This is a genomic window from Mesorhizobium sp. NFR06 (assembly GCF_900115245.1).
GTDB lineage: Bacteria > Pseudomonadota > Alphaproteobacteria > Rhizobiales > Rhizobiaceae > Mesorhizobium.
This window is the reverse complement of record NZ_FOVT01000005.1, coordinates 54,267-111,937: the sequence shown is the minus strand read 5'-3', so window position 1 is coordinate 111,937 and position 57,671 is coordinate 54,267. Positions and strand designations below refer to the sequence as shown.

The 57,671-nt window shown below is 64.4% G+C and carries 48 protein-coding genes, 1 tRNA gene and 1 pseudogene (2 of these 50 cut by a window edge); 29 read left to right on the top strand and 21 right to left on the bottom strand.

What is annotated here, in order from left to right; genetic code table 11:
• Together F3H96_RS11330 and guaB are read right to left on the bottom strand one after the other, a co-directional pair.
• Positions 1-176, bottom strand: partial view of a hypothetical protein gene (locus F3H96_RS11330; protein WP_244619965.1) — the 5' portion only. Its footprint begins 373 nt before the window's first position; the window shows 176 of its 549 coding nt (coding positions 1-176); its start codon is at positions 174-176; its stop codon lies off the left edge, out of view.
• 43 nt (positions 177-219) lie between these two features.
• Complete coding sequence (gene guaB, locus F3H96_RS11325) at positions 220-1,722, bottom strand: IMP dehydrogenase (protein ID WP_149801828.1); 1,503 nt, start codon at positions 1,720-1,722, stop codon at positions 220-222.
• 353 nt (positions 1,723-2,075) lie between these two features.
• Here guaB and F3H96_RS11320 point away from each other — a divergent pair, with 353 nt between their 5' ends.
• The gene (locus F3H96_RS11320; protein ID WP_149801827.1) at positions 2,076-3,497 is read left to right on the top strand and encodes an MFS transporter; all 1,422 of its coding nucleotides are present in this window, start codon (positions 2,076-2,078) and stop codon (positions 3,495-3,497) included.
• Positions 3,498-3,599: 102 nt separating this feature from the next.
• On the opposite strand, the gene F3H96_RS11315 is transcribed toward F3H96_RS11320, so the two are convergent.
• Complete coding sequence (locus F3H96_RS11315; RefSeq protein WP_149801826.1) at positions 3,600-4,295, bottom strand: RlmE family RNA methyltransferase; 696 nt, start codon at positions 4,293-4,295, stop codon at positions 3,600-3,602.
• A gap of 34 nt (positions 4,296-4,329) precedes the next feature.
• Positions 4,330-5,661, bottom strand: coding sequence for a Ppx/GppA phosphatase family protein (locus tag F3H96_RS11310; RefSeq protein ID WP_149801825.1), 1,332 nt, complete (start codon positions 5,659-5,661; stop codon positions 4,330-4,332).
• Between the two features lie 284 nt (positions 5,662-5,945).
• Between F3H96_RS11310 and F3H96_RS11305 the strand changes: the two genes are divergently transcribed.
• The gene (locus tag F3H96_RS11305; RefSeq protein WP_149801824.1) at positions 5,946-6,878 is read left to right on the top strand and encodes a YbhN family protein; all 933 of its coding nucleotides are present in this window, start codon (positions 5,946-5,948) and stop codon (positions 6,876-6,878) included.
• Between the two features lie 142 nt (positions 6,879-7,020).
• Positions 7,021-7,094: transfer RNA gene (locus F3H96_RS11300), tRNA-Gln, on the top strand.
• A gap of 67 nt (positions 7,095-7,161) precedes the next feature.
• Here the strand turns inward: F3H96_RS11300 and F3H96_RS11295 are convergent.
• Complete coding sequence (locus F3H96_RS11295; protein ID WP_188131355.1) at positions 7,162-7,626, bottom strand: hypothetical protein; 465 nt, start codon at positions 7,624-7,626, stop codon at positions 7,162-7,164.
• On the opposite strand from F3H96_RS11295, the gene F3H96_RS30455 reads away from it, so the two are divergent.
• The 7 genes from F3H96_RS30455 (at position 7,625) to F3H96_RS11260 (ending at position 13,391) form a co-directional block, all read left to right on the top strand.
• Positions 7,625-7,771: a hypothetical protein gene (locus F3H96_RS30455; protein WP_188131354.1), complete on the top strand. Its 147-nt coding sequence runs from the start codon at positions 7,625-7,627 to the stop codon at positions 7,769-7,771. The two genes, F3H96_RS11295 and F3H96_RS30455, sit on opposite strands and share 2 nt — an antisense overlap.
• A gap of 153 nt (positions 7,772-7,924) precedes the next feature.
• Positions 7,925-8,191 (top strand): hypothetical protein, encoded by a 267-nt coding sequence (locus F3H96_RS11290; RefSeq protein WP_149801822.1) that lies wholly within the window; start codon positions 7,925-7,927, stop codon positions 8,189-8,191.
• Positions 8,192-8,817: 626 nt separating this feature from the next.
• Positions 8,818-9,843, top strand: coding sequence for an acyltransferase (locus F3H96_RS11285; protein WP_149801821.1), 1,026 nt, complete (start codon positions 8,818-8,820; stop codon positions 9,841-9,843).
• 190 nt (positions 9,844-10,033) lie between these two features.
• Positions 10,034-10,477 (top strand): hypothetical protein, encoded by a 444-nt coding sequence (locus F3H96_RS11280; protein ID WP_149801820.1) that lies wholly within the window; start codon positions 10,034-10,036, stop codon positions 10,475-10,477.
• A gap of 178 nt (positions 10,478-10,655) precedes the next feature.
• Positions 10,656-11,786 carry a site-2 protease family protein gene (locus F3H96_RS11275; RefSeq protein WP_149801819.1) on the top strand — a complete coding sequence of 377 codons (1,131 nt, stop codon included), beginning with the start codon at positions 10,656-10,658 and terminating at the stop codon, positions 11,784-11,786.
• 650 nt (positions 11,787-12,436) lie between these two features.
• Positions 12,437-12,670 (top strand): hypothetical protein, encoded by a 234-nt coding sequence (locus F3H96_RS11265; protein ID WP_149801817.1) that lies wholly within the window; start codon positions 12,437-12,439, stop codon positions 12,668-12,670.
• A gap of 274 nt (positions 12,671-12,944) precedes the next feature.
• On the top strand, positions 12,945-13,391 hold the full coding sequence (locus F3H96_RS11260) for a hypothetical protein (protein WP_244619964.1): 447 nt from the start codon (positions 12,945-12,947) through the stop codon (positions 13,389-13,391).
• Positions 13,392-13,467: 76 nt separating this feature from the next.
• Here the strand turns inward: F3H96_RS11260 and F3H96_RS11255 are convergent, their stop codons facing one another.
• Positions 13,468-14,901: an aldehyde dehydrogenase family protein gene (locus F3H96_RS11255; RefSeq protein WP_149801816.1), complete on the bottom strand. Its 1,434-nt coding sequence runs from the start codon at positions 14,899-14,901 to the stop codon at positions 13,468-13,470.
• Between the two features lie 419 nt (positions 14,902-15,320).
• On the opposite strand from F3H96_RS11255, the gene F3H96_RS11250 reads away from it, so the two are divergent.
• Complete coding sequence (locus F3H96_RS11250; RefSeq protein WP_149802037.1) at positions 15,321-16,295, top strand: YeiH family protein; 975 nt, start codon at positions 15,321-15,323, stop codon at positions 16,293-16,295.
• On the opposite strand, the gene F3H96_RS11245 is transcribed toward F3H96_RS11250, so the two are convergent.
• The gene (locus F3H96_RS11245; protein WP_149801815.1) at positions 16,292-16,789 is read right to left on the bottom strand and encodes a GAF domain-containing protein; all 498 of its coding nucleotides are present in this window, start codon (positions 16,787-16,789) and stop codon (positions 16,292-16,294) included. The two genes, F3H96_RS11250 and F3H96_RS11245, sit on opposite strands and share 4 nt — an antisense overlap.
• A 38-nt stretch (positions 16,790-16,827) precedes the next feature.
• The gene (locus F3H96_RS31060; RefSeq protein ID WP_244619978.1) at positions 16,828-17,028 is read right to left on the bottom strand and encodes a hypothetical protein; all 201 of its coding nucleotides are present in this window, start codon (positions 17,026-17,028) and stop codon (positions 16,828-16,830) included.
• On the opposite strand from F3H96_RS31060, the gene F3H96_RS31610 reads away from it, so the two are divergent.
• The 7 genes from F3H96_RS31610 to F3H96_RS11210 all read left to right on the top strand — a co-directional run bounded on the left by F3H96_RS31610 (position 17,000) and on the right by F3H96_RS11210 (position 23,826).
• A complete protein-coding gene (locus F3H96_RS31610; protein WP_348530060.1) occupies positions 17,000-17,167 on the top strand; it encodes a hypothetical protein in 168 nt (55 codons plus the stop codon). The two genes, F3H96_RS31060 and F3H96_RS31610, sit on opposite strands and share 29 nt — an antisense overlap.
• Complete coding sequence (locus tag F3H96_RS11240; protein WP_348530056.1) at positions 17,100-17,339, top strand: hypothetical protein; 240 nt, start codon at positions 17,100-17,102, stop codon at positions 17,337-17,339. Before F3H96_RS31610 ends, F3H96_RS11240 begins: the two co-directional genes overlap by 68 nt.
• On the top strand, positions 17,336-18,310 hold the full coding sequence (locus F3H96_RS11235; protein WP_149801814.1) for a GlxA family transcriptional regulator: 975 nt from the start codon (positions 17,336-17,338) through the stop codon (positions 18,308-18,310). The genes F3H96_RS11240 and F3H96_RS11235 overlap by 4 nt, the downstream gene beginning before the upstream one ends.
• Positions 18,311-18,617: 307 nt before the next feature.
• Positions 18,618-19,922 (top strand): Xaa-Pro peptidase family protein, encoded by a 1,305-nt coding sequence (locus F3H96_RS11225; protein WP_149801813.1) that lies wholly within the window; start codon positions 18,618-18,620, stop codon positions 19,920-19,922.
• A 259-nt stretch (positions 19,923-20,181) separates the two neighbouring features.
• Positions 20,182-20,859: an isochorismatase family protein gene (locus F3H96_RS11220; RefSeq protein ID WP_149801812.1), complete on the top strand. Its 678-nt coding sequence runs from the start codon at positions 20,182-20,184 to the stop codon at positions 20,857-20,859.
• Between the two features lie 4 nt (positions 20,860-20,863).
• Positions 20,864-21,922, top strand: coding sequence for an alpha/beta hydrolase (locus tag F3H96_RS11215; protein WP_149801811.1), 1,059 nt, complete (start codon positions 20,864-20,866; stop codon positions 21,920-21,922).
• 263 nt (positions 21,923-22,185) lie between these two features.
• Complete coding sequence (locus F3H96_RS11210) at positions 22,186-23,826, top strand: ABC transporter substrate-binding protein (RefSeq protein ID WP_149801810.1); 1,641 nt, start codon at positions 22,186-22,188, stop codon at positions 23,824-23,826.
• 274 nt (positions 23,827-24,100) lie between these two features.
• Here the strand turns inward: F3H96_RS11210 and F3H96_RS11205 are convergent, their stop codons facing one another.
• Both F3H96_RS11205 and F3H96_RS11200 read right to left on the bottom strand, forming a co-directional pair.
• Positions 24,101-24,916, bottom strand: a complete 816-nt coding sequence (locus F3H96_RS11205; RefSeq protein ID WP_149801809.1) for a hypothetical protein — start codon at positions 24,914-24,916, stop codon at positions 24,101-24,103.
• Positions 24,917-24,981: 65 nt separating this feature from the next.
• The gene (locus F3H96_RS11200; protein WP_149801808.1) at positions 24,982-25,845 is read right to left on the bottom strand and encodes a hypothetical protein; all 864 of its coding nucleotides are present in this window, start codon (positions 25,843-25,845) and stop codon (positions 24,982-24,984) included.
• Positions 25,846-25,988: 143 nt separating this feature from the next.
• Here F3H96_RS11200 and F3H96_RS11195 point away from each other — a divergent pair, with 143 nt between their 5' ends.
• Genes F3H96_RS11195 through F3H96_RS11170 form a run of 6 tightly spaced genes read left to right on the top strand, consistent with a single transcriptional unit; the run spans position 25,989 to position 31,948 of the window.
• The gene (locus F3H96_RS11195; RefSeq protein WP_149801807.1) at positions 25,989-26,615 is read left to right on the top strand and encodes a DUF4129 domain-containing protein; all 627 of its coding nucleotides are present in this window, start codon (positions 25,989-25,991) and stop codon (positions 26,613-26,615) included.
• Positions 26,612-27,823, top strand: coding sequence for a DUF4350 domain-containing protein (locus F3H96_RS31055; protein ID WP_244619963.1), 1,212 nt, complete (start codon positions 26,612-26,614; stop codon positions 27,821-27,823). Before F3H96_RS11195 ends, F3H96_RS31055 begins: the two co-directional genes overlap by 4 nt.
• Complete coding sequence (locus F3H96_RS11185) at positions 27,810-28,766, top strand: MoxR family ATPase (RefSeq protein WP_149801805.1); 957 nt, start codon at positions 27,810-27,812, stop codon at positions 28,764-28,766. The genes F3H96_RS31055 and F3H96_RS11185 overlap by 14 nt, the downstream gene beginning before the upstream one ends.
• Positions 28,763-30,067, top strand: coding sequence for a DUF58 domain-containing protein (locus F3H96_RS11180; protein WP_149801804.1), 1,305 nt, complete (start codon positions 28,763-28,765; stop codon positions 30,065-30,067). Before F3H96_RS11185 ends, F3H96_RS11180 begins: the two co-directional genes overlap by 4 nt.
• Positions 30,064-31,080 (top strand): stage II sporulation protein M, encoded by a 1,017-nt coding sequence (locus tag F3H96_RS11175; protein ID WP_149801803.1) that lies wholly within the window; start codon positions 30,064-30,066, stop codon positions 31,078-31,080. Before F3H96_RS11180 ends, F3H96_RS11175 begins: the two co-directional genes overlap by 4 nt.
• Positions 31,067-31,948, top strand: coding sequence for an RDD family protein (locus tag F3H96_RS11170; protein WP_244619962.1), 882 nt, complete (start codon positions 31,067-31,069; stop codon positions 31,946-31,948). Before F3H96_RS11175 ends, F3H96_RS11170 begins: the two co-directional genes overlap by 14 nt.
• A gap of 212 nt (positions 31,949-32,160) precedes the next feature.
• On the opposite strand, the gene F3H96_RS11165 is transcribed toward F3H96_RS11170, so the two are convergent.
• A complete protein-coding gene (locus F3H96_RS11165; RefSeq protein ID WP_149801802.1) occupies positions 32,161-32,847 on the bottom strand; it encodes a D-lyxose/D-mannose family sugar isomerase in 687 nt (228 codons plus the stop codon).
• A gap of 210 nt (positions 32,848-33,057) precedes the next feature.
• Here F3H96_RS11165 and F3H96_RS11160 point away from each other — a divergent pair, with 210 nt between their 5' ends.
• Positions 33,058-34,116: a D-TA family PLP-dependent enzyme gene (locus F3H96_RS11160; protein WP_149801801.1), complete on the top strand. Its 1,059-nt coding sequence runs from the start codon at positions 33,058-33,060 to the stop codon at positions 34,114-34,116.
• A 3-nt stretch (positions 34,117-34,119) separates the two neighbouring features.
• Here F3H96_RS11160 and F3H96_RS11155 read toward each other — a convergent pair whose 3' ends face one another.
• From F3H96_RS11155 to hutI, 8 genes are all read right to left on the bottom strand, one after another.
• The gene (locus F3H96_RS11155; RefSeq protein ID WP_149801800.1) at positions 34,120-34,878 is read right to left on the bottom strand and encodes a heme ABC transporter permease; all 759 of its coding nucleotides are present in this window, start codon (positions 34,876-34,878) and stop codon (positions 34,120-34,122) included.
• Positions 34,879-35,042: 164 nt separating this feature from the next.
• Positions 35,043-36,812 carry a glucan ABC transporter ATP-binding protein/ permease gene (locus tag F3H96_RS11150; protein WP_149801799.1) on the bottom strand — a complete coding sequence of 590 codons (1,770 nt, stop codon included), beginning with the start codon at positions 36,810-36,812 and terminating at the stop codon, positions 35,043-35,045.
• Positions 36,813-37,186: 374 nt separating this feature from the next.
• Positions 37,187-45,766 (bottom strand): glucoamylase family protein, encoded by an 8,580-nt coding sequence (locus tag F3H96_RS11145; protein ID WP_149801798.1) that lies wholly within the window; start codon positions 45,764-45,766, stop codon positions 37,187-37,189.
• A 270-nt stretch (positions 45,767-46,036) separates the two neighbouring features.
• Complete coding sequence (locus F3H96_RS11140; RefSeq protein ID WP_149801797.1) at positions 46,037-46,624, bottom strand: HutD family protein; 588 nt, start codon at positions 46,622-46,624, stop codon at positions 46,037-46,039.
• A 4-nt stretch (positions 46,625-46,628) separates the two neighbouring features.
• Positions 46,629-48,302, bottom strand: coding sequence for a urocanate hydratase (gene hutU / locus F3H96_RS11135; protein ID WP_188131353.1), 1,674 nt, complete (start codon positions 48,300-48,302; stop codon positions 46,629-46,631).
• 25 nt (positions 48,303-48,327) lie between these two features.
• Entirely contained in the window at positions 48,328-49,146 is an 819-nt protein-coding gene (gene hutG, locus F3H96_RS11130) for an N-formylglutamate deformylase (protein ID WP_149801795.1), read from the bottom strand.
• Between the two features lie 241 nt (positions 49,147-49,387).
• Entirely contained in the window at positions 49,388-50,923 is a 1,536-nt protein-coding gene (hutH, locus tag F3H96_RS11125; protein ID WP_149801794.1) for a histidine ammonia-lyase, read from the bottom strand.
• Positions 50,920-52,149: an imidazolonepropionase gene (gene hutI, locus F3H96_RS11120; protein WP_188131352.1), complete on the bottom strand. Its 1,230-nt coding sequence runs from the start codon at positions 52,147-52,149 to the stop codon at positions 50,920-50,922. The genes hutH and hutI overlap by 4 nt, the downstream gene beginning before the upstream one ends.
• Positions 52,150-52,246: 97 nt before the next feature.
• On the opposite strand from hutI, the gene F3H96_RS11115 reads away from it, so the two are divergent.
• Together F3H96_RS11115 and hutC are read left to right on the top strand one after the other, a co-directional pair.
• Positions 52,247-53,602, top strand: a complete 1,356-nt coding sequence (locus tag F3H96_RS11115) for a formimidoylglutamate deiminase (RefSeq protein ID WP_149801792.1) — start codon at positions 52,247-52,249, stop codon at positions 53,600-53,602.
• A gap of 13 nt (positions 53,603-53,615) precedes the next feature.
• Positions 53,616-54,362 carry a histidine utilization repressor gene (gene hutC, locus F3H96_RS11110; RefSeq protein ID WP_149801791.1) on the top strand — a complete coding sequence of 249 codons (747 nt, stop codon included), beginning with the start codon at positions 53,616-53,618 and terminating at the stop codon, positions 54,360-54,362.
• Between the two features lie 255 nt (positions 54,363-54,617).
• Here the strand turns inward: hutC and F3H96_RS11105 are convergent.
• Positions 54,618-55,750 (bottom strand): annotated as a pseudogene (locus F3H96_RS11105) (IS4 family transposase).
• A 214-nt stretch (positions 55,751-55,964) separates the two neighbouring features.
• Entirely contained in the window at positions 55,965-56,309 is a 345-nt protein-coding gene (locus tag F3H96_RS11100; protein WP_149801790.1) for a RidA family protein, read from the bottom strand.
• 219 nt (positions 56,310-56,528) lie between these two features.
• Here F3H96_RS11100 and aztA point away from each other — a divergent pair, with 219 nt between their 5' ends.
• Both aztA and aztB read left to right on the top strand, forming a co-directional pair.
• Positions 56,529-57,353, top strand: coding sequence for a zinc ABC transporter ATP-binding protein AztA (aztA, locus tag F3H96_RS11095; protein ID WP_149801789.1), 825 nt, complete (start codon positions 56,529-56,531; stop codon positions 57,351-57,353).
• A protein-coding gene (aztB, locus tag F3H96_RS11090) for a zinc ABC transporter permease AztB (RefSeq protein ID WP_149801788.1) crosses the window boundary here: on the top strand, positions 57,353-57,671 show its 5' end (the start). Its footprint extends 557 nt past the window's final position; the window shows 319 of its 876 coding nt (coding positions 1-319); its start codon is at positions 57,353-57,355; its stop codon lies beyond the right edge, outside the window. The genes aztA and aztB overlap by 1 nt, the downstream gene beginning before the upstream one ends.

The window sequence follows — 57,671 nt, the reverse complement described above, 5'->3', positions numbered from 1 at the left end:
CACGCCATGCCTTCGTCGGGCGTGAAGCCGGCGACGCGCATGTCGAGCGAGACCAGTCCGCCGCTCAGGCGCTGGAAGTAGAGAAACTCCAGCGCCGTCATGACGAGGAAAAGCGCAACCGAGGCGATCGAGAGCGCCGCCGCATGCCGCGACAGCCGCAGCACCGCCACACTCAAGCCATGCCACAGCCTTTGGCGGTCGGGCCGATCGGCTTCGCGATCAAAGTCCGCCCGGGTAATTGGGGCTTTCGCGGGTGATCGTGACGTCATGGGCGTGGCTTTCACGAAGTCCGGCGTTGGATATGCGCACAAAGGTGGCGCGTTCGCGGAAGTCTGCAAGGTCACGTCCACCCACATAACCCATAGCGGCTTTCAGGCCGCCCGCAAGCTGGTGCAGCACGCCAGCCACAGGTCCTTTATAGGGAACCTGCCCTTCAATGCCCTCAGGAACCAATTTCAAGGTGTCGCGGACCTCGGCCTGGAAGTAACGATCGGCCGAGCCGCGCGCCATGGCGCCGACCGAACCCATGCCGCGGTAAGCCTTGAAGGAGCGGCCCTGGTGCAGATAGACCTCGCCCGGGCTCTCGTCGGTGCCGGCGAGCAGCGAGCCGATCATGGCCGCGCCGGCGCCGGCGGCGAGCGCCTTGGCGAGATCGCCCGAATATTTGATGCCGCCATCGGCAATGACGCTCACGCCGGCCTTGCTGGCCGTCTCGACCGCCGACATGATCGCGGAGAGCTGCGGGACGCCGACGCCGGCGACGATCCTGGTGGTGCAGATCGAACCAGGCCCGATGCCGACCTTGACGGCGTCGGCGCCGGCATCGATCAACGCCTGCGTGCCATCGGCGGTGGCGACATTGCCGGCCAGGATGCGCACGGAATTGGACAGTTTCTTCGCCCGGGTGACTGCATCGAGCACGCGCTGCGAATGGCCATGCGCGGTGTCGATGACAAGCAGGTCGACGCCGGCGTCGATCAGGCGCTCGGCGCGCTCGAAGCCGTCGTCGCCGACGCTGGTCGCGGCGGCGGCGCGCAGCCGGCCTTGCGCGTCCTTGGTGGCGTGCGGGTTGAGCTGCGACTTCTCGATATCCTTGACGGTGATCAGGCCGACGCAATTACCCTTCGTGTCGACCACCACCAGCTTCTCGATGCGGTGGCTGTGGAGCAGGCGCTTGGCCTCGTCCTGATCGACATTCTCCTTGACCGTGATCAGGTTCTCACGCGTCATCAGCTCGTAGACCTTCTGCGCCGGGTCGGAGGCAAAGCGCACGTCGCGGTTGGTGAGGATGCCGACGAGACGGCCGGCGGTGTGACCGCCGGTGCCGCCATTCTCGACCACCGGAATGCCCGAAATACCGTGGTTGCGCATCAGCGCCAGCGCGTCGGCCAGCGTTGCGTCGGGACCGATGGTGACGGGGTTCACCACCATGCCGGATTCGAACTTCTTCACCTGCCGAACCTGCTCGGCCTGCTCGGCCGGCGAGAAATTGCGGTGAATGACGCCGATGCCGCCGGCCTGCGCCATGGCGATCGCCAGCCGCGCTTCGGTGACCGTGTCCATGGCCGCCGACAGGATCGGCACATTGAGATCGATGTCGCCGGCAATGCGGGTGCGGATGTCGGTTTCGCCCGGCATCACTTCGGAATGGCCGGGTTGCAGGAGCACGTCGTCGAAGGTCAGCGCCAGCGCGCCGGTGGACGTTTCGATGATTTTTGCCATGGCCAGTCCTTTTGAATGCGGAAAAGGCGCTGGGCCGATTGGCCAGCGCCGACTCTCATCTTCCCTTTCAGGATTGGCGCTGGCTGGTAACACGTCCCGGGACGGAAGAAAAGCCGGTCGTTGCGCGACGTGCCGGGTTGCTGTTTCGCGGCATCGCGACCTTACCGTTAGTCCTCGTAAGCGTCGCGAGCCAGTTTCCGGCACCTACAAGTTGCGCCACCAATGGTTGCAATCGCACAAAAGTGACAGCAATTTAATGCGACATCCGGGCCGAGGCATGATAACCGCCCTGGCGTGCCGGCTCGCCCCCAAGCCAGGCTTGAGATTCGCGCAGACAAGTCAGGGCATCTCCCTTGAACCGCATCATTCCGCTCATCCTGGCGGTCGCACTTTTCATGGAGAACATGGATTCGACCGTGATCGCGACGTCGCTGCCGGCGATCGCCGTCGACATCCACACCAGCCCGATCGCGTTGAAGCTGGCGCTGACGGCCTATCTGGTGTCTCTGGCGATCTTCATTCCGATCAGCGGCTGGATGGCTGACAGGTTCGGCGCCAAGAACGTCTTTCGCGCCGCGATCGGCGTCTTCATCGCCGGCTCGGTCGCCTGCGCCTTCGCCAATTCGCTGCCGGCTTTCGTGGTGTCGCGTTTTCTGCAGGGCATGGGCGGCGCGATGATGACGCCGGTCGGGCGCCTGGTGCTGGTGCGCGCCACGCCGAAGAACGAGCTGGTCGCGGCAATGTCTTGGCTGACCGTGCCGGCACTGGTTGGCCCCTTGGTCGGTCCGCCGATCGGCGGCTTCATCACCACCTATTTTACCTGGCACTGGATTTTTCTGATCAACGTACCGATCGGTCTGATCGGCATGTGGCTCGCCACCCGTTATCTGCCGGAGACGGAGCCCGCCGAGACGCCGCCGCTCGATTTCCCGGGCTTCGTGCTCTCCGGGCTTGCCGCTTCGGGCGTCGTTTTCGGCCTTTCCGTCGTCAGCCTGCCGGCGCTGCCGCCAATGGCGGGCTTCATCACCGTCGCCGTCGGCGTGGTCTCGGGCGCGCTCTATCTCATACATGCCCGGCGTGCCGAAAACCCGCTGCTGGCGCTGGATCTGTTCCGCAACCAGGTCTTCCGGGCCTCGGTGCTCGGCGGCTCGCTGTTTCGCATCGGCATCGGCGCGGTGCCGTTCCTGCTGCCGCTGATGTTCCAGATCGGTTTCGGGCTGACGCCCTTCCAGTCTGGAATGATCACCTTCGTGTCGGCGATCGGCGCCATCGGCGTGAAGTTCGTGACCGCGCTGCTCTTCCGCCTCGCCGGCTTCCGCCGGGTGCTGATCTGGGGCTCGCTCGTCGCGGCCGCCTCGATCGCCATCTACGGCCTGTTCACGCCGCAGACGCCCTATGCGCTGATGCTGGCGATACTATTGATCGGCGGCTTCATCCGCTCGATGTTCTTCACCGGCGTCAACGCGCTCTCCTATGCCGAGATCACGCCCGCCGACACCAGCAAGGCGACTCCGATCACGGCGGTCTTCCAGCAATTGTCGATCGCGCTCGGCGTGGCGCTGGCCGGCGGCATCCTCGAAGTGTCGACCTCGATCCATGGCGGGCCGCTGGCCTTGCGCGACTTCCACATCGCCTTCTTCATCGTCGCGGCAGTGTCCGCAGCGGCGTCGATCACATTCATGCGCCTGGCGCCGGACGCCGGCAATGCGGTGTCGGGGCATGGGAGGCTGACCACGCCGAAGACGCTGGAGACGGTGGGGACCGCGGGGAAATGAGCGCTTCTTCTTTCGGCGGCCGCCGGCCCTTCGCAGGCTCAGGGCGTTCGAAGCTCGAAAAGCCAAGCAATTGGCTTTTCGTCCGCTAACGCGGACCGCTTCTCACCCCTTGAATTCCTTCGCCAACAGGTAAAGCTCCACCGATTCATCGCGCGAGGCCGGCGGCTTGACGTGATGGACCGAGCGGAAATTCTGCTTCAGCCGTGACAGGAGCTCGTTTTCGGCTCCGCCCTGAAACGTCTTGGCGAGAAAATGCCCGCCGGGCTTCAGGACCTGCAGCGCGAAATCGGCCGCGACTTCGCACAAATGCATGGTGCGCAGATGATCCGTGCGGCGATGGCCGGTGGTAGGTGCGGCCATATCGGACAGCACCACGTCCGGCTGGCCGCCAAGCGCCTCGGCAAGTTTCCGTGGCGCGTCGGGATCGAGGAAATCCATCAGCAGCACCGGCGCCCCCGGCACCGCGTCCATTTCGAGATAGTCGATGCCGACGACGTGCGGATTCTCGGCAGTCGACTTCGTCCGCGCGGCCGCCACCTGGCACCAGCCGCCGGGAGCGGCGCCGAGGTCGATGACCTTCATGCCGGGTTTCAGGAGGTGATGCTTGTCGTCGATCTCGATCAGCTTGTAGGCGGCGCGGGAGCGATAGCCATCGGCCTTGGAGCGCTGCACATAAGGATCGTTCATGTGACGCTCGAGCCAGCGGCGCGAAGACTCTTTCAAGCCGCTCTTTTTCTTGATCCTGGTCTTGAGCACGCGCATGCCGGCGGAGCCTGGCCTTTCCGGCTTCTTCGTCATGGCCGTCCTCTTTTGCGCATGATCTCTGCCAAAGTCATGCGCGGCGTCCGCCGTCATTGCGCCAGACGCCGTCATCGGCCATCAGTTCGCTGAGGATGCCCTCGCGCAGGCCGCGGTCGGCGACGCGCAGCCGCTCGGACGGCCATACGCCGCGGATCGCCTCCAGGATGGCACAGCCGGCGAGCACGAGGTCGGCGCGGTCGGCGCCGATGCAGGGGTTGGCACAGCGCTGCTGGAAATCCCAGCCGATGAGTTTCTCGACCATGCGGTCGACGCTGTCGCGATCCATCCACAGGCCGTCGACCCGCCTGCGGTCGTAACGCTCGAGATCGAGATGCACGCCGGCCAAGGTCGTCACCGTGCCGGAGGTGCCAAGAAGATGAAAGTTCGGGCTGGCCAGCACATGCGCCAGCCGGTCGCGCCCGTCGAAGACCTTCAGCCGCGCCGCCACGTCCTCGACCATGGCGGCAAAGGTCTCGCGCGTCACCGTGCGGCCGCCGAAGCGCTCGGCCAGCGACACCACGCCGACGGGCAGCGACGTCCACGACACAATGTGGTTGGCAAGCCGCGGCGAGCGCCGGCCGGTCAGGTCGATCAGCGCAATTTCGGACGAGCCGCCGCCGATGTCGAACAGCACCACGCCTTGCGTGTCGCGCTCGACCAGCGAACCGCAGCCGGAAACGGCAAGGCGGGCCTCGGTCTGGCGATCGATGATCTCGAGCTTCAGCCCGGCCTCGCGCTCGACCCGAGCGAGGAATTCGATGCCGTTGGCGGCCGAACGGCAGGCCTCGGTGGCGATCAGCCTGGCCTTCCTGATCTTGCGGTTGCGCAGCTTCTCGCCGCAGACCTTCAGCGCCTCGACCGCGCGGTCCATCGCCGCCTGGCCGAGTCGGCCGCTGGCCGTCAGCCCCTCGCCCAGCCTGACGATACGCGAGAAGGCGTCAATGACGCGGAACTGGCCGTGACGGCCCGGCACGGCGACGAGCAGCCGGCAATTGTTGGTGCCGAGGTCGAGCGCGGCGAAAACCGGCAATTCCTGCTGCGGCGGACGCGGCGCCGCCTGGAATGGCGGCTTCGGCTGAGGAGCAGCTGTTGCCGCCGGCGGCAGGGCAGGCTGCGCGGCGCCCGGCAGCGATTGCGGTGGCGCCGTGCCATTTTCGTCGCGCGCGAACACCTTGCGACCGCGCCTGCGCTTGCGCCGCTTGCGCGTCTTGCCCTTCTGCTGTTCGCCGTGATGCTCGGCATGTCTTTGATGCGCGCCCGCGTGGCGGCTGAATCGCGCCGCGGCCGGCCCCGCCGAGTCCGTCGGCGACGCCCCCGACATGCCCACTGCCGACGCGCCCGCGCCGGTGTCGTGGTCTTCCACTTCAGGTCCTTCCGGCGCCGCGCGAACCGGAAACGGACGCAGCAGGCACCTCGATTTGTTTCAAGTTGGCAACAGAGTAGCAGTGCGTTCGGCAATCACCAAGAGCGCATGGCCCGAATTTTGCCGACATCACATTTTGCCGACGCCGCATTTCGCCGGCGTCACCTAGGGGCAATGTCTTGCCGGTTGAATAGCCGGCTTCAATCGGGCATGTCAGAAATGACGGTATGCGGGCGAAACGGGGCTATCCAGACGAATGAGCTGCAACGCATGATGACGACGCCATGAATTGGAGCCGCTATTTCTGGCCGGTCATAGGCATCGCGGCCGTGGCGTTCTCGCTGTGGCTGCTCGTTCACGAATTGCGCGGCATTTCGCTCGACGACGTCCGGGCCGGCATCGCCGCCATCGCGCCGCGCGGCTGGGTGCTCGCCGCGCTGAGCGCAGTCGTCGCCTATGCCTCGCTCGCCGGCTACGACCACATCGCGCTGCTGCATATCGGCAAGAAGGTATCGTGGCTGTTCGTCACGCTGTGCTCCTTCACCACCTACGCGTTGTCGCACAACATCGGCGGCTCGGTGTTTTCCGGCGCGGTGATCCGTTACCGCGCCTATGCCACGAAGGGGCTGACCGGCCAGGAGGTCGGCGTGCTGGTGGCGATCTGCTGGTTCACCTTCATCCTGTCCAGCGTTTTCCTCGGCGGCCTCGTGCTCACGCTGGAACCTCAGATCATCGATCGTTTCACGGGCGCGCCGCATCATGGCGCCGCCTTTGCCGCGGGGCTCGCCATGCTTATCCTTGTCGGCGCCTATGCCTTCGGCAGCTGGCTGCGGCTCAGACCGCTGAAGATCGGCAGCTTCCAGCTGCATTATCCGGCGCTGCCGATCGTGGCGCGGCAGTTGCTGATCGGCCCGGTCGAGCTGCTGGCGGCCGCCGCGATCATCTATTTCGCGTTGCCGGAAGCCGGCAATCCCGGCTATTTCGTCGTGCTCGGCGTGTTCATGGTGTCGTTCTCGATCGGCCTTTTGTCGCATGCGCCGGGCGCGCTCGGCGTGTTCGAGGTCGTCTTCCTTACCGGTCTTTCCGACATGAACCCGGTGGGCGTGCTTGCGGCCCTCTTGGTGTTCCGCCTGTTCTATCTCATCATCCCGCTCCTGATCGGCCTGTGCCTCGTCCTCTTTTTCGAACATTCGCAATACAGCCGCGGCGAAGGCTGAAGGCTTGCGAGCGGCCTGCGGAGCGCCAGGCAAAAAGCCTGCGTTGATCCCAGCTGCGGGCTTGACTATTTTCGGATGGCGGCTACAAGGCAGCGCTCGCGGCACACAGCCGCCCGCTTCGCGCGATGCCAATCGCGCCTGCTGGGGAATAGGTTAACGGTAGACCCACGGACTCTGACTCCGTTAGTCCTGGTTCGAATCCAGGTTCCCCAGCCAAACAAAATCAACCACTTAGCTGTACCTCGATCTGCCAGAATGGCGACCATGTTGCGTTTGTGTCGCGTCAAGCGCCCAGCAATGCCTTTTCGGCCGCTGCCAAGGCCTCCTGATCGTTGGTGCTAGGGAACAGATGACCGTAAGTGTCGGCGGTCATGACGATGCTCGAATGGCCCATCCGCTCCTGCACGATCTTCATTGGCAATTCCATGCCACCCTTATCCTTAGGGTTGAGCAGCCAAATGGCATAGAAATGCCGAAGGGCGTGAAGGCCCGTGTATTTCGCCACCAGCACCGGCTTGCCTTCCTTGTCGAGCTTCGGCTTGCCACTCCGATCTATCGCCGGCACCGTGAGGCCGGCCGCGACCTGTGGAGGCTGCAGTCCGCGCGTCACGATGTTGGCATGAAATTCGATATTCCCCTCGCCGTTGGGGAACGCGATGCGGGCGATATGGCGGAGGTGCCGGCCTATGGCGAATAACCCGTTCCACAAGATCGCACTTGCAGGCGAAGCCGAGGCAGAGAAATGCATGCTGGAGGTAGAGGTGCTGGCGCAGATCATTGCCGAGAAGATGAATCACCTTCACGGCGGCCCATACCGGATCAAGGTCAATCATGAAGTAGGCTTCATTCTCGTGAGGGTAGCCAATGCAGCCGTGTGCCGTAGGGCTGGCTGATCCGAGTGTGCAAATTGCCCAGACGGCCCGCTGCCTCACGGTGGCGGGCTTTTTTTACCGGCAATATGCTCCGTCGTTGCGGACAACATGTAGTTGACGTGGCGTTAACGCAGGCGCAATCATTTCGGATGTGCAGGGTTTGAGGGCGTTTCAATGAAACTCGTTGTCTTTGGCGTAGCAATGGTATTGGCCGCCACCGGAGCAGCTGTTGCGAAAGAGAAGAAAAAGGTGGCGACCGCTCAGGCTGCAACCTCGTGTTCTACAGCTCATATGAAGGCTGGCAGCAGCAAGCCGGCACGGAAACTGGATTGCAAATCTACAGGCACGGTGGTTGTTGCGCGTCCGTCAAATCAGGCCGCAAATTTCTTGGACCATCACCTAGGGTACGACACCGATCCGTGGATCCCAATTGGCTATTGATGGCAGCTTTCGGCTACCGGGCCTTTTTCATGTCGCAGTCATGTCGCGTGGAGTTGCCGATAGTCTGTTGTAGCCGTTGGAAATCAAGGGAAACGGCTAGTAGAAAGGCGCGTCACAGGCGACCGCCCTACCCTATCTCAACCGTTTGATTTTGCACGATAAACATCAGATATTTGGCTGCAGAATCCACGGACTCTGACTCCGTTAGTCCTGGTTCGAACCAGGTTCCCCAGCCAGAAAATTCTCAAGGAAATTCAACGGGCTCTCGAGTGACAAAGCCTGCCAATTCCTTCAATTCCATATCGCATTGCATTGCAAACCGCCGGTTCGCACCTTAACGGTCTGGTAGACCTTGTCGAGCGGTGGCCCAGGGTCGGTGCTGCGGAACGCGACATCTCCTTGAAGCAGCACGTGCTTAGGCAGCCTCGACGATATGGGCTTTGCGGGCATTAACGACTACCTTGCCAAATATCGAATATTAGACGATGCTTATGCCGCCTTGTGGAGGGGTTGGGGGTGGGTAGACACGCAATTGCGACTGTTGCCGGCCTTGCAATACTTGGTGACTGCCAGTCTGCACCGGCCCCCGCAACAGCAATTTGCCTCTGGTCAACGTGTGAGCGGGGATGGGCGGCACTGACATTCAATCCGCAAGTGTTCTGAATGATCTGCCAGCGCGAAGGCATTACCATTTGATGGCGGGGCGGCTCTACGGGCTGGACGCTCTTCGCGGTGTCGCGGCTTTAGCCGTGGCTACCTTCCATTTGGCAGAGACCTACCACCTCCCGGCCGTTCCCATCGGTTATTCGGTGGCCGTCGACCTGTTCTTCATCCTGTCCGGTTTCGTCATGACCAGGACCTACGAGGATCGCTTGCGAGACGGGCTGACAACGCTTGGCTTTATCGGTCTACGATATCGCCGCCTGTTCCTTCCGCTTGCCATCGGCTCGACGATCGGACTGGCTGTGACGGCCGCCATGCTTGGCCCGTCAATCCCGATGACGGCGGCCTACCTGCTGATCCTGTTGTTTCTGCCGGCCGGCGGTCCGCATGCATTCGCCTTGAACGTCCCGGCTTGGTCGGTGTTTGTGGAGATCGTCGCCAACGCGCTTCATGGCGCGATCTTTGCGAGACTGTCCAATGCGCGGCTTCTCGTGCTGACAGGGCTGTGCGGCGTCCTAGCCGCCGGCGCCGCTGAAGGCCATATGTATTGGGGGGCCGATATCGTGTCGATCCTGTGGCTGATTCCGCGCGAGTTGACCTGCTACCTCGTCGGCATCTGGATGTTCCGCCGTTATGGCGATGCCCCGCTCGGACACCATCCTATTGCAGCGGTGGTTGCCTTAGTGATCCTGCTCGGCATCGCATTGACCAATGCCGTATTCGAAATCGCGGCGTTGGCCGCTTGTCCCTTCATCGTTCGGGCGTCACTCAGCTTGCCGCGCACGCAATGGGCTGCCTGGGCCGGCGCACTGTCCTACCCGCTCTATGCCACGCACTTTCCGGTCATACTGGTCTCGTTTTGGACCGGCCTTCATCCTGCTGCCGGTGCCGCCCTGGTGGCCACGGTCGCGATCGCGGTGACGCTGGCCTTCGAAATCCGGCGCAGGCCCCTAGCGATCAGCCAAGAGCTTCCCGGCCAGGCAGCATGATGCAGATTTCGGTCATCTTGAATTCAATGCACTGGCAAGCCGGACTTGCGGAGGGCCGCGCGCTGCGCAATGCTGGGGATTGGGGGGAATTCAAATATCAATAATCACGATTAAGATAGCTGTTGATTTGGTTTTCATAGTCTTTTGCGGACTGTGCGCGCTCCTATTGAATTGGTTGTCAACTCGCCCGTTGATCCTGCACAACAAGACCTCGGCCCATGACGCCATTGTCGTTCGATCGCCGGCGACTATGGAAGAGAAAGATATCCATCGACAACGATCTGCCGCCCGAGCCAAGGTTAAGACAGAGGCGCTCAGCGCTAAGCTGTTAGATGCAGCGTTTGCAATTACTTATTACAACGACTTTAGCCGACGGTTCGGTCCACCCGCTGAGCGGCCGCCTCCTATTGACTTAGGTGTCTTGGGGGATCGCTTTTCGAAGGGCGAAATCAACGACGCAATTCGCCTGGTGAGCGAACTTTTAAAGGACGCCTACCAAGCCGGCGATGATCTGCGCGAAAGGCGACTTACACATACGGAGGCCGTCGACAGGCTCCGCCAGGGTCATCCTGGCTTTTCAGACAAATGCTACGAGGAAACGATCTCCAAAGGACTATTTGAGTCACTGTGGTAATGTGGCATCGGCCTTGGAATGGCGCTGGTCGGCGAGTTCTTTCTGCATGGCGACGTCTCTTTCATCCGCTCAGTCTACCGGGCGACCACGAGCGATAAACGCCTAAAGACCTGTGGACGATTGCAAGGTTCCCGCCGCGGCCTATGGTGAAGGGTGAGGCCTCTCGGAGTGGGTAAACATGGGCTGGTCGCTGAATCTAGGGACGATCGCAGGCACGACCGTGCGCGTTCATTTTACCTTTCTGCTCCTTCTTGTCTGGATTTGGCTAACGCATTATCAGATCGGCGGCGCGCCGGCGGCCTGGGAAGGCGTCGCCTTCATCGTTGCCGTCTTTGCCTGCGTGGTCCTGCATGAATTCGGCCACATCGCCGCGGCACGCTACTTCGGCATCGCAACACCGGACATTACACTTTTGCCGATCGGCGGCGTAGCCAGGCTCGAACGCATGCCGGAAGAGTCGCGGCAAGAGTTTGTGATTGCTGTCGCCGGCCCGCTGGTCAACGTTGCGATCGCAGCGCTGATCTTCGTCCTGCTTGGCGGCTCGGCAGGCTTCTCACAAATGGCCGGAATCGAGGATCCGCACACGAGCTTTTTCGCACGGCTCGCGGGGGTCAACATATTCCTCGTCCTATTCAATATGATTCCGGCGTTCCCAATGGACGGCGGCCGTATCCTCCGCGCAGCCCTTGCCGCACGCCTTTCCTGGTCCCGCGCAACCCAAGTCGCTGCCACGATCGGGCAAGGTTTGGCATTCGTGCTTGGTTTCGTGGGACTGTTCTACAGTCCGCTACTGATCTTCACCGGCATCTTCGTTTATCTCGCAGCGGCAGCGGAAGCGCAGAACGCACTAATGCGCGAAATGGCCACAAGCGTCCTCGTCGGCGATGTAATGATTACCGAGTTCATCCGGCTGGAACGGTCGGCGACGCTCGATGAGGCAGTCGAAATGCTGCTCGCCACCACCCAGCACGAATTCCCCGTTATCGATTCCGCTGGCCATTTCGACGGGTTGGTAACACGCGACGACATGATCCGCGCATTGAAGGAAAAAGGACCTGCAGCATCGGTTGCGAATGCAATAAGGACAGACATCCCGAAAATACATTACCGCAAACGCCTGGAGGAAGGCCTGCGGCTCATGCGCAATGCTAACGTGCCGGCCGTCGCCGTTATGGATAACGCCGATCGTCTGGTGGGCCTCATAACTTACGAAAATATTGGCGAGATGCTGATGGTCCGCTCAGCCGTTCCAGGTGCCTTCCGCTTTGGCCATCTGCGCCGGGGCAAGCCGCACTCCGCGCAGATATGAGCAAGTAGCCTCTCGGCAAATGCAAGGCTTCCGACAATCTGGCCGATAAGGCCGGCTAGGACCCATCTCTGACAATGCCGTGCGACGGAAATGTCGTTTGAAGTCACGGCTGAACTGGGCGGGACAGCGGGATCATTGGCAATACGGCATTTGCCGACAGGGTTATCCGCGACGTCTGGTTCCGGGCGGCGGCACGGCCAAGTGCCGGTGGCGTTCGAAGATTGCCGCCTTGTTCCCATAGGTCATGCGGACTTCGGCTTGGCAAGCTTCGCACCTGAAGGTTCTGACGCTCTTGATCCAGGAGCCCTTCCTGACGATCGTTTCAGAACAGTACTGGCATTGAAACGCGAGGTTCTTGTCGTGCAGGTCAGTCGATAAAGGCATCGTGGTCCCCCTGATCAAGAAGGCGATGTGACACCCCCTTTCGCACACAGCTTATACGAAACGCTCCATCGTACTGTGACCAAGATCACCCGCGCAGGTGTAGCCCGTCACTCTTGGAACATCCCGCCAGTTGCGCGCCATATTAGCGATCAACGATATATTAACGGCTATGGCGCAGCCTTGCAGGGGCCGGGGCGAGAGCCGCCCCCTGATCGACGATCCGGCCCTGACGTGCCGAGACGCCCGACCGGTGCGGAGATGAACGCATGAGTGTCGAAACAGCGCTGGCGCAGTTGTTGCGCATGCTTCAAAGTCGAGCCTTGAATCTGGCAAGCTTGCCGGACGATGAAAGAGACCTGCACTACGAGCGCATCCGGCGTTCATGCTGCGGAGCTGCCGAGTATATCGGCCAGAGCCCCGACGATGCAGCCATCACGGCAAACAGCATGGTCGAATTTACTCGGGCAATGGTCGGGATCATCGAGGCAAGACACGGGTAAGACTGCGCACGATCGCCGCGCGCAATCGGCTCCCCGGCATGATCGCCTGGCCGGCGCAGATGACGTCCGCCAGCCGGCTCGTCGCGTTCATCGCGGGCATTACAGCAATTTTTCCCAAGACCCGGAACCCGCAACGCTGCAACGATTGCGGCGGCAATGTTCCAGCGCCTTGTCGCTGCAGGCCGATCCCTTGGAGAAAAACATGACGAGCACAATGTCCCCGTTCCTTGCTGCCCTCGGATCTGAAGGTCCCTCCGCGGATCGGGCGAAAGACATGGACCTCTATGCATGGCTGATCGGAAGCTGGGATATGGACACGGTCCACCACCGCGAAGACGGCACGATCCAGAGATGGGATGGAGAATGCCACTTTGGCTGGGTGCTCGAAGGCCGCGCCATACAAGATCTCTGGATCAGGCCCAAGCGCCCGGCGCCCTCCACAATGTACGGCACGACTTTGCGCGTTTTCGATCCCGCGATCGGTGGCTGGCACATCATCTGGAGCGATCCGCTCAACCAGGATTACGCGCGCCAGATCGGGCGGGCCGAGGGTGAGGACATCGTCCAGGTCGGCGATGACTCACGCGGAATGCAAACCCGGTGGCGGTTCACCGAGATCACTGCCGACAGCTTTCACTGGATCGGCGAGGAAAGAGCCGCCGACAGCGAGCCATGGCGAATGACGTATGAGCATTTCGCCCGCCGGATGAAATCCAAATGACAAGGACGCGGCCATGGCCGCGCCCTTCCCCGATTTACAGCGGCGACGATTGCTGCCAGCTGCGAACAGGTAAAGCCTATTCCGCCGCTTCATACCCCGCGATGCCCTTGATCTCGAGGAAATCCTCCAGCCCGTATTCGGCGTATTCGCGGCCGTTGCCGGATTGCTTGTAGCCGCCGAAGGGGAGACCCGCGTCCCAGGTCGGGTAGTTGATGTAGACATTGCCGGAGCGCATGCGGGCGGCGGCCTGGCGCGCCTTCTCGATGTCCCTGGCCTGGATGTAGGAGGCAAGGCCGAAGACGGTGTCGTTGGCCTGCTCGATCGCCTGCTCGACGGTGTCGTAAGGCATGATCGACAGCACCGGCCCAAAAATCTCCTCCCTGGCGATACGCATGTCGTGCGTGACGTTGGCGAAGACGGTCGGGCGGACATAGTAGCCACGGTTGAGCTCGGCCGGGCGACCGGGGCCGCCCGCGACCAGGGTGGCGCCTTCGTCGATGCCGCTCTGGATCAAGCCTTGGATCTTGTCGAACTGCAGTTGGCTGACCACCGGACCGAGCTTGGAACCCGGCGCATCGGCCGGGCCGACGGTGAATTTTTCCGCCGCCGTCCGGGCGTAGCCGGCAGCCTCGTCGTGACGGTCGCGCGGCACGAACATGCGGGTCGGCGCGTTGCAGGACTGACCGCTGTTGCTGAAGCAGCCGGCGACGCCCTTGGCGACCGCCTTTGCTAGGTCGACATCCGGGAACAGGATGTTGGCCGACTTGCCGCCAAGCTCCTGATGCACGCGCTTGACCGTATCGGCCGCCGCCTTGGCGACCAGGATGCCGGCGCGGGTCGAGCCCGTAAACGACATCATGTCGACATCGGGATGGCTGGCCAGTGCCTGGCCGACGCCTGGGCCGTCGCCGTTGACGAGATTGAAGACGCCCTTCGGCACACCGGCCTCGTCGATGATCTCGGCAAAGATGATGGCGTCGAGCGGCGCGATCTCGGACGGCTTCAGCACCATCGTGCAGCCGGCGGCGAGCGCCGGGCCGACCTTGCAGGTGATCTGGTTGAGCGGCCAGTTCCACGGCGTGATCAGGCCGACGACGCCGATCGGCTCCTTGACGATCAGCGAGGAACCTTTGAGGTGGCGAAACTGGAAGGTCTTCAACACTTCCGCCATCTTCTGCAGATGCGCCTGGCCGACGCCGACCTGACTGTCCAGCGCCATCTGACGCGGCGCGCCCATCTCGCGCGAGACGGCGAGCGCCAGGTCCTTGCTGCGCTTCTGGTAGATCTCGATGACGCGGTTGAGGATGTCGAGCCGCTCCTCGACCGACGTGAAGCCGAAGGTGGCGAAGGCGCGCCTGGCGGCGGCCACGGCCTTGTCGACATCGGCCTTGCTGCCCAGCGAAATCTGCGCGAACGCGTCCTCGTTGGACGGGTCGATGACATCAAGGGTATTCGGCACAACCGGATCGACCCAGGCGCCGTCGATATAGAACTGCAGATCGTGTGACATGGTTTCGCTCCCTGCGGGCCGCTGTGCTCGATTGTGGTGAGGTGATCGTCGTATGGTCAGAGGTAACGATGCAGGGGATGTCGTGTCAAACGCAAGCGTGGCTGGTTGAGCCCGCGCGTCGGATTTCAATTCCCAACACATATCGCCCCATGGAATGCAACGGTTTTGGGAAAACGACATGCGTCGAACATAGACTTAAAAGCGCGTCGCAACCCCGGCACGCCCCATCCCATCAAGCTAATCCGTTCGGAAAAATCGATCATTATAACTCGAATAATTCGTTGGAAAGATTAGTTCTGGAATGGCATTTCGGCGGCGAGAGTGCCTGGAGAATTCAATTGTCCTTCCTGCCCGCCACTGCGAACGATCTTCCAAACAGCCTGAATTCGGCCAATTCCGAGACCCCTGCGCTTCCCTCGATCTGGGCCGGCATCGTGCCGGGCATCGTCCTGGTTGCGATGATCACGACAGTCGCCTATTCGGCGCGCAACCTCTCCGGCCTGACCTTGTTCAGCCCGATGATCCTGGCGGTCGTCGCCGGCATGGTCTATTCCAACGTGCTTGGCCTTCCCGCCCATGCCAAGGCCGGCATCGCCTTTTCGCAAAGGCGCCTGCTGCGCTTCGCCATCGTGCTGCTCGGGTTCCAGCTCACGCTCGGCCAGGTGGCGGGCATCGGCCTCGGCGGCGTCGGCATCGTCGCCGCAACGCTCGGCGCCACCTTCCTGTTCACGGTCACGCTCGGCCGGCTGATCGGCGTCGACGCCAAGCTGGCGCAGCTGATCGCCGCCGGCACATCGATTTGTGGCGCCTCGGCGATCGTCGCCACCAACATCGTCACCGACGCGCGCGACGAGGACGTAACTTACGCGGTCGCCGCGATTACGCTGTTCGGAACCGTCGCCATGCTCGGCTTTCCGCTGCTTGCGCCGTTTCTAGGGCTCGACCAGCATATGTTCGGTCTCTGGGCAGGGGCCTCGATCCATGAGGTGGCGCAGGTGATCGGCGCCGGCTTCCAGAACGGCACGCTCGCCGGCGAGACGGCAACCGTCGCCAAGCTGACGCGTGTCGCGATGCTGGCGCCCATGGTCATCGCGCTCGGCCTGATGGCGCGCCGCGGCAGCCCGGATGCTTCAGCCGCGAAGCCGCCGATGCCATGGTTCGTCGCGGCTTTCGTCGCGATCGTGGCGTTGAACAGCCTGGTCGCGATCCCCACTCAGGTCCATGCCGCGATCGCCCTGGCCGCACAGGTCATGCTGACCATGGGGCTTGCCGCGATGGGCCTGCAGGCGGACATTTCCCAGCTGCGCTCGCGCGGCCTGCGGCCGTTGATGCTGGCCTTCTCGGCCTTCCTGTTCATCGGCTGCTTCAGCCTGATACTGGTGAAGTTCGCCTAGTCCTCGAACGAACTCGCCGCGACATAGATAGCGGCGAGCTTCTCGATACCGGCCTGGTCTTCCTTGTCGAAGCGGCCGGGCAGCGGACTGTCGAGGTCGAGCACGCCGAACACGCCGTCGGCGTCGCGCAACAGCACGACCAGCTCCGAGCGCGAGTCGGCATCGCAGGCGATGTGGCCGGGAAATTCGTGGACGTCCTTGATCAGCATCGACATGTCGAGCTCGATGGCGGCGCCGCAGACCCCCTTGCCGACGGCAATGCGAACACAGGCCGGCTTACCCTGGAAAGGTCCCAGCACCAGTTCCTCGTCGGACTGAAGGAAATAGAAGCCCGCCCAGTTGAGGTCGGGCACCATCTGGTAGATCAGCGCCGCGGTGTTGGCGGCGTTGGCGATCGAGTCGCCCTCGCCTTCCAGCAACGCTTTCAGCTGCGTCGCCAACTCATTGTAGAAGGCCGGCTTGTTGCTTGTGTCGATGGCGGTTGCCGCAAACATCGTGTCGACTCTCCGTTGCACGCCGACCGCACGGCCAGCTACAGTTCACCCCTGTCTGCCACCAAAACCGCCGCCGGGAAACAGCCTATCATGACTTCCAGCCGTTCCAACATGGTCGGGGCCAGCATGGTCGGAACCGGCACGGTCGAGGCCAGGACGATCCGGATCGCCGCCGCTGTAATTCGCGACGATGGCGGCAGGTTGCTTCTGGTGCGCAAACGCGGCACCAGTTCCTTCATGCAGGCCGGCGGCAAGATCGAGCCGGGTGAACTGCCCGCCGTTGCGCTTGCGCGTGAATTGCAGGGAGGAGTTGGGCGTCGCCGTCGATCCGGCAGATGCTTGGCATCTCGGCTCCTTCTCGGCGCGTGCCGCCAATGAGCCGGATGCCCATGTCGAGGCCGAGCTGTTCGAACTCACCATCACCGGCGACCCGGTTCCGGCGGCCGAGATTGAAGAGATGATCTGGCTAAACCCCGACCTCGCAACCGGCATGGTGCTGGCGCCGCTCACCGCCGATATCGTGCTGCCGCGCTATGGCCGCAGGCCATGAATTCGCGGAGCCAGGCAAAGCAAACGAGCGAAGCGCCCCTCACCTTCGCGGTGCTGGTCTTTCCCGGCTTTCCGATGATGGCTTTTTCCTCGGTCATCGAGCCGCTGCGCGCCGCCAACGTGCTTGCCAGGCGCGAATGCTATCGCTGGGTGATCGTCGGCGCCGATCAAGGCACGGTCGAGGCCTCCAACGGCGTCGTCATCCAGCCGGGCTTTTCGGCGGCCGATGCGCCGAAGGTCGATCGCATCGTGGTGTGCTCCGGCGGCGACGCGGACCATGTCGTCGCCGACGAAGCGATGGGCTGGATCCGCAAGAGCCTGCGCAATGGTGCGCATATCGGCGCGGTGGCGGACGCGGCGTTCTTCCTCGCCCGCGCCGGCCTGCTCGACGGCCATGCCTGCACCTTGCACTGGACCAGCCAGGCGGCCTTCACCGAGGCTTTCCCGGACATCGAGCTTCGGCGCGATCTGTTCGTCATCGACCGCAAGCGCTTTACCTCGGCCGGCGGCGTCGGCAGCCTCGACATGATGCTCGAGATCGTCACGCAGGATTATGGCGCCGAACTCGCGGCGGGCGTCGCCGAATGGTTCGTGCACAGCCCGCTGCGCTCCAGCGTCGACCGCAAGCTGATGCCGCTGCGCCTGCGCACCGGCGTACAGAACGAGCTGGTGCTATCGGCCATCGCCATCATGGAGGACGCGGTCGAGGAGCGGCTCGGCATGGCCGAGCTTGCCGAGCGTCTGGGCGTATCGCCCGACAAGCTCGAGCGCAATTTCCGCGCCGAGCTGGCGATTTCGCCCAATGGCTATTACCGGCGGCTGCGGCTGAAGCGCGCGGCCGACCTGTTGGCGCATTCGACGCTGATGGTGCGCGACGTGGCTTTGGCCTGCGGCTTTGCTTCGATGTCGAGCTTTGCGAGGGCATTTCGCGAGGAGCATGGGCACGCGCCGAAAGCGATGCGGCGGCATTAGGTGCCGGGCGCGCTGGCGCGGTGAGACGCTGGCGGGACAGCGCCCCCTCTGGCCTGCCGGCCATCTCCCCCACAAGGGGGGAGATGGCAGCTTCGGCGCCGGCTCTCGCTTTCGACGTTGCAAATTGGCGAAGCCCTGCGCGACATCCAATCACCCCCCTTGTGGGGGAGATGTCCGGCAGGACAGAGGGAGGCGCGAAGGATCGCGGCGTTGCGTGATCGGCAGCGGCACTCAGCACAACATTTGCGGAATGCCGCACAAGCTCCAAATCCTGCCCGGTTATCTTCGCCGGAACAGGAGAGCCGCCATGAGCATCGTCGTTTTCGATCCCGACAGCACCGAGGATGTGGACTTCAAGGACCGCATGCGCCATCCGGCGGCGGCCGATCCGGCCGGCGGCATGTGGCTGTCCGACACCGAGCCGTCCTTCATCGATGCCGACGCCCTGCGCAAGGGCCGGCTGGCCAAGCTGCGCGCCTGGATGCGCGAGGCGGGCTATGGCGGCGTCGTGCTGTTCGATCCGTACAACCAGCGCTATGCCACCGGCTCGCGCAACATGTTCGGCTATTTCCTGCGCAACTCGACGCGCTACTTCTTCATCCCCACCGACGGCCCGATCGTGCTGTTCGAGTACCCGCAGAGCTACCATGTCTCGATGGTGCTCGACACGATCGACGAGGCGCGGCCGTCCAAGCTCGTCTGGTCCTCGGTGTCGGACCGCGACGACGAGACCGCCGGGCCGTTCGCCGATGAGATCGCCGAGCTTCTGAAGAAGCATGGCGGCGGCTCGATGAAGCTCGGCCTCGACCGCTGCAGCCATCTGCAGGCGCTGGCGCTGGAAAAGCGCGGCTGCGAGGTGAAGGACTGCCAGGGCGAGATTCTTGCCGTCCGCGCCGTGAAGACGCCGGAGGAAGTGAAATGCCTGCAGGTGTCGATGGCCGGCGCCGAGGCGGCCGTCGCCGCCGTGCGCGAGGCCATCAAGCCGGGTGTCTCCGAAAACGAGCTTTTCGCCATCATGTATGGCGAGGTGATCCGGCAAGGCGGCGAGTTCATCGAGACGCGGCTGTTGACCTCGGGACAGCGCACCAACCCGTGGTTCAACGAGGCCAGCGGCCGCAAGATCAGGCCGGGCGAACTCCTGGCGCTCGATACCGACACGATCGGCTGCTACGGCTATTACTCCGACTTCTCGCGCACCTTCCGTTGCGGGCCGGGCAAGCCGACGCCCTACCAGAAGTCGCTCTACCGCATGGCGCACGACCAGGTGCAGCACAACATCGGGATCGTGAAGCCCGGCATGGCTTTCCGCGAGATCGCCGAGAAGGCCTGGAAGATCCCGGATCGCTTCGTCGACCAGCGCTATACCTCGGTGATGCACGGCGTCGGCATGCATGGCGAAACGCCGTTTATCGCTCACGCGATGGACTACGAGACCTATGGCCGCGACGGCATCATCGTGCCCGGCATGGTGGTGAGCGTGGAAAGCTATATCGGCGAGAAAGGCGGCCGCGAGGGTGTCAAGCTGGAAGACGAGATTCTCATTACCGAAACGGGAACTGAACTGCTCTCGCGCTTTCCTTACGAGGATGAATTTTTGGAGCCGCAGGTTTGACGCCGATATCCACCAATGACCTCGGAGCAATATCGCAGAGCTTCGAGATTGGCTGCGGCATACATGAAGTCGTCATCCTAGGGCGAAGCAAGGAGCGCAGCGACGCGGCGCAGACCATTCCGTTCCGTCTCGGCTTCGCCACGGTGCGGAATTCTGTTAGGCAGCAATCCTCGAGCAAGGTAACGGCATGGATTCCAGGGTCTTCGCTACGCCGCTGCGCGGCTGCTTCGCCCTGGAATGACGAAGTTCTGGCATCCGCATGAAAACACCCATCTCCATCCGGCACGGCACGGTGGCCGCCCTGTTCATCGATCTCCAGGAGGAGCATCGCAAGGACAAACGCTATCTGGTCGAGGGCTTTGCCGAAATCCTGGCCAATGTCCAACGCCTGCAGGAGGCGGCGCGGCGCAATTTCGTGCCGCTCTACCACTGGGCCTATATCGTCGACCTCGCCGAGGCGCGGCCGTTCCACCCTGTCGACCAGACCGGCAAGTCGGCCTTCTCCGACAAGGATGATCCGTTGACGGCGATCTGCCATGAGGTGGCGCCGCAAGACGGCGAAGCCATGCTGGTCAAGCGGGAAGCGAGCGCTTTCGGCAGGAACGACTTCGCCGACAAGCTCAAGGCCTCCGGCATCGAATGGCTGGTCATCGCCGGTGTGTGGACCGAGGCCTGCGTCGACGCCACGGTGAAGGACGCCGTGGCGCGCGGTTTTCGTGTGCTGCTGGTCAAGGATGCCTGCGGCAGCGCCAGCGCCGCCATGCACCAGACCGGCATCCTCAACCTCGCCAACCGGCTCTATGGCGGCGCCGTCACCAACACGCTCGACGCCTGCCGGCTGATGGGCGGCGACACGGTGAATGTGTGGCAGGTCGAGGGCTCGGTGCCGCTGCGCTTCACCTTCGAGAACGCGGCGCGGCTCTACGCAGGGCTCTGACGCGATGGCCGGCGAGCCAACCGATCCGGCGAGCCGCGGCAAATATGCCGACCGGCTCGATCCTGGGCTCTGGGATTACATCGACGAGGTCAACAGCTGGTATCCGCCACAGATCGTGGCCGCGCCGATCGCGGAACAGCGGGCGGTCTATGACAAAATGTGCGCGGCATTCCATCAGGGTCGTCCGGACGGGGTGGACGTGAGCGACGGCCTCGTCACCACGGCGGCGCACGCCGTTCCGGTGCGGCGCTACCGCATGGCGAGCGCGGTCGGCGCCGCGGTCGTCGTCTACTATCACGGCGGCGGCTTTGTGCTCGGCGATCTCGACAGCCATGACGACATCTGCGCCGAAATCTGCGCCGGCACCGGCTTCGAAGTGGTCTCGGCGAACTACCGGCTGGCGCCGGAGCATCTGCACCCCGCCGCCTTCAACGATGCGCTTGCCGCGTTCGAGTGGGTCGCGGCAACGAGTCCGCTGCCGATCGTGCTGTGCGGCGAAAGCGCCGGCGGCAATCTCGCCGCCGCGGTGGCGCATGCGACGCGGCGTCATTCCAGGCGTGCCATCGGCCAGTTGCTGGTCTATGCCGGCCTCGGCGGAGACGAGAGCGGCCGTTCCTATATCGAGCATGCCTACGCACCGCTGCTGACGCTCGCCGACGTCGAATTCTACCGCCGCATCCGCTCGGCGCCCGGACAGTCGCCCGACGACCCGACCTTCTCGCCGCTCAAGGACCGCGATTTCTCGGGCCTGCCGCCGACGGTCGTCGTCAGCGCCGAATGCGATCCCTTATCGTCGGACGGCGAGGCCTATCGCGACCGCATCCTGGCGGCCGGCGGGCGAGCCGTGTGGCGGGAGGAGCCACGCCTGGTGCACAGTTTTCTGCGCGCCCGCGCAAGCGTACCGCGCGCGGCGGCGGCGTTTGCCAGGATCATTGGCGACATCGCATGGCTAGGCGCCAGCGATGAAGCGCTGATCTCCCCCCAAGTGGGGGAGATGGCCGGCAGGCCAGAGGGGGCGCGAAGGATCGCGGCCTTTAAGGATCGCGGCCTTCCGGAATCTTGATCGCTCAAAATCAACCCGAGAAGGCAGCTCTGATCGGCTGATACGCTGGCGGGACAGCGCCCCCCTCTGTCCTACCGGACATCTCCCCCACAAGGGGGGAGATTGGGCGTTCCCCTGCGGAACAGCGCACAAGAACTGCGGAAAACCAAACATTTCGCGGCGGAAAGCAGACCTATCATCGCTTTGGCAGGCGCCGGCGCCCGGCGATCGCATCGGCACCCGCCCATGGCGGCACCGCGCGCCCAACAACAGAGGGAACGACGATGAAATTCATGCTGACCGACAGGAAACTGCACCCGCGAGCCAGGCCGACCGCGGACGATTTCAGGAAGGGTGCGATCAGCCGGCGCGAATATCTGGCGCTGATGGCCGGCCTCGGCGTCAGCGCCGCCGGCGCGCTGGCGCTGGGCGGGATTTCTCCCTCGCCTGCCCGCGCCGCGGAGCCGAAGCGCGGCGGCGTGCTGCGCGTGGCGATGAACGTCAAGGGTTTCAAGGATCCGCGCACCTTCGACGGCGTCGAGATGTCCAATGTCGCGCGCCAGTGCAACGAATATCTGGTGCGCTGGAAAACCGACTTCAGCTTCGAGCCGTGGCTGCTCGAAAGCTGGGAGACCAGCGACGACGCCAGGACGATCACGCTCAATGTGCGCAAGGGCATCACCTGGTCGAACGGCGACCCCTTCAACGCCGACGACGTGATCCACAACCTCAACCGCTGGTGCGATGCCTCGGTCGCCGGCAATTCGGTCGCCGCGCGCATGGGCGCGCTGGTCAACGCCGACACCAAGAAGCCGGTCGATGGCGGCATCCAGAAGGTCGACGACCATACCGTCAAGCTCAACCTGCCCAAGCCCGACATCTCGCTGATCGCCGGCATGGCCGACTATCCGGCGCTGATCATGCACCGCTCCTATGAGGGCGATGCCGATCCGAAGAAAGCTTTGGCCATCACCACCGGCCCGTGCGAACTGGTGAGTTGGGACGCCGAGACGGGCGCGGAGGTGAAACGCAAGGACAAGCCGTGGTGGAAGGGCGAATTCTATCTCGACGGCATCAGATGGGTCGATTACGGCTCCGATCCGAACGCCACGCTGTCGGCCTTCGAATCCGGCGAGATCGACACCGACCACGAGACCGCCTCGGACGCCGTATCGCAGACCGAAAAGATGGGCCTGCAAAACTCCGAGATCGCCACCGGCTCGACCATCGTCGCGCGCTTCAATGTCTCCAACACGCCTTATGACGACGTCAAGGTGCGTCGCGCCGCGCAGCTTGCGGTCGACAATGCGGCGGTGCTGAAGCTCGGCCTCGACGGTCGCGGAAAACCCGCCGACAACCATCATGTCGGCCCGATGCATCCGGAATTCGCCGATATCGGCCCGGCCAAGCGCGATGTCGAGGCGTCCAAGAAGCTGATCTCGGAGGCCGGCAAGGCCGACCACGAATACGAGCTGATCTCGGTCGACGTCGAATGGCAGAAGAGCACGGCCGACGCGATCGCAGCCCAGATCCGCGAGGCAGGCCTCAAGGTCAAGCGCACGGTGCTGCCGGCCGCGACCTTCTGGAACGACTGGGCCAAGTTCCCCTATTCCTGCACGGAATGGCTCGGCCGCCCGCTCGGTGTCCAGGTGCTGGCGCTCGCCTACAAGTCTGGCGGCGCCTGGAACGAAAGCGCCTACGCGGACAAGGAGTTCGACGAGTTGCTCGAAACGGCGCTCGCCACGCCCGATGCGGCGGCGCGCAAGGAGATCATGGCCAAGATCGAGAAGAACCTGCGCGACTCCGGCGTCATTATCCAGCCCTACTGGCGCTCGGTCTACCGCACCTATCGCAAGGGTGTGCAGGGCTGCGAGCAGCACCAGGCGCTCGAGCAACATTTCGAGAAAGTCTGGCTGGAGTCCTGATCCTGCCGGGATCGAGGCGGCCGGTGCGCCTCTCCGGGCTGCGCCGGCCGTTGCCATTTGCCAAGCGATTGCCTTTCAGCGCAGACCGGCTTCCCGCCGGCTCGGAATGCGAGAAACAGGGGGCATGGATCACTTCGACCTCGGCGCCTATCGGCGCCCTATCCCCAGGTCCCCGGCCGAGACGCAGCGCTGGTTCGATATCGCCGGACGAGCGTGCAAACTGATTGTTGCCGCATTGAGGGTGAGCCGTCCTCGATCGAGCTGGCGCTGATTGCTAGGAAAAGACATCCACCAATTCGTCGACGCCTCCGCCTTCCTTTGCCCGCCGCAAGTCGATGTATGTGGCCGTCGCGGCGATCGACGCCACCGTCCATATGATTGCCGTGACGCCGGCGCTCGCCGTTGCGCCGACGATCGCTATGGATGCCGGGGCGATCAGAGGTACGGCAAGGCTGAACGCAAGAAAAAGCGCTGCGCGCAAGGCCAGCGCCAGCACCAAGACAACCAGAGACAGGCCTATTATCGGCCAGCGATATCCTGCGGTCAGGGCACGGCTGCGCGCCATCGAAGCCAGTGCTCCAAGTCCCTCACGCATCGCAACTGGGACAGCCGCCAAGTTGCACAGCACCCAAATGATGCAGGGCACGACCAGCAGTGCGAACGCGACACCGCCACCGAAAAGCGGAAACAACAATTCGGCGCCGACCATCGCTTGTTTCGCGAGAAACCACGTCAGATAGATCGTGAAACCGATGCCAAGCACGGGAACAGACCGGTGCAAGGCCGTCGCAACACAGCGCGCGAGTGATGGATGACGGCCGTTGATGTCGCCCAGCATGGCTCCCGACAGGACCCCATGGCCCAGGAAACCCGGCAGGGCGCCAAGAAGCCCGGCAAGCAGGGAAAAGCCCACATGGACCGCAACGGAGAAAGGTTCGACCTTTCCGCCGCCGGCCAGATACGCCGCCCTTTCCCGGTAGGCGAAGGTCACCAGTCCGGCCAGGAGCGACGGCAGGGCGAAAAAGAGCGCAGCGACCGTCAGCGCGAGAACCGGATTGCGTCCAATGAACGAGATCGTGCCGCGGACCACCCCGCCCAGCCGGAATGGCCCGGCTGTGCCAGGATCGCCTTTGCTTTGAAGTCGATCTTTCCGGTCTATGAGAATATCTCCGCCAGTTCGTCGATGCTGGTGCCTTCCTTGACCCGGCGCAGCTCGACATAAGTGACCGCGATAGCCACCGAAATCACCGTCGAGAAGATACTCGAGACCAGGCTGCTTCCGACGGCTCCGACTGCGGCCCCGGTGGAGGAGATGCCGCCGGCGGAAGCGATCACAAGCCCGAACAGCAAAGAGAAACCGCCCTGGATGAGCATTGCCGTCAAGCCGATGATCAAAAACAGGCCGAAAATTGCCCAGCGGCTGCCTTTGGTCAGCTGCCGACTGCGCGATATCGAGCCGAACACGCCCTGCCGTTCTTGAACCACGACAGGCACCGCGACAGCGATGCTAAGCACCCAGATAGCCACCGCGACAATGATCGCGAGCCCGATGAGCCATCCGATCAAAGGTATCAGCGAAGCAATGATGACCGTGACGAAGCCGGCCACCGCCATGGCGAGAAAGACCACGAGACCGATCCCGAACGCAGGCAAGAAACGGCGCAGCGCTATCTGTATGCAGTCGCCGACCGCCGGGCTCTTGCCGTTCAGGTCCTCGACGGTTGCCCGCACCAGCGCCGCCTGGGCAAGGAAAGCCAGCACGAAAATCACCAGGGCGGCAATCATCGAAGTGATTCCGTAATTCGCCAAGGCTGCCTGCTCCATGCCTGCAACGCCCCCTGCTCCGAGGCTGGCGATCCGGCTGAAGTTCCAAAAGTTGTAGATCAATGCCGGCAGCGCCGTGAAAAGGCCCACGATCACGGCAAGCGGACCGAAGCTGCGGCCGATAACCGAGAATGTGTTGCTGAACACCCGGCCGATGCTGAACTTCTCCAGCCTGCCGCCTGCGACTGATGCCATGTTACATTTCCCCCTGCGAATGAATATGAAAATTGGAAAGTATAAATCACCAACATTGATACTTACGGTTTGGCCCGCTTGCAATTGTCATGGCGTATTGCCAGTGTCGGCCCCGAACCGCAGGTTGCAGGGGGAACGAGCGGGTGACAGCCGCAGGGACGCAAGACGCCGGACGGCTGGCGCAGTTGCACAAGCAACTGCTGACGGACGATTCGATCCAGTTTGGGCTGCCAACCTATGTGCAACCAGAGCCGCCGGAATGGCTGAAGCCGCTGCTGGACGGCCTGGCCAAGCTCGGCCCCTACATGATCTACATGTTCTGGGGCGCGGTCATCATCGGCGTCGCCATCATCGTCCTGCTGCTCGTCCTCGAAGCGAAAGGCGTCGCCTGGCGGCTGCCGTGGCGACGCAAGCGCCAGGAGACCGAAGCGAAGGAAGAGTGGCGCCCGGACGCGAGCTCGGCCCAGATCCTGCTCTCCGAGGCCGACGCGCTGGCCGCGCGCGGCGAATTCGACGAAGCGGTTCACCTGCTTCTGCGCCGCAGCGTCGCCGACATCGCCACCCGGCTGCCCGATTTCCTGCGCCCGTCGCTCACCGCGCGCGACATCGCGGCCGCCGGCTCGATCCCTAGCCGACCCCGCGCCGCGTTCAGCGAGATCGCGCGCATCGTCGAGGCTGCCTTGTTTGCCCGCCGTCCCGTCGGCGCCGAAGGCTGGCAGCAGGCGCGCGGCGCCTATGAGCGTTTTGCTTTCCGGGATGCCTGGGCATGAGCGCGGCGACCGAAGCGGCGCAGGAACCTTTCAGCCGCAGAACGCTGTTCTGGGGCATCTTCGCCAGCCTGCTGGCGGCGGCCGGGTTTTTCCTGCTCTCGACCTACGCCCCCGATTTCCGCGCGCATGAGGGCGGTGCCACGCCGTTTTCGAAGGGTGGCACCGGCTATGCCGGGCTGGTCGAATGGCTGAAGCTCAGCAACGGACAGGCGCCGCCGATGGAGCGCGGCGAGAAGGACGTGGCGTCGCCGCTGGCATCGACCTTCCTGCTTATCGTCACCATTGCGCCGGACAGCGACCCGGCCGCGCTTGACCGCATCATCAAGCTGCGCTCGGGCAAGGACACGCTTTTCGTCCTGCCGAAATGGCAGACCGCTCCCTTGTTTGGCCATGAAGGCTGGGAGACAAAGATCGAACGACTGCCGGATGCGGTCGTCAACGACTGGCTCGGCCGCATCGCCAAGGCCAGGCTCGGCGAAGCAACCAACACGGTCTCGCAGATAAATATCGCCGGCCGCATGGTCACCGCGCCGGACGAGTTGCAATGGGTGGCGGACGACCACCCGCTGATCGCGGCTGGCGAAGGCAGGGCCATTCTCACCGAGCTTGACAACGAACCCTTCTACATCCTCACCGATCCCGACTTCATCAACAATGCCGGACTGAAGGAAGAGCAGACGGCGGCCGCCGCTCTCGACATGATTGCCATGCTGGAGCCAGCCAAGGGCGCCGTCATGTTCGACCTGACGCTGCACGGCGTCGGCCAGAAATACGATCTCGCCAAGCTCTTGGTCGAACCGCCCTTCCTGGCGTTGACGCTTTCGGTGCTGGTGGCGGCGGCACTTGCCTTCCTGCATGGGCTCGGCCGCTTCGGACCGCCGCGGGCGGAAGGCCGTGCCATCGCCTTCGGCAAGCGCGCGCTGGTCGACACCACGGCGATGCTGTTGAAGCGCGCCGGGCGCCTGGAAGAGCTTGGCGACCGCTACGCAACCCTGGCGCGGCAACGCGCCGGCGCCCTGCTCGGCGCGCCGCACGGGCTGCAAGGCGAAGCGCTCGACCGCTGGCTCGATTCCCGCGACAGGGGCGAGGCGCATGGCTTCACCCGGCGCTTCAAGGCAACGAACGAATCCAATAATTTGGCCGTAATGCATGAAGCAGCGCAACAGCTGCATGACTGGACGGCAAGGAGGCTCGGTGAACGTCGATGAAGTGAAGGCCCTGGCGAGCGCGATCAGGGAAGAAGTTGCCAAGGCAATCACCGGGCAGCGCGACACGGTCGACCTGATGCTGACGGCGCTGTTCGCCGGCGGGCACATCTTGCTCGAAGGCCCGCCGGGCACCGCCAAGACCATGACGGCGCGCTGCTTCGCGCAGGCGCTGGGCGTCGCCTATGGCCGCATCCAGTTCACGCCCGACCTGATGCCCGGCGATATCGTCGGCGCCAACATCTACAATTTCCAGACCGGGCAGTTCACGCTGACGCGCGGCCCGATCTTCTGCGACCTCTTGCTCGCCGACGAAATCAACCGCACGCCGCCCAAGACGCAGGCCGCCTTGCTCGAAGCCATGCAGGAACACGCCGTCACCTTCGACGGCACCACGCATTCGCTCGGCAGGAATTTCATGGTGGTGGCGACGCAGAACCCGATCGAGCATCAGGGCGTCTATCCGCTGCCCGAAGCGCAGCTCGACCGCTTTCTGTTCAAGCACAGGGTGAGCTATCCGGACCTCAGGGAGGAGCGCGCCATCATCGTCCATCACGGCGGCGGCTCGGCCTCGCACGATATCGGGCAATACGGCATCAAGGCGCAGACCGACCGCAAGGCGCTTGAAGCAGCCGTTGCCACGGTTGGCGACGTCACGCTGGTCGACGATGTCGTCGGTTATATCGCGGCGCTGGTGCGCGGCACGCGCGAAAGCCCCGACCTCGAGGTCGGGGCCAGCCCTCGTGCGGGCGCCATGCTGGCCAGAGCGGCGCGCGCCAGGGCCGCGCTCGACGGCCGCAACTATGTCATCCCGGACGACGTCAAGGCGCTTGCCGTGCCGGCGCTGCGCCACCGGGTCGTTCTCTCGCCGGCAGCGCAGATCGACGGGCGGCTGGTCGAGCAGATCGTCTCCGACCTCGTCGACCATACGGAAGCGCCGCGTTGATCTATCCGAGCGGTCGAGCAGTCTGGGCAGCGGCGGCGGGAGCGATCCCCGCCTTCCTGATTGCGCTTGCGCTGCCGCATGTCTGGTATCTCGGCCTGTTGTGGATCTGCTTTCTGCTGGCATTCCTGGCGGCGGACGCAGCCGCCGGGCGAGGCCGCGCCTCGCTCGACGCGACGCTGACGGTGCCGCCGCAGGTGGGCGTCGGCGGACGCTTCACGCTGCACATCGCGGCCGGCCTCGGCGCAAGGCTGCGGCGCCTGCAGGCGCGCGTCGGCCATGACCAGCGGGTTCAGCCGGTCGCAGGCACCGGCGGCGCGCTGCCGGCCAATGGCGGCACGCTCGACCTCGAATTCGAGGCCATCCGCCGCGGCATCTCCAGTTTCGACCGGCTGTGGCTGCGCTGGCAGGGTCCGTTCGGACTGGTCTGGAACCAGGTCGTGCTGCCCGTCGATAGAAAGGTTGCGGTGCTGCCCGATGTCAGCAGCGCGCGCGACGAGGCGATCACGCTGCTGCAACGCTCGGCCCTTGCCGACGGCCATGCACGGAGGCGCGCCGGCCAGGGCCGCGAGTTCGAAGCGCTGAAGGACTACCAGCCCGGCATGGGCCGGCGCATGATCGACTGGAAGCGCAGCGCCCGGCACGGCAAGTTACTGGCGCGCGAATTCCGGATCGAGGAGAACAACAACATCGTTTTAGCCATCGACAGCGGCCGGCTGATGTGCGAGCCGGTCGACGGCGTGCCGAAGGTCGACCGCGCGGTGACGGCGGCCCTTTTGTCGGCCTTCATCGCACTCAAGGGCGGCGATCTCGTCAGCCTGTTCTCCTTCGACGCCAGGCCGCGCGTCTCCAGCGGCGCGGTCCGCGGCTCGCCGAGCTTCATCATGATCCAGAAGCGCGCCGCCGAAATCGACTATTCGACCGAGGAGACCAATTTTACCCTGGCGCTAACGACGCTTGCGGCAAAGCTCGACCGGCGCTCGCTGGTCATCGTCTTCACCGATTTCGTCGATCCGATCAGCGCCGAATTGATGCTGCGCACCGTCGGCCGGCTGACCGAGCGCCATCTGGTGCTGTTCATGCTGATGAAGGACGTGGAGCTCGAGACGCTGGCCGACATGGCGCCGGCGGCGCCCGAGGACGTCGCCCGCTCGGTCACCGCCGGTGACCTCTTGAGACAGCGGCAAGTGGTGATCGGGAGGCTCAGGCTGCTCGGCGCGCATGTCATCGAGGCCGACCACCAGCGGCTCGGCCCAGCGCTGGTCGAGCGCTATATCCAGCTCAAGGAGGAGAACCTCTTATGACGCTGTCCGCCGGCACCGATGCGGTGCGCCAGTCGCTGGCGAGCTTCCGCCAGGAGCGCGAAGCCGACTGGAAGGCGTTCGAAGCGCTGCTGGCGCGCGTGGAGAAGCGGGCGCCGCGCACGCTGTCGGAAGGTGAGCTCTTGTCGCTGCCGCTGCTCTACCGCTCGGCGCTGTCCTCACTTTCGGTGGCGCGCGCGACATCGCTCGACAGCGCGCTGATCGCCTATCTGGAGGCGCTCTGCCTGCGCGGCTATTTCTATCTCTACGGCGCGCGGCGGAGCTTGAGGACCCGCATCGGCGACTTCTTCCTGCACGACTGGCCGGCGGCGATCCGCGACCTTTGGCGCGAAATATGGACCTCGGTCGGGCTCACCGTCATTGGCGCGATCGCCGGCTATTGGCTGGTCGCGTCCGACAAGCGCTGGTACGACGCCATCATCGCGCCGAGCCTCGCCGGCGGCCGCAACCCGGATTCGTCGGCCGAAACGCTGCGTAGCGTGCTCTACGGCGGCGGTGACCATTTCTTGTCTGGCTTTGCCGCCTATCTTTTCACGCACAACACACAGGTCTCGATCCTGGCCTTCGCGCTGGGTTTCGCCTTCGCGGTGCCCAGCGTGCTGATCATCCTGATGAACGGCTGCATGCTCGGCGCCATCTTCCAGATCTATGCCGCCAAGGGGCTCGGCTTCGAGCTCGGCGGCTGGCTGTCGATCCACGGCACGACGGAGCTGTTCGCAATCGCCATCGCCGGCGCCGCCGGCATGCGCATCGGCACCAGCATCGCCTTTCCCGGCGAGTTGACCCGCATGGCGGCCGCGGCACGGGCCGGGCGCGTGGCGGCGACCGCCATGGTCGGCGTCACGGTGATGCTGCTTTTCGCCGGGCTGCTGGAAGGCATCGGCCGGCAGACGATCACCAGCGACGTCGCGCGCTATTCTATCGGCGGCGGCATGCTGGCTTTGTGGTTTTGCTATTTCTACCTGTTCCGCATGGTGCGGCATGGCGAAAGCTAAGACCGTGGCGAAGGCCAAGGACCCGGCAGGGCTGGTTCGTCCGCTGGTCACGCCGGAGGGCGTGGACCTGCGGGTCAAGCTGGCGGATGCCGGCACCCGCGCTTCCGGCTTCCTGCTCGACGTGGTGGTCATCATCACCGCGGCCGTGGTCATCTCGCTGGTGACGATCTTCGGCCTTTCCGGCCTCGGCTTCCAGGACGCGCAGCCGCTGTTCATCGTCTGGATCATCTTCATCTTCTTCCTGCGCAACGTCTATTTCATCGCCTTCGAGGCCGGCCGGCGGGCTGCGACGCCGGGCAAGCGCATGGTTGGCACCAGGGTCGCGTCGCGCAGCGGCGCCGGTCTCACCCTCGACCAGGTCATCGCGCGCAATCTGATGCGCGAGATCGAGGTTTTTCTGCCGCTGTCGATCCTTGCCGCGCGCGGCAGCGCCGGCGTCGCCGACACGCTGACGACCATCTTCGGCCTGGTGTGGGCGCTGCTGTTTTCGCTGTTTCCGCTGTTCAATCGCGACCGACTAAGAATTGGCGACCTGCTCGCCGGCACCTGGGTGGTCGAGGCGCCGAAACTGGCCTTGGCCGAGGATCTTTCGCTGCGCAAGGATCCCATCGCCGCCCGCTTCCAGTTCAGCGCCGCACAGCTCGACGCCTATGGCATCGCCGAACTGCAGAAGCTGGAGGAGGTGCTGCGCCGCGACGATTACTCCGCGCTGAAGGCGGTGGCGGAAACGATCAGCCGCAAGATCGGCGCCAAGGTCGAGCCGGTGAATTCAAAAGCCTTCCTCACCGCCTATTACGGCGAGCTGCGCGCGCATCTGGAACGCAAGCTGCTGCTCGGGAATCGCAAGGCGGATAAGTACGCGCGGTGAACTTGGCGATATATTGGAAACGTCAGCGCTGCCCCTCGTCCGCCCTTCGGGCACCTTCTACCCATAAATAAACGGGGAGAAGGCTACGGCCGCGCTGGCGATTGGCGAAATCAGACACGACAAGCTCTTTCTCCCCGTCACTATACGGGGAGAAATGCCCGGCAGGGCAATGAGGGGCGGCGCGAACTTACGAAGGCTGGATCGAAGCTGACCTACCCCACCCATTTCTCATAATCCGACACCAGCAAATGCACCGGCGCGACGTCCTCTTCGATGTTGGAGAAGCGGCCGATCGGGTCGCGGAAGACGTTGTCGGTGAGGTCGTCATTGACGGTCGAGACCTCGCCGATCAGCACGTCCTTGCCCTCGGCCCAGAAAGCGTGCCAGACGCCGGGCAGCAGCGTCACGCTCTGGCCGGGGTCGAGCTTCAAGAGCCCGCCCGCCGGCAACCGATGGATGGTGCCGTCGACCGGAACCGACACCTCGGCCTTCGGATCGATGCCGCCGTCGCGATCGTGCATGAACAGTTCCAGCACCAGCTTGCCGCCGCCGCGGTTGATGATGTCCTCGGCCTTGATGTTGTGGCGGTGCATCGGCGAGAGCTGGTCCTTGCGCGAGATCATGATCTTCTCGGCATAAAGCATGCCCATGCCGAGCTTCATGTCCTCGTAGCGGCCGTTGCGCACGGTGAACAGGAACAGGCCGAGCTCGTCGAACTTCTCCTGGCCGTAATCGGTGATGTCCCAGCCGAGGCGCGAGGTGAAGATCGCCGAGGAGTCGGCCTTGTGCGCCTTCATCTCTTCGGGCGACCAATAAGCGAAGGGCGGCATGATATAGCCGAAGGAGCGGATGAAGGCGTCGGCTTCGCGGATGATGTCGTTGATCTTGGAGCGCTTCATGGGTTCTTCCTCCGGCCGCTGCCTGCTGAAATCTGCCCATCCGAATAGCTCAACGCCGGCCTGCTGTCGACGCAAACTCGCGGCTCTGGCCCCGTGACATCCGGCCTGATCGGGGACATAAACCAAACCGGTCTTTTTCGATTTTACGCATGTCTTTGTCCCGAAACCGCTTCCCGGTTTCTGGACACATGCTTTGAGATGGTGATTTTGATGCCAAGCGTTGACGACCTCGACACACCGGCGATCCTGATCGACGCGGCGCGCGCCGAAGCCAACATCAAGCGCGCGCAGGCGCATGCCGACGCCCACGGGTTGCAGCTGCGACCGCACATCAAGACGCACAAGCTGCCCTACTGGGCGAAGAAGCAGGTCGCCGCCGGCGCGGTCGGCATCACCTGCCAGAAGATCGGCGAGGCCGAGGTGATGGCCGATGCCGGGCTGACCGATATTTTTCTTCCCTACAACATCCTTGGCCGGGCAAAGCTGGAGCGGCTCAAGACACTGCATGGCCGCGTGACGCTGTCGGTGACGGCGGACAGCCATGAGACGCTGCAAGGGCTCGCTGCCACCTTCCCCGATGCCGGCCATCCGCTTTCGGTTCTGGTCGAGTGCGACACGGGGATGGGCCGCTGCGGCGTCCAGAATCCAGCTGAGGCGCTGGCGCTGGCGAAGGTGATCGACCAGGCCAAGGGCCTCAGCTTCGGCGGGCTGATGACTTATCCGGCCGCGGGGCGCGCCGCCGAGGCGGAAGCCTGGCTGAGAAGCGCGCGCGACGCGCTCGCCGCGGCGGGGCTCGACTGCCGGCGCATCTCGAGCGGCGGCACGCCCGACATGTGGCGCTCGGGCGAGGACAGCGTCGTCACCGAATACCGGCCTGGCACCTATATCTACCTCGACCGCTACCAGGTCGCCAAAGGCGTCGGCACGCTCGATGATTGCGCGCTGACGGTGCTCGCCACCGTCGTCAGCCACCCGACGCCGACCCGCGCCATCCTCGACAGCGGCAGCAAGGCGCTGTCCTCCGATACGCTCGGGCTCGCTGATTTCGGCGAACTGCTGGGCGTGCCCGGCGCCCGCGTCACTGGCTTGAGCGAAGAGCATGGCAACGTAACGCTTGCGGAAGGCGCCAGGCTTCGCATCGGCGAGCGCGTGCGCGTCGTGCCCGACCATTGCTGCGTTGTGACGAACCTGTTCGACCAGGTGCATTTGATCGACGGCGACAAGGTGCTGGAAACGCTGCCGGTGGCGGCAAGGGGCCGGATGGGGTGAGCCCTACTGGCGCTCGGCCTGCCGCGCCGCAACTCTTCGCATAGCCGTCACCCGGCGGCGAAAAATCTCCGTGCGCATCGCCATCAGGTGCAGCGCGAAGAACAGAACCGTGAAGCCCAGCGCCATCACGGCGAGCGGCCACAGCATCGAGGGATCGATGGTCGGACCGCCGAGCCGGAACACCGACGCCGGCTGGTGCAGCGTGTTCCACCAGTCAACCGAGAATTTGATGATCGGGATGTTGATGAAGCCAACCAGCGTGATGATCGCAGCGGCCCAGGCGGCGCGGCCGGCGTCATCCAGCGCGCGCGTCAGCGCAATGATGCCGAGATACATCAAGAAGAGCACGAAGACAGAGGTCAGCCGCGCGTCCCACACCCACCAGGTGCCCCACATCGGCTTGCCCCAGATGGAGCCGGTGATCAGCGCCAGCGCGGTGAAAGTGGCGCCGATCGGGGCCGCCGATTTCAGCGCGACATCAGCCAGCGGATGGCGCCAGACCAGCGTGCCCAGCGCCGAGATCGCCATGATGGTGTAGCACATCATGGCGAGCCAGGCGAAAGGCACGTGGATGTACATGATGCGCACGGTGATGCCCTGCTGGAAATCCTCCGGCGCCGTGAAGCTCATATAAAGCCCGACGGCGAGCAGGATCGCCGCGATCGCCGCCAGCCATGGAACGACCTTGTCGGCCAGCCCGACGAAGCGGGTCGGATTGGCTAGATCGGTCCAGCCGGCGAGGCGTGAGGTGGTGTCGCTCATGGCGACCTAAATAGACCGGTGACGCGTCAGGGGCAATCGGTGTCGCAGCGTACTACCCTCCCCCTTGCAGGGAGGGTAGCTGCGAAGCAGCGAGGTGGGGGGTTGGGGCATCGCCCCTCCCGGACCTTCGGTCCGACCTCCCCACAAGGGGGAGGTAAAGAGCATTACGCCGCTTCGTTGACCGGACGGCTGAGGCGGCGGACCTCTTCGTCGTTGAGCAGGCCACCAGCGCGCAGCAGGCTGGCGAAGCGGCCGTTGCGCAGCGAAAGCTCGGTGAAGCCGCCCATCTCCACCACCCTGCCCTTGTCCATGAAGACGACGAGGTCGGCGTCGCGGACCGTGGTCAAACGGTGGGCGATGATGAAGGTCGTGCGGTTGCGGCGCAATTCGTCGATCGCTTCCTTGACGCGGTCCTCGGTCTCGACGTCGAGCGCGCTGGTCGCCTCGTCGAGCACCAGGATCGGCGCATCCTTGAGCACGGCGCGGGCAATGGCAATGCGCTGACGCTCGCCGCCGGAAAGCTGGCCGCCGCGTTCGCCGACGACAGTGTCGTAGCCGCAACTCTTGGCCAGGATGAAGTCCTGTGCGGCGGCGGCATTGGCGGCGGCGTGGACCTCGTCATTGCTCGCATCGGCGCGACCGACGCGGATGTTGTCCTCGATCGAGCGATTGAGCAGGCCGGCGTCCTGGAAGACAGTGGCGATCGAATGGCGCAGCGACTTGCGGGTCACCGTCTTGGTGTCGATGCCATCGATCAGGATACGGCCGCTGGACGGCGTGAAGACGCGCTGCAACAGATTGATAAGCGTGGTCTTGCCGGCGCCGGTCGGGCCGACGATGGCAACCGTCTGGCCAGCCTGGACTTCGAACGAGACGTCCTCGATGCCGTGGCCCGAATTGGCGAACTCGAAGCTGACGCCCTCGAAGCGGACATGGCCGGTGACGTTGGTCAACTCGCGCAGGCCGTCTGGCTCGGCGGTTTCGGCGGCCGAGTCCTCGAGGCGATAGAAGTCCTCGAGCTTGGCGCGGGCCTCGGAAATCTGAGTGGTGAAGGCCGACATCTGGTCGAGACGGGCGATCAGCATTCCGGCAAAGCCGGTGAAGGCGACGACATCACCGACGCGAAGCTGGCCACGGGTGACGAGATAAGCGCCAATCGAGAGCACGATCATCATCGAGATGGTCGACGACAGGCGGTTCAGCGCATTGGCGATCGCCCACCAGTCGAGCACCGGGTTCTGCGCGTCGAGCAGGTCCTTCACGTAGCGCTTCAGCGTCGCGGTCTCATGGCCGATGCGGTTGTAGCTCTGCAGCACGGCGACATTGCTGACGCTGTCGGTCACATGGGCAAACACGGTGTGGTAGTGGCGCTCGACGGCGGTCTGCCCCGACTTGGTCCGGCGCATGACGACGCGGCCGATGCCGACGTAAAGGATACCGAGGCCAAGCAGCACGACGGACATGCGGATGTCCATGGCAAGCGCGGTCGGCACAAGCAGCACCAGCGCGATGGCCGTCGACAGATGCACGCGCATGAATTCGAGCCACAAGCTGAACAGGGTCTCGACAGCGCGCAGCAGCGTGTGCAGCGAATTGGAGGTGCCGCGCTGGTGGTGCCAGGCAAGCGGCATGGTGATCACCCGCTCGAAGGACTGGCACAGCACTTCCGAGCGGCGGGCATGGGCAAAGCGATCGGCGCCGCGCGCCACCAGGACGAAGGCGAGGACGTTGAAGGCACCGATAGCGGCCCAGACGGCGAGCGTCGAAAACACCGCGCCTTTTTCGGAGATAGCACCGATCACCCGGCCCAACAGGATCGGCTCGAGGATTGCGATCGCTGCGAGCGCGATGTTGGCGCCGCAAATCAGCGCGACGCGCTTCTTATCGGCCGCCAGATAACCCAGCGCTCTAAAGTAGATCTGCAGAAGTGACACTTCAGCTACTCCGCCAAACTCTTGTCCGTGCTCGATGCCGATATTGTGCACCGCACCATTTTTTGACACGTACAGGTTAATGTGTCGCGAAACAATGCGTCGTCTATCCCTTCCGTTCCCATTTAGCGAACAAAAGATGACGACGGTGCGAAATTTGGCGTGATCACCTAACGGTTTGAGATAAAAGGTGAAATGTCAGGCTTACGGCAAAATAATGGCAGTTGCCCCGCACTGCCACATTTTTAATCACAAGCTGCTTGCTTAGCCGGCCCTAAAGAGCGAGCGGATCCGGTCGCGGTATCGGCGCCAAGTAAAAAGCCGGCGTTGGCCGCGCACCTCAACGGATGCGCGACCAACGAGCCAAACCTTTGATTTTACGCAGGTATCCTTACAACGACCTCGGTCTTACCGGTGGCTTTCGGTTCAAAAGATGCCGATTTTTTCTTCGAACCATCGACTTCAAGCGAGATCGACTTGGTCTTTTTGTCGCGGATGACGCGAACCTTGATTTCGCCGCCGAACATCTTGAGCGTCGCGGCATACCCGTCCCAGTGTCCGGGCAGCTTCGGCCTAAACGTGATCTCCTTGCCGCGCCGCTCAATGCCGAGGATGCCCTCCACCGCTGCGCGGTAGAGCCAGCCGGCCGAGCCCGTATACCAGGTCCAGCCGCCGCGGCCCCCCTTGCCTTCGCCTGCATAGATATCGGCGGCCACGACATAGGGCTCGACGCGGTAGTGCTCGGCCGCCGCCTCGTCCGAAGCGTGGTTGACCGGGTTCAGCATCGAGAAGCAGCGATAGGCCTCGTCGGTGCGGCCCATTTCGGCCAGCGCGATCACGAACCATGTGGCGGCGTGGGTATATTGGCCGCCATTCTCGCGCACGCCCGGCGGGTAGCTCCTGATGTAGCCGGGGTCCTTCTCGCTTTTGGAGAAGGGCGGCGTGAACAGCTTGACGATCTTGAGCTCGTCATCGACCAGCATGTTGGTCGCTCGTTCCATGGCCGTGGTCGAGCGCGCCGGATCGCCCTCGCCCGACAGCACGCTCCAGGACTGGGCGATGGAGTCGATCTTGCACTCGTCGGAATTGTGCGAGCCGAGCGGCGTGCCGTCGTCGAAGCTGCCGCGCCGGTACCACTGGCCGTCCCAGGCGGTGCTTTCCAGCGCCCGCTTCAGCGCCTCCGCATGCTTGGTCCAGGCCTGCGCCCGCTTGCTGTCGCCTTGCCCCTTGGCGACACGCGCGAAATCGGTCAGCGTCTTCAACAGGAACCAGCCCAGCCACACGCTCTCGCCCTTGCCGCCCTCGCCGACACGGTTCATGCCATCGTTCCAGTCGCCGCCGAGGATGAGCGGCAGGCCGGCAGGACTGCTGCGCTTGATGGCGAGATCGAGCGCCCGCGCGCAATGGTCGTAGAGCGAAGCGGTGTTCTTGGTGATCTCCGGCGTGAAGAAGGCGTCATGCTCGCCCTCGCCGAGCTGCTGCCCGTCGATGAAGGGCAACTGCTCCTTGAGGATCCCGGCGTCGCCGGTCACCTCGATGTAGCGGGCCGTCGCGTGCGCCAGCCAGACCACGTCGTCGGAGATCATGGTGCGCACCCCGGCGTCGGTGCGCGGCAGCCACCAGTGCTGCACGTCACCTTCCGGGAACTGCCGGCGCGCCGCATTGAGGATCTGGTCACGCGCCAGCTTCGGGTCATGCGCCAGAAGGGCGAGCGTGTCCTGCAACTGGTCGCGGAAGCCGAAGGCGCCGCTCGCCTGGTAGAAGGCCGAGCGGGCGCGGATGCGGCAGGCCAGGCTCTGGTAAGGTAGCCAGTGGTTGACCATGGCGTTCATCGCCTCGTCCGGCGTCTCGACCTGGATGGTGTCGAGGAAGCCGCGCCAGGCGCGCTCGTTGTCCGCCAGGCGCTGATCGAAATCCTTGCCGCGATGGGTCTGCACCAGCGCGCTTGCCTCGGCGGGCGTCGAGGCGTCGCCGAGCAGCCAGAGCAGCGTCACGTCGCCGCCGGCCGGAATATCGACGTCGCTGGCGACAACCGCGCAGGGATCGTCGCCCGCCTCGATGCGACCGGAAAGCGCAAGCCCGCCCAGCACGGCCTGCGGATACTCGGTCGTGCCGTGCCTGCCGATGAATTCGGAGCGGTCGGCGGTCACCGAATGGACGGGATGGCCCGCCGCCAGGAAGGCCACACGCTCGCCGAAGTCGAGACCATAGGGGTTCTGCGCCAGCATGGCGCCTGTTGCCTCATCCCGCGCCGGCACGATGGTCGCCGCGGTACGTGAGCGGTGGCCGCCCAGCACCCATTCGGCATAGGCATAGACCCGCAGCCGCGCCGGCACGGAGCCGGAGTTCTGGATGCGCAACCGGGTGATCTTCACCGGATCGGTCGGGTCGACCACCTGTGTCAGGTCCATCGACAGCGGCCCCCGCTTGGAGCGGAAGGTGGAAAAACCCTGGCCGTGCCAGGTCTCATAGGTCATCGCGGGATCGCGAACCATCGCGGCCATCGGCGAGAACGCCTTGCCGCTGGCGTGGTCGAAAACGTAGAAGCCCTCGCCCGGCCGGTTCGACACCGGGTCGTTCGACCATGGCGTCAGCTGGTAGTCGCGGCTGTTGCGGCTCCAGGTGAAACCGGCGCCCTCGGCCGAGACGTGGAAGCCGAAGGAGGCGTTGGAGATCACGTTGATCCAGGGTTGCGGCGTCGAACGCCGCCCGGTCAGCCGCGTCACATAGTGGCGGCCGTCACCGTCGAAGCCGCCAAAGCCGTTCCACAGGCTGAGGCCGCTGCCGTCGGCGGCGATGTCGCCTCCACCCTGGCTTGCCGGCACCGGCAAGGGCAGCGGCGGAATGGGTTCGCGCGGCGAGCCGCCTTCCGCCTGCAGCAAGGCATCGCGGGCCTGCAGCGCCGCTGTCTCGGCGCGTTCGAGCTGATCGAAGATCGTGCCGTTGCGGGTATGCAGCACGACGCGCGCCACCGACAGCAAGGTCTTGTAAGTCGGCTCGTCCATCAGGTCGCGGCGCACCGCGAAGATGTGCTGGCGAGGCCCTAGCTCGCGGCCGCGCAGGCGGGCGTTCTCGCACAGCGTCTCCACCGCGCGCTGCAGGTCCTGCACGTAGGACGAGGCCTGCTCGTTGACGACGACGAAGTCGATCATCATGCCGCGAGCGCGCATATATTCCTGGAAGCGCAGCGCCTGGGCGACGATCTCCAGATCGGCGACGTCGCTGATGCGCACGAGGAAGATCGGGAAATCGCCGGAGATGCTGGTCGGCCACAGACTCGACTGGCGGCCGAGGCCGGAGGCGATGGATTCGGCCGGCAGACGCAGGAACGGATCGGGATAGATCAGATAGCGCGCCAGCTGCTGCACATTGGCGGCGTCGGTGAGGCTGAGCCCCAGATGGCGCGTCTGCACCTGGCTGCGCGTCCAGGCAAGCATGGCCTGGCGGGCGAAGCTCTCCTGGTGGTCGAGGCGGGCGATCGCCCCGTCGAGGTCGCCGCGATTGGCGCCGACGGCCGTCCAGAAGGTCAGCGAGATCTTCTTGTTGGCAGGCACGCGCACCTGGCGGCGCAATGCCGCCACCGGGTCGAGCGTGAAGCCCTGGCTGCCGGTAAGCCTGGCACCGGGATCGAAGGCGACGGCATCGGCAATGGTGCGGCCACGGCCGATGAAGGCACGCCGGTCGGTCTCGGCCTCGGCATCGCGCGACGGACCCGACGGGTCGGTGACGAAATGCACCATGGTCAGGTCGGGGTCGTTCTTGTCGCGCTTGCGCCTTGTGGCGAAGATCGCGCCGTTGTTCGGGGCGATCTCGGTCTCGATGAACATCTTGGAGAAAGCCGGATGCGCGTTATCCGAGGCCTCGTTGCCGAGCACCAGCTCGGCGAAGGAGGTCACCTCGATATGCCGGTCGGCGGCGCCGTCATTAGAGAGGGTGATGCGGCGGCCCTCGCCATTGCCCTCGGAAATGACGATGCACTCGACTTCCGAACGTAGCGAGCCGACCGATTTGGTGAAGCTCGCCTTGTCGTCTGCAAACAGCGTCTGGACGCGTTCACCCTCGGCGCGCTTCGGCTCGGCGGTGGCCGACCACCAATCGCCCGTCGCCGTGTCGCGCAGGAAGATGTAGGAGCCGAGGCGATCTTCGCTCGGGTCCGGCTGCCAGCGCGTGACGGCAAGCTCGCCGAAGCGGCTGTAGCCGGAGCCGGTCGCTGTGACCATGACCGAATAGCGGCCATTGGACATGACGTTGGTCGCCCGCAGCGCCTTGATCGGGTCGAGAACGATGCGGCTGTCGGGGCTCTCGGTCTCGGTCTCGTCCTTGGAGCGCTCGTCGGCTTCGGTCCTGACCGTGGCGGTCGGAATGTCGCGCGGCGCCTTCTCCTGCAACAGAAGCTCGGCCGACTCGATCACCGGATCGCTGTGGAAGCGCTCGCGCAGCCGGCCCTCGAAAATGGCGTCGGCGACGGCGGCGATCGACATGCCGGAATGGTGGGCCATGTAGTTCTGCACCACGGCGTGGTCGGTGCCTTCCGGCACGCGCTGCGGCGTGAAATCAACCGCGTCGTAGAAGCCATGCCGGCCAAGCGCGCCGATCGAGCGCAGCCGCTGCAGGTTCTGCACGGCCTCGCGCGGGCTGAACTGCGCAGCCAGGATCGTCGCGTAAGGCGCGATAACGGTGTTCTGGCCAAGCCCGCGCTTCAGGCCGAGGCCTGGCACGCCGAAATTGGTGTACTGATAGGTGAGCTCGCGGTCGCGGGCGTTGTAGGCCGCTTCCGAAATACCCCAGGGCACGTTCTTGGAACGCGCATATTGGATCTGGCGCTTGATGATGAGCTTGCTGGTCTGGTTGAGGATCGAGCCCTGCGGCTCCTTCATCACCAGCGGCGGCATCAGATACTCGAACATCGAGCCCGACCAGGACATCAGCGCGCCCTGGAAGCCGATCTCGACGATCGGCCGGCCGAGACGGAACCAGTGCTCGGTCGGCAGGTCGCCCTTGGCGATGGCGAACAAGCTGGTGAGCCGCGCCTCGGAGGCGAGCAGGTCGTAGCAGCTCTCGTCGAGCTGGTGGTCCTCGACCCGGTAGCCGATCGACAGCAGCTTGCGCTCCTGCCGCATCAGGAAGGAGAAATCCATCTCGAAGGCATAGCGGCGGCAGCGCTCGCGCAGAGCGAGCAGCTTGGCGCGCAGCGCAGCGACCGCGCTCTCGTCATTGTGCGAGTCATGCACATGCGCCTCGCAGGTCGCCTCCAGCCGCTCCGCCCAGTCGGCGATGACATCGCTCTTCGGCGACGCCGCCTCGGTGTGGATGGCGGTTGCGAGCTTGCGTATCTCGCCGGCGAGCACGGCAAGGTTGATGGTGCGGATCGAGGCCATCTCGGGCTGCGCCTTGATGGTCGCCACGGCGCGGCGCATGCCGTCGAGACGGTCGGCGAGGCGCTGACGCAACGGCCGCAGCTGCCGGCGGTCGTCCGGAAGCTCGTCCAGGCTTTCATCGAGAATGGTGACGGTGTCGATGATGCCTTCGAAATCGCCCTGCAGGTGCACTGACGGCGCTTCGGCCCATTCGGCGCAGGACGCCGCCACGGCGACCAGATGACCGGCGAGATTGCCGCTGTCGACCGCCGAGATGTAGAGCGGATAGAGCGGCTTCAGCGTCGTCGTGTCATACCAGTTGTAGAGATGGCCGCGATCGCGCGGCATGTTCTCGATGGTCGTCATCGTGGCGTCGATGCGGGTGATGGCATCCGACAGGCTGATCCAGCCGAAATCGCGCGCCGACACCACCGAGAGCAGATACACGCCGATGTTGGTCGGCGAGGTGCGCGGCGCCACGACCGGCGCCGGGCTTTCCTGGAAATTATCCGGTGGCAGATGATGCTGCTCGGGCGTGACGAAGGTCTCGAAATAATGCCAGGTGCGGCGCGCGAAGGTGCGCAGCGCGTGGATGTCGGCGGTCGAGATGCGCAGCCTGTCCTCGGTTTCGGCCGAACGGCTGATCCAGCAGGCGACGGCAGGCGATGCGATCCAGAAGATGGCGAAGAAGAAGGCGACGAAGGCGCCGGTGGAATCGGCAAGCACCGGAATGGCAAGACCGACCACGCCGATGATCACCGCGCCATACATCATGCCGTAATAGGCGCCGAGATCGTTGCCACCCTTGGCAGCCTGCGAGGCGGTGCGCCATTCGAGCAGGTTCTGCCGGCTGACGAAGAGCCGGTAGATGGTGCGGACGATGGCGTCACCCATCATCCAGGCAAGGTGCGCCATCAAGAGCACCTTGAGCGCCACCAACGCTGTGCCGAACACGGTGTCTCTGGCCAGGGCGGAGAAATGGCCGCGCGGCGTCTGGTCGCCGCTCTTCGGCAGGATGGCGTTCACGATGTCGAAGGTCGGCGCCATGAACAGGCTGAGGATCAGAAGCGCCTGCCACTGCGCGGCCTGGGTGAAGGGCAGCAGCGTCCAGCCGGCAACGCAGGCCATGACCCAAAAGATCGGGCTCAGCGAGCGGCGCAGATTGTCGACCATCTTCCAGCGCGACAGCGCCGGAACACCGGAGCGCGGATCGAAGATGAAGCCGAGCAGTTGCCAATCGCCGCGCGCCCAGCGGTGGTGGCGCGAGGCATCGACCGAGTAGCGGGTCGGATAGTCCTCGACCAGTTCGACGTCGGTGACCAATGCGGCGCGCGCCAGCGCACCCTCGAGCAAGTCGTGGCTGAGGATGGTGTTTTCGTCGACGCGGTCCTTCAGCGCCGCCTCGAAGGCGTCGACATGGTAGAGGCCCTTGCCGGTGAAGGAGCCGTCGCCAAAGACGTCCTGATAGACGTCGGAGACGGCGAACACATACGGGTCGAGGCCGCGATTGGCGGAAAAGACGCGCTGGAAGAAGGAGGCGTCGTCGCCGCTGGTGAGCGAAGCGGTGATGCGCGGCTGCAGGATGGTGTAGCCGGCGCTGACGACGCGCTTCACCGGATCGAAATGCGGTCGGTTCAGCGGATGGGCGAGCTTGCCGACCAGGCTCGAAACAGCGTCGCGCGTGGTGCGCGTGTCGGCGTCGAGTGTCATCACGTAGACGACCTTTTCCGGCAGCGGCACGTCGAGCGGCAGGAAGGTGGTGTCGCTGTCGCCGCGCAGCAGAAGGTTCAGCTCATGAAGCTTACCGCGCTTGCGCTCCCAGCCCATCCAGCAGCCCTGCGCCTGGTTGTAGAGCCGGCGGCGGTGCAAGAGATAGAACCGCGGCGAGCCTTCCGACGGATAGCGGGCATTGAGCCGGACGATCTCGTCGCGGGCATATTGCAGGATCTCGATGTCGGCGGCGTCGATCTCGGTCTTTGAATCCGGCCAGTCGGACAAAAGGGCGAAATGGATCTCGTCCGCCGTGTTGGCGAGGTGATGCACTTCGATGTTGCGGATGTTTTCCTCGACATCGTCGCGCGAGCCGATCAGCGAAGGCACCACGACCAGCGTGCGCGATTCGGCCGGGATGCCGTGCTTGTTGTAGTCGTAGCCGACAAGCCTGGTCGGTTTCAGGAACAGCGCCACCACGGTGTTGAAGAAGGCCAGGGCACCCTCGCTGGCCGGCACCGCGAACAGCGCCAGCATCAGCGTGACCGATTCCACCGACAGGCCGAGATTGGCCAGCGCCCTCCCCGACAGCACCAGCAGCAGCACCGTCAAAAGGAAGACCGGCACGACTATGCCCAGCCAGCCGGCGCTGGCAAAGCCGCGCTTGAAGGTCACATAAAAGGGCGGCCGGTAGCCAATCGCCTCTTCCAGTTCCTGCCGGCGCGGACCGACCAGGAAAAAGCCGACATCGGTATGCACGGCGGGATCGGCGGTCTCGGGCAGGCCGGACGCATCGGTGAGGCCGGGCGTGTGGCCGGCAAGCTCTATCGCCTTTTCGGCCACCCGGTATTCGGACAGGTGGGAGCGGCGTGCCAGCTGCTCGATCGCGGTGCGGTACTGGTCGCGCGAGAAGAAGTCGAGGGCGGCGAAATCGGTGCGCTCGCGCAGCAGCGTGTCGATGCGGCTGACGCCCTCGAACCAGACCGTCCAGTCGACGTCGTTAATGAGCCGCAGGCCGCGGATGATGTTGCCGGTGGTGACATTGCCGCTGGACAGCGTCTGATGCTCGGAGATGATGATCTCCTCGGCATCGGAACCGGTCTTTTCCAGCTCGCCTTCCAGCCATTCCAGCGCACGTCCGGCGTTCTGCGACCCGTCGCGCAGGCGATAGAGCAGCTGGGTGGCGAAGGTGGTGTCCTGCGCATGCGCGCTGTAGTTCGACAGGATCCTGGTGCGGTCGGCATTGTCGTCGGTCGCCAGAACGCGGTCGGCGACCTCGTTGGCGACGTGACGCATTTGCCGGGTGCGCTCGACGCGCACGGCAATGCGGCGCAGGTTCTCGATCAGGACGAAGCGCAGCAATGAGGGCAGCGCCCAGATCTCGCCGATCTTCAGCGGCTCGACGGACTGGAAGCCCTCGACAATCGCCTTGAACATGCTCGCCGAGACCGAGCTGTCGGAATGCTGGACATAGCTCCAGGCAACGACGAAGGCGCGCGGCAGCACGATGCCGTCGCCAAGCGTAAGCGTCGGCAGCTGCCGATAGAAGCGGCGCGGCAGGTCGCGCTTGACCTGAAAAATGGTCTCCTCGACCAGATAGTTGTTGTCGAGCAGCCATTGCGCGGCCGGCGTGATGGTCTCGCCCTTGGCTTGGGCGGCATTGGTCGAGCGATAGACTTCGAGGATCTTCTTGGCGCTGTCGCGGATGCGGGCCTGGAATTCGAACGGCGCGAGGCCGAACAGCTCCTTGACCTCGCCCTTGGCGAGGGCGACGCCGAGTGCGCGCAGCCGCTCCTCAGGCAGGAAATTGGAGCGTATCGGTGCTTCCGTTGCGATCGGGAAGCTAGCGCTCTTGTGTTCGATCTTGATGGGGTTCGTCTGAATGTTCATTGAAAATTCCGTAAGGCGGGGCGCAATGCGGCGTCACCGCCACGGCAATGCCCCTAAAACCGGTACAATTGCAATTGGTTGCATGACTGGTTGGCCGAAAGTTTGTTTTGCGCACCACGACAGGGGCGTGCCCTTTCGACAGCTCGTGGGCGAACGCCCCTCGCTCTCCGCCCCCGGTTGGATCAGGGCAAGGATTCGGGCTTTTTCGTGATGCATGCAAGGGGACGGGCGATAATTCGCCCGAGCCGCGATCATGTTTGGCAACAGACGTTAATGGTTGGCGGCGAGGCGGTGGAGCTCGATCACGAAAAGCAGGCCCTGCCCCTTGGGCTGAAGCCGCAATTGCGGGCCGCCGCGATCGAGGATCAGCGCATCGAGCGGTTCGAGGCTCGACGCATCGTCCGTGAAGAGCGTGACGCCGGTGCCAACACAAAGAACAATCGTTGTCTCGGCGTCCGGCACAATACGAGTCTCGTCGGAAAGCAGGCGGCGCTCGACCTTGTGCAGCATCCGTCCTCGCCGGGTCATGACGTTGAGATCGGTGATCGGACCGCCGATCAGCGCAGCGCTGCTCGGCACGTCGCCCGGGAAGGCGAGCGGCGCCGAAGCGGTGGTCAGCCGCGCCGGAGGCTCGCCGGCAATGTCGAGAACGATCCCCTCGCCTTCCAGCACCGACAGCGTGCGATCGATGCCGGCGAAACTGGAAAACGCCCCGCTCGCTTCGACGCGGGCCATCGAGACGCGCCAATCGAAATTGTCGAGCCCGGCGCCGTCAGGCGAAACGGCGATCTCGGTGGTCGTGCCGCCGCCGTTCTTCCACGGCATGACGCGATACCCGGCCGCACGAAGGATGCGCATCGCCTCAGCCCAGGATGCCCGGCAGGTTGAGCTGATGCTCCTTGGCGCAATCAATGGCGATGTCGTAGCCGGCATCGGCATGGCGCATGACGCCGGTCGCCGGGTCGTTCCAGAGCACGCGCTCCAGCCGCTTGGCCGCCTCGGGCGTACCGTCGGCGACGATGACCATGCCGGCGTGCTGGGAAAAACCCATGCCGACGCCGCCGCCATGATGCAGCGACACCCAGGTGGCGCCGGACGCGGTGTTGAGCAGCGCGTTGAGCAGAGGCCAGTCGGAAATGGCGTCGGAGCCGTCCTTCATCGCTTCGGTCTCGCGGTTCGGCGAAGCGACCGAGCCGGAATCGAGATGGTCGCGGCCGATGACCACCGGCGCCTTGAGCTCGCCCCTGGCCACCATTTCGTTGAAGGCAAGGCCGAGCCGGTGGCGATCGCCGAGGCCAACCCAGCAGATGCGTGCCGGCAGGCCCTGGAACGAAATGCGCTCGCGCGCCATGTCGAGCCAATTGTGCAGATGGGTGTTGCCGGGGGTCAGCTCGCGCACCTTGGCGTCGGTCTTGTAGATATCCTCCGGATCGCCCGAGAGAGCGGCCCAGCGAAACGGGCCGATGCCGCGGCAGAACAGCGGCCGGATATAGGCCGGCACGAAGCCCGGGAAAGCAAAGGCGTTCTCGAAGCCCTCGTCCTTGGCGACCTGGCGGATGTTGTTGCCGTAATCGAGCGTCGGCACGCCGGCGTTCCAGAACGCCACCATCGCCTCGACATGCTCGCGCATCGAAGCGCGAGCGGCCTTTTCGACGGCCTTCGGATCGGATGTGCGCTTCTCGCGCCACTCGGCCATGGTCCAGCCCTTCGGCAGGTAGCCATTGATCGGGTCGTGCGCCGAGGTCTGGTCGGTGACCATATCCGGACGGATGCCGCGCCTGAACATTTCCGGCACGATCTCGGCGGCGTTGCCGAGCAGGCCGACCGACTTCGCCTCGCCGGCCTTGGTCCAACGTTCGATCATTTCCATCGCTTCGTCGAGCGTCTCGGCCTTCTCGTCGAGATAGCGGGTGCGCAGGCGGAAATCGATCGAATCCGGGTTGCACTCGATGGCGAGGCAACAGGCACCGGCCATGACGGCGGCCAGAGGCTGGGCGCCGCCCATGCCGCCGAGACCGGCGGTCAGTATCCACTTGCCCTTGAGGTTGCCGTCGTAGTGCTGGCGGCCGGCCTCGACAAATGTCTCATAGGTGCCCTGAACGATGCCTTGCGTGCCGATATAGATCCAGGAGCCGGCCGTCATCTGGCCGTACATCATCAGGCCTTTCCTATCGAGCTCGTTGAACTTCTCCCAGGTCGCCCAGTGCGGTACGATGTTGGAGTTGGCGATGAGCACGCGCGGGGCGTTGGTGTGGGTCTTGAAGACGCCGACCGGCTTGCCCGACTGCACCAGCAGCGTCTCGTCCTCGCCCAGCGTCTTCAGCGAAGCGACGATGCGGTCGAAATCGTTCCAGGTGCGCGCGGCGCGGCCGATGCCGCCATAGACGACCAGCTCGTTCGGGTTCTCGGCGACCTCGGGATCGAGATTGTTCATCAGCATGCGCAGCGGCGCTTCGGTCGTCCAATAGCGGGCGTTGAGCTTGTCGCCGCGTGGGCTGCGCACTTCGCGGATATTGTGGCGGGGGTCGTTCATCATAGTCCCTTTCGAGTGAGGCGGCGCGTCAGCGCCCGGCCCATTCAATGGCGATTTCGAGGATGGTCTTCAGCGTGGCGCGGATCGGCGCGGCATAGGTGGCGTCGTAAGGCACCGGCCAATTGTCCGGCCTGCCCTTCTCGGCCGGCTCGCGCATGTAGCCGCGATTGGAGAGCTCCATCTGCAACGCGTGGACGCCGTTCTGCGGCTGGCCGAAGCTGCGGGTGATCCAGCCGCCCTTGAAGCGGCCGTTGACCACCCAGGTCTCGCCGGTCGCGGCGAGGATCGAGGCCACCTTCTCCTGCAGCATCGGATCGGTGCTCTTGCCGTCATTGGTGCCGAGGTTGAACACGGGCAGCGTGCCTTCGAACAGGCGCGGCAGCACCGAACGGATCGAATGGCAGTCATAGAGCACGATCTTGTCATGCATGCCGCGCAGCCGGTCGATCTCGGCCTGCAGGGCGGCGTGATACGGCACGAAATAGGCCTCGCGGCGCTGATCTATCTCTGACGGGGTCGGCTCCTCACCCATGCGGTAGAGCGGATCTCCGTCGAACGTGTCCGTCGGGCAAAGGGTCGTCGTGGCTTGCCCGGGATAAAGCGAGACGCCCGAAGGGTCGCGGTTGACATCGATGACGGTGCGCGAGATGGCGGTGTGCACGACGCTCGCGCCGAGATCGGTGGCGAAATCATAGAGCTTGTCGATCCACCAGTCGCAGTCGCGGCGGCCCAACCAGGTCGAGACCAGCCGGCTGTCGAGGCCGGCAAGGTCGATGCCGGTGTGCGGGATCGAAACCAGCAGCGGCGCGGTGCCTTGAGTGACGGTGAGCCAGTTGGGCGAGGTCATGAAAGATCTCCATAAGCTGGAGCTCCACGGTGCCCCCCTCTGCCCCGCCGGGCATCTCCCCCACTTGGGGGGAAATCAGATGTCACGCCGGCTTTCGCCAATCTCGAAGGTTGGAGCGACGAGCGCCGCGCCAAAGCTGCCAATCTCCCCCTCGTGGGGGAGATGTCCGGTCTACCCGCCGCAGCTGCTGCGGAGGACGGGCAGGACAGAGGGGGGCGCGACAGAACGCGATCTATGGCGGTCATGACACGATCCCCGGCAGCGCTACGGTGCTCGCGGCTTTAATGGCCGCGCCGCTGCGGACCATGGCGATGGCCTTTTCCATGTCGGGATGGAAATGGCGGTCGTTGTCGAGATGCGGCACCTCGGCCCGAACCAGCTTGCGCACCGCTTCCAGCGCCTCGCTGGAAGCGAGCGGTTGGTGGAAATCGCAGCCTTGCGCCGCCGCCAGCAACTCGATGCCGATGACGGCGGTCGCATTCTCGATCATGCCGAGCAGCCGGCGCGCGCCATGCGCCGCCATCGAGACATGATCTTCCTGGTTGGCCGAAGTCGGGATCGAATCGACGCTTGCCGGGTAGGCCTTCTGCTTGTTTTCCGAAACGAGCGCCGCCGCCGTTACCTGCGGGATCATGAAGCCGGAATTCAGGCCAGGCTTCGGAGTCAGGAAGGCCGGCATGCCGGACAGCGCCGGATCGACCAGCATGGCGATGCGCCGCTCCGACAGCGAGCCGATCTCGCAGACGGCAAGCGCGATCATGTCGGCGGCGAAGGCCACCGGCTCGGCATGGAAATTGCCGCCCGAAAGCGCGGTGTCGTCCTCGGCAAAGATCAGCGGATTGTCGGTGACGCCGTTGGCTTCGGTCTGAAGCGTGTCGGCCGCCTTGCGCAGCACGTCGAGCGCCGCGCCCATCACCTGCGGCTGGCAGCGCAGGCAATACGGGTCCTGCACGCGCTCGTCGCCGACGCGGTGCGATTCGCGGATGGCGCTGCCGGCCATGAGATTGCGCAGCGCAGCCGCCGTTTCGATCTGGCCGCGATGCTTCCTCAAGAGATGGATGCGCGGATCGAAGGGCGCGTCGGAGCCTCGTGCCGCATCGGTCGACAGCGCGCCGGCAACCAGCGCCGACTGGTAGAGAACCTCGGCCTCGAACAGGCCGGCGAGCGCAAAGGCGGTCGAGAACTGCGTGCCGTTGAGCAGCGCCAGGCCTTCCTTGGCGCCGAGCGTGACGGGCTCCAGGCCATGCGAGACGAACGCGACCTTCGCCGGGAAGCGGCCATGCGGGGTAAAGCATTCGCCGACGCCGATCATGACGGCCGTCATATGGGAGAGCGGCGCGAGGTCGCCGGAGGCACCGACCGAGCCTTGCGACGGCACCACGGGAATGACGTCGTTAGCGAGCATTCCCTGAAGCAGGTCGATGGTCTCGGCGCGAACGCCGGAAGCGCCCTGGGCGAGGCTGGCCAGCTTCAGCGCCATCATCAGCCGCACCACCGCGACCGGCATCGGCTCGCCGACGCCGGCGGCATGCGAGAGCACGATGTTGCGCTGCAGCGTCTCGAGATCGTTTGCCGGGATACGAACACTGGCCAATTTGCCGAAACCGGTGTTGATGCCATAGACCGGCTCGCCCCTGGCGAGGATGCGGGCGACCGCCTCGGCGCTTGCCTTGATTTTCGGCCGGCAGGCGTCGTCGAGCTTTGGCACGGCGCCGCGATAGATGGCGCGCCAGTCGGCGAGCGTTGCGTTGCCGGGCTTCAGGGTAAGTTCCGTCATTGTCCTCTCCAGATGCGGGCATGGAGCGGGTTGAAGCCCATGCGGTAAACGAGTTCGGCCGGGCGTTCGATGTCCCAGATGGCGAGATCGGCCGATTTGCCGGCTTCCAGCGTGCCGGTGTTGTCAAGCAGCCCCAGCGCACGCGCGGCCTCGCGAGTGACGCCGGCAAGGCATTCGTCGATCGTGAGACCAAAGAGCGTCGCGGCCATGTTCATGGTGAGCAGCAGCGAGGTGAGCGGCGAGGTGCCAGGATTGCTGTCGGTGGCAACAGCCATTCTCACGCCATGACGGCGGAAGAGATCAATCGGCGGCTTTTTGGTTTCGCGGATGAAATAGTAGGCGCCGGGCAGGATCGTCGCCACGGTGCCGGCCTTGGCCATCGCTTCGGCGCCTTCCTCGTCGGTATATTCGAGATGGTCGGCCGACAACGCGCCGTAGCGTGCGGCAAGGGCTGCGCCATGCAGGTTGGAGAGCTGGTCGGCGTGGAGTTTTACGGGCAGGCCGAGCGCTTTGGCTTTATCGAAGACGCGCGCCATCTGCTCGGGCGAGAAAGCGATGCCCTCGCAAAAACCGTCGACGGCGTCGGCAAGCTGTTGGGCGGCGACTTCCGGCAGAATAGTGCCGGCGACGAGATCGATGAACGCGTCCTTGTCGCCCCTGGCTTCGGGGGGCAGCGCATGGGCGGCAAGACAGGTCGTGCGGATCGTGACGGGGCGTTCATTGGCCAGACGGCGGGCGGCGCGCAACGACTTCTTTTCATTGTCGGCATCGAGGCCGTAGCCGGACTTGACCTCGACGGTGGTGACGCCTTCGGCGATCAACGCGTCGAGACGCGGGAGCGTCTGGGCGACAAGCTCGGCCTCGCTGGCGGCGCGAAGCGACTTGACGGAGGAGACGATGCCGCCGCCGGCGCGGGCCACTTCTTCATAGGTGGCGCCGGCCAGCCGCATTTCGAATTCGTTGGCGCGGTTGCCGGCATAGACAAGATGAGTATGGCAATCGATCAGGCCGGGCGTGATCCAGCGGCCCGCGCAATCGATGATCTCGACACCCTGCCCGGCCGCAGCCGGCATCTCCGACTCGGCGCCGGCGTAGACAATCAGCCCGTCACGCGACGCGACGGCGCCTTTCTCGACGATGCCGAGGCCAGCCGCGCGATCGGCCATGGTCGCGAGACGCGCATTGCGCCAGACGCGAAGGCCGCTCTTCTTGTTTGCTCCACCCATCATCTTTTCCATTTGAAAGGATGGCGATTATGTATATACATATTGAAACGCGACGCAAGTGGTATCGTCGCTCACGCAGCGAGATTTGGAGAGACACGTGACGGCGATCTTTGCGGACCAGGCGCTGCTGCCCGACGGCTGGCAAGGCAATGTGAGGATCGCTTTCGACGGCAGCCGCATCTCCGCGGTCGAGGCCGGGGCTTCAGCGAAAGCCGGCGAGGAGCGTCACGCCATTGTCCTGCCCGGCATGCCCAATCTGCACAGCCACGCCTTCCAGCGCGGCATGGCGGGTCTGGCCGAATTGCGCGGCCCTTCGGCCGACAGTTTCTGGAGTTGGCGCGAGGTGATGTACCGCTTCGCGCTGTCGATGACGCCGGACCAGGTCGAGGCGGTGGCGGCGCAGCTCTATGTCGAGATGCTCGAGGCCGGCTTCTCGCGCGTCGGCGAATTCCACTATCTGCATCACGACCGCGACGGGCAGCCTTATGCCAACATCGCCGAGATGGCGGAGCGGATCGCTGCGGCAGCCGCCGGGACCGGCATAGGGCTGACGCTGCTGCCGGTTTTCTACGCCCATTCGTCCTTCGGCGGCGCGGCGCCCAACGAAGGCCAGCGGCGATTCATCAATGATGTCGAGCGCTTCGGGCGCTTGCTTGAGAAAAGCCGCGAGGCTGCTCGTTCGCTTGAGCAGGCGGTCGTCGGCGTCGCGCCGCATAGCCTGCGCGCCGCGACGTCGGACGAACTCAATGCTGTCGCCGCGATGACGCCGAACGGGCCGATCCATATCCACGTCGCCGAGCAGATGAAGGAAGTCGAGGACTGCGTCGCCTGGTCGGGCAAGCGTCCGGTCGAGTTCCTGCTGGCCAACGCCCCGGTGGACAAGCGCTGGTGCCTGATCCACGCCACGCATATGACCGAGGCCGAGACGGTCGCCATGGCCCGGACCGGCGCGATCGCCGGGCTCTGCCCGATCACCGAGGCCAATCTCGGCGACGGCACCTTTGCCGCGCCGCTTTTCGTCGAGCATGGCGGCCGCTTCGGTGTCGGTTCCGATTCCAACGTGCTGATCGGCCTGCCGGACGAGCTTCGGCAGCTCGAATATTCGCAACGCCTGGCGCTGCGGGCCCGCAACGTGATGGCCCGCGCCGGAGGTTCCACCGGGCGCGCGCTGTTCGACGCCGCGCTCGATGGCGGCAGCCAGGCGCTGGGCGCTGGTCCGGCGCGGATCGCCACCGGCAGTCCCGCCGATCTCGTTTCGCTCGACGCCGGCCACCCCTCGCTCGCCGGCAAGGCGGGCGACGCGATCCTTGACGCCTTGATTTTCGCCAATGGCAGCAAGGTCGATTGCGTCTGGGTGCATGGCAAGAAACAGGTCAGCGGCGGCAGCCATGCGAAGCGCGAAGCCGTCGCCGAGCGGTTCCGCGACGTGATGACTGAATTGTCGCAAAGCTGAGGCGGGACGCGCAATGAGCCTGATCGAGACAGTTGATTTTGACGGCGGCGAGATTCTGTCGCTGCATCAGCGCATCCTGTCCGATATCCGCGAAAAAATCCTGTCCGGCGCCTGGCCGCCAGGACATCGCATCCCGTTCGAGCACGAGTTGACGGACGAATATAATTGTTCGCGCATGACCGTGAACAAGGCGCTGTCGCAGCTCGCCAAGGCCGGGCTGATCGAGCGCCGCCGCCGTTCAGGCAGCTTCGTGGGCCAGCCGCAGTCGCAGGCGGCGGTGCTGGAACTGCACGACATCCGCATCGAGGTCGAGGCGCTCGGGCTGCCCTATCGCTATGAGCGCCTGGAGCGCCTGAAGCGGCGCAGCATTGCCGAGGATCGAGCGCTGCTCGGCCTCTCCGCGCCAGGCCCGGTGCTTGCGCTGGAAGGCCTGCATTTTGCCGGCGAACGGCCGTTCGCACTCGAGCAGCGACTGATCAACCTGTCGGCGGTGGCCGAGGCGGCCGAGGAGGAATTTCTGGACATCGCGCCCGGCCCCTGGCTGATCGGGCGCGTGCCGTGGAGCGAGGCCGAGCACCGCATCCGCGCCATGGCCGCCGACGACACTGTCGCCGACACGCTGGATATCGACCCCGGCGCCCCCTGCCTGGTGGTCGAACGCCGCACCTGGAGCGCCGAGCACCCGGTGACGCATGTGCGGTTCGTCTATCCGGCGGAAAGCCACACGCTGGTGGCGCGATTCACGCCCTCGCAGGGATGAGTGATCTCCCCCCTCGTGGGGGAGATGGCCGGCAGGCCAGAGGGGGGCGCCGTAGAGCGCCGCCTATTGCCTCTCGTCATCCTAGGGCGGAACAAGGAGCGAAGCGACGCGCGCAGACCCTAGGATCCATGCCGTGACGCTAAAGCGTTGCAATGATTACAGACTTTTGCACCGTTGCGCTCTGCGGCAGAGGTCACGGCATGGATACTCGGGTCAAGCCCACTGCTGTCCGGTTAAAGGCATAGGACCATCTGGCTATCGTTGTGTTTGGGTGGTGGCGGGGAGTTTCTTGAGGGCATCGATTGATCGCCTGTGCATGATGTTGAGGCGAACCAGGCGGGCAAAGGCGAGCGGCTGTCTGACGGTTTTCTGTGTCGCCTGAGCGGCGCGCAGGAGCAGATAGGCGATCAGAGCGACGAAGACCTGGATGCGCACGGCATTCTCGGAAGTGCCGAGGAAGTGGCGGATCCTGAGGTTTTGCTTGATCCACTTGAAGAACAGTTCGATCTGCCAGCGCTCCTTGTAGAGGTCCGCAATCTCCTCGGCCGGCGCATCGAGATCGTTGGTGAGGAGGCGGATGAGCTTGCCCGTGGCAATGCGCACGGTGATCTCGCGTACCGGATCGCCGAAGGGATTGCGGCGCGAGCGAGCCATGCGCTGCGGCAGCAGACCAATGCGGTCGGCGAGGATCGAGGATGTTGCCAGCCTCAGGCACCGGCTGCTCGACTGCCACCTCAAGATGGGTGTGGCTCTTCAGGCGCGAGACAAAGCGGCAGCCCTTGGCGTCGAGCGCGGCCCACCAGGCGAAGTCGTAGTAAGCCAAATCAAAGACATAGGTCATGCCCGCTTCGATGGGCATCGCCTTGGCCTGGGTGATGTCGTTGGTCCTTTGGCCTGTGAAGGCCGCCGCGAGCGGGGTGTCAACACGGGGATCGAAGACGATGTGCAACTTGATGGCGCGGGCCCCCTTTGACCGTGTCCACCCAGCCGCTGCTGAGCGAAGACAGTTGCACCCGCGTGGCATCGAGGATGCGCACGGCATCGGCCAACTGTCGGCGGGTGCAGCGGCTGGCGATGGCGGCCATGTGGGCAAACAGGTCGGCGTAAAGGCCCGCTGGCCGCGTGGCATTGGCATCGGCAAGTGTCGTGCGCGCTACCGGACACCCGCCCACATGATAGAGTCGGGCCGAGTGGCTCATCAGCCCCGCCTCGATCTCGCGAAGGCTTGTTGCCCCGGACAGTTGTCCGAATAGCAGCGCCACGAACTGGCCCTTGCTGGTCAACTGCCGCACCCTGTGATCGGCTTTGTGCTTGTCCACAAGCCGATCGAACGTGCTCCACGGAACGTGCTTCAGAACGGAATGAAAAACGCTATTGTAATGCCGCATGACATTGATCTCCTGCTCGTGTCTCAAACGCCGCGAAACGTCTGAAATCGAGTAGAATCAATGTCATGCAACCTGTCCACTCCCTTTAACCGGACAGCAGTGGGTCAAGCCCGAGTATGACGAACGCGTAGGCTGGCGTTCCTTCGCGCCCCCCTCTGCCCTGCCGGGCATCTCCCCCACAAGGGGGGAGATTGGCAGTTCCGGGGCGCTGGCCCTACAGCGCCGCCGTAATAATAATCTCGACCAGATATTCCGGCCCAGCCAGCTTGGCTTCGCCGGTGGCGCGGGCCGGGGTATGGCCCTGCGGCACCCACTTGTCCCATTCGGAGTTCATCTCCGCGAAGGTGCCCATATCGGCCAGCCAGATGATGGCCTGTACGATCTTGGTCTTGTCGGTGCCGGCCTTGGCCAGCAATTCGTCGATGGTCTTCAGGATGTCGCGGGTCTGCGAAGCGACGTTGCCGCCGGGCTCGCCGACCTGGCCGGCCAGATAGACGGTGTTGCCGTGGATGACGATCTGGCTCATGCGCGGGCCGACATCGATGCGACGAATGCTCATTCGAGAGGTTCCTTCGTTTCTTGGAGTCGCGCCTGTTTAGAGACCGGGCCGGCTCCGGGCAAGGCCGGCGAGGCGAAACCAATTGAGCCAATTGCCTGGTCCCGAATGGCGCCCACACGGTGAGTTGACCGGTCGCGACACAATTGCGCCGGGCGCCTGTGTTGACTAATGTAATAACATCACATATCGACAACGCACTCGATTTGCGGACCGCCTCTGATGACCAATGACTGTCTGACCTTCCGCGACCTGACGCTTGGCTACAACAGCCATCCCGCCATCCATCACCTGAACGGCGTCGTGCGCAAAGGCTCGCTGACGGCGGTGGTCGGGGCCAACGGCTCGGGCAAGTCGACGCTGATGAAGGGCATTGTCGGCGTGCTCAAGCCGATGGAAGGCGGGGTTCTCCGCATGCCTGGCGTGCGCACCGCCTACCTGCCGCAGCAGTCGGAGCTCGACCGCAGCTTTCCGGCGCGCGTCGTCGACCTGGTATCGCTCGGACTTTGGCCGAAGCGCGGCATGCTCGGCCGCTACACCAAGGAAGACCGCGAGTCCGTCGGCAAGGCGCTGATGGCGGTCGGGCTCGGCGGCTTCGAGAAACGGCCCATCGACACGCTGTCCGGCGGCCAGTTGCAGCGCACGCTGTTTGCTCGGGTGCTGCTGCAGGACGCCGACCTCATCCTGCTCGACGAGCCGTTCAATGCGGTCGATGCCAAGACCGTCGGCGACCTCATCCAACTGATCAAACGCTGGCATGGCGAGGAACGCACGATCATGGTCGTCGTGCACGATCTCGATCTCGTGCGGCAGAATTTCCCGGAGACGCTTCTGCTTGCCCGCCAGCCCGTCGCCTGGGGCGATACCAAGGAGACGCTGCGGCCGGAAAACCTGCTCAAGGCGCGGCGCTTCCACGAGGCATGGGAAGAGAACGCGCCATGGTGCGAGCCCGACGATCACGATCATGGCCACGAGCACGCGCATGATCATCACGCTCATGCGCACGACCATCATCACGATCACGGTTCCGGACCGAGGGCGGCGTGATGGATTTTCTTTACGGCCTGTTCATCGCGCCCTTCGCTGATTTCGCCTTCATGCAGCGGGCTTTGTTCGGCTCGCTGATGCTGTCGCTCGGCGCCTGCCCGGTCGGCGTCTTCCTGATGCTGCGGCGCATGAGCCTGTCGGGCGACGCGATGGCGCACGCTATCCTGCCGGGGGCCGCGGCCGGCTTCCTGCTCTATGGGCTGGAAATCCTGCCGATGACTATCGGCGGCTTGATTGCCGGCATCATCGTGGCGCTCGGCGCCGGAGCGGTCTCGCGCTTCACCATCCAGCGCGAGGACGCTTCGATGGCCGCTTTCT

Coding starts and splice junctions, on each gene's coding strand:
- F3H96_RS11260 (WP_244619964.1), top strand. CDS start 12,945: ATGGACCTCTATGCATGGCTGATCGGAAGCTGGGATATGGACACGGTC.
- F3H96_RS11170 (WP_244619962.1), top strand. CDS start 31,067: ATGGCGAAAGCTAAGACCGTGGCGAAGGCCAAGGACCCGGCAGGGCTG.
- hutU (WP_188131353.1), bottom strand. CDS start 48,302: ATGATGAACGACCCCCGCCACAATATCCGCGAAGTGCGCAGCCCACGC.
- F3H96_RS11265 (WP_149801817.1), top strand. CDS start 12,437: ATGAGTGTCGAAACAGCGCTGGCGCAGTTGTTGCGCATGCTTCAAAGT.
- hutH (WP_149801794.1), bottom strand. CDS start 50,923: ATGACGGAACTTACCCTGAAGCCCGGCAACGCAACGCTCGCCGACTGG.
- F3H96_RS11315 (WP_149801826.1), bottom strand. CDS start 4,295: ATGACGAAGAAGCCGGAAAGGCCAGGCTCCGCCGGCATGCGCGTGCTC.
- F3H96_RS11210 (WP_149801810.1), top strand. CDS start 22,186: ATGAAATTCATGCTGACCGACAGGAAACTGCACCCGCGAGCCAGGCCG.
- F3H96_RS11220 (WP_149801812.1), top strand. CDS start 20,182: ATGAAAACACCCATCTCCATCCGGCACGGCACGGTGGCCGCCCTGTTC.
- F3H96_RS11290 (WP_149801822.1), top strand. CDS start 7,925: ATGAAACTCGTTGTCTTTGGCGTAGCAATGGTATTGGCCGCCACCGGA.
- hutG (WP_149801795.1), bottom strand. CDS start 49,146: ATGACCTCGCCCAACTGGCTCACCGTCACTCAAGGCACCGCGCCGCTG.
- F3H96_RS11165 (WP_149801802.1), bottom strand. CDS start 32,847: ATGAAGCGCTCCAAGATCAACGACATCATCCGCGAAGCCGACGCCTTC.
- hutI (WP_188131352.1), bottom strand. CDS start 52,149: ATGGGTGGAGCAAACAAGAAGAGCGGCCTTCGCGTCTGGCGCAATGCG.
- F3H96_RS11160 (WP_149801801.1), top strand. CDS start 33,058: ATGCCAAGCGTTGACGACCTCGACACACCGGCGATCCTGATCGACGCG.
- guaB (WP_149801828.1), bottom strand. CDS start 1,722: ATGGCAAAAATCATCGAAACGTCCACCGGCGCGCTGGCGCTGACCTTC.
- F3H96_RS11225 (WP_149801813.1), top strand. CDS start 18,618: ATGAGCATCGTCGTTTTCGATCCCGACAGCACCGAGGATGTGGACTTC.
- F3H96_RS11145 (WP_149801798.1), bottom strand. CDS start 45,766: ATGAACATTCAGACGAACCCCATCAAGATCGAACACAAGAGCGCTAGC.
- F3H96_RS11155 (WP_149801800.1), bottom strand. CDS start 34,878: ATGAGCGACACCACCTCACGCCTCGCCGGCTGGACCGATCTAGCCAAT.
- F3H96_RS11140 (WP_149801797.1), bottom strand. CDS start 46,624: ATGCGCATCCTTCGTGCGGCCGGGTATCGCGTCATGCCGTGGAAGAAC.
- F3H96_RS11255 (WP_149801816.1), bottom strand. CDS start 14,901: ATGTCACACGATCTGCAGTTCTATATCGACGGCGCCTGGGTCGATCCG.
- F3H96_RS11305 (WP_149801824.1), top strand. CDS start 5,946: ATGAATTGGAGCCGCTATTTCTGGCCGGTCATAGGCATCGCGGCCGTG.
- F3H96_RS11215 (WP_149801811.1), top strand. CDS start 20,864: ATGGCCGGCGAGCCAACCGATCCGGCGAGCCGCGGCAAATATGCCGAC.
- F3H96_RS11275 (WP_149801819.1), top strand. CDS start 10,656: ATGGGCTGGTCGCTGAATCTAGGGACGATCGCAGGCACGACCGTGCGC.
- F3H96_RS31055 (WP_244619963.1), top strand. CDS start 26,612: ATGAGCGCGGCGACCGAAGCGGCGCAGGAACCTTTCAGCCGCAGAACG.
- F3H96_RS31060 (WP_244619978.1), bottom strand. CDS start 17,028: ATGAAGGAACTGGTGCCGCGTTTGCGCACCAGAAGCAACCTGCCGCCA.
- F3H96_RS11200 (WP_149801808.1), bottom strand. CDS start 25,845: ATGGCATCAGTCGCAGGCGGCAGGCTGGAGAAGTTCAGCATCGGCCGG.
- F3H96_RS11245 (WP_149801815.1), bottom strand. CDS start 16,789: ATGTTTGCGGCAACCGCCATCGACACAAGCAACAAGCCGGCCTTCTAC.
- F3H96_RS11100 (WP_149801790.1), bottom strand. CDS start 56,309: ATGAGCATTCGTCGCATCGATGTCGGCCCGCGCATGAGCCAGATCGTC.
- F3H96_RS11175 (WP_149801803.1), top strand. CDS start 30,064: ATGACGCTGTCCGCCGGCACCGATGCGGTGCGCCAGTCGCTGGCGAGC.
- F3H96_RS30455 (WP_188131354.1), top strand. CDS start 7,625: ATGCTGGAGGTAGAGGTGCTGGCGCAGATCATTGCCGAGAAGATGAAT.
- F3H96_RS11295 (WP_188131355.1), bottom strand. CDS start 7,626: ATGCATTTCTCTGCCTCGGCTTCGCCTGCAAGTGCGATCTTGTGGAAC.
- hutC (WP_149801791.1), top strand. CDS start 53,616: ATGAGCCTGATCGAGACAGTTGATTTTGACGGCGGCGAGATTCTGTCG.
- aztA (WP_149801789.1), top strand. CDS start 56,529: ATGACCAATGACTGTCTGACCTTCCGCGACCTGACGCTTGGCTACAAC.
- F3H96_RS11235 (WP_149801814.1), top strand. CDS start 17,336: ATGAATTCGCGGAGCCAGGCAAAGCAAACGAGCGAAGCGCCCCTCACC.
- F3H96_RS11285 (WP_149801821.1), top strand. CDS start 8,818: ATGGGCGGCACTGACATTCAATCCGCAAGTGTTCTGAATGATCTGCCA.